Raw genomic sequence first — 57,671 nt, 5'->3', positions numbered from 1 at the left:
TTTTTCATGCCGGCACATCAACAGATGGCGACAATGTGATCACCACAGGCGGTCGTGTTTTAGCAATTACCACTCTACAGGACAATATGTTTAACGCCCTGCAACAAGCCACCGCCGACGCCAGCCGCATTTATTACGACGGCATGTATTTCAGAAGAGATATCGGGTTTGACCTTCTTTAATGGTCATTGGGTCATTTGATGAATCGTCATTGACTCATTGAATAAAATATAAATAAGAAAGGCGTAATAATTATTTATTACGCCTTTCTTATGATCTATCAAGTTAATGACTTAATGACCCAATGCCTTAATGACCTAATTATATCTTCCCAAAAATTTCAGACAGCTTCTTTTCCAGGTCTTCGCCTCTCAGATTTTTGGCGATGATCTTGCCGTTGGGATCCAATAAAAAGTTTTGCGGGATGCCACGTACGGCATATAAAGCGGCGGCCTTGCTGTCCCAGAATTTCAGGTCGGATACATGGTTCCAGGTCAGGCCGTCTTTGTGGATAGCCGCCAGCCATTTGTCTTTAGCATTCGGTCTGTCTAAAGACACGCCCAAAATGGTAAATTTCTGTCCTTTATATTTATTGTAAGCCACCACTACGTTAGGATTTTCCCTGCGGCACGGGCCACACCATGATGCCCAGAAATCAATCAGCACATACTTACCACGGAATGATGAAAGACTGATCTCTTTACCGCTGGTATCTGCCTCAGCAAACTCCGGAGCTGTTGCGCCTAAAGCAACGGCTTTGAGTTTAGGCAAACGCTCGGCGAATTTTTTTCCTGCTTCGGTTTGTTTTACCGCGGGGGTAAAAGCATTGAACAAAGGTTCAATATCTACATAGTCGGCACTGTAGGCATAGCCTTCCAGCGCGTTCAGGCTGATGTATGAATCCGGATTGTCTTTTATAAATTGTTTATCAGCAAGTGTGCTCTTATCGTCAATAGCTTTTTCTTCTGCAGATAGTTGCTTGGCAAACGCAGGATCGGCTTGTTGCTCGGGGGTTGCCGCCTTACGCTTTGCGGCAAGGGCCTCGTAAGCATCATTTATTGGCTTTTGAGCCAGCTTATATTTTTCGTTATCCCTATTGGTTTTGGGGCCATCAACTTTGGCATTGGCCAGCAAGTCTGCTGTTATCACATTAACGGTTCCTGGTTCAATATATATGGAGCGATAATCTTCGGCACTACCAGCACCATTACCTTTATCATTAAACATCAGGTAGGCATTAACCGGATCGGTACCTGTTACACCGCTAAACTGAAACTTACCGCCGGTTAAAGTAACCGAGTCAACAATGGTTTTGCCTTGTTTACGATACTCCAGGTAAACTTTGGCAGGCGCGTTATTGTTTCCTATTTTACCCTGAATAGTATATTTTGCATCCTGTGCAAAAGTTATAGCCGGCATCCCTGCCAATGCCAGTAAAGTTATTTTTTTAAGTACAGATATATTCATACGGCAAAATAGTAATATTTCAATTATATAAATACTTATTAATTAAAATATTACAAATCATACCGGTACCTAATATCCTATGCTATATTTTGCCAAGCAATTCCTGCAATTTAGCATCGAGATCTTCACCACGCAGGTTTTTAGCGATGATTTTTCCGTCCGGACCTATCAGGAAATTTTGCGGGATAGAACTTACCTGGTAAAGCGTAGCGGCTTCATTATTCCAGAATTTAAGGTCGGATACTTGTGTCCATTCCAGTCCGTCGCTTTTAATAGCAGCCAGCCAGGCCGATTTACCTTCCGGTTTATCCAATGACACACCTAATACCGTAAAGTTTTTGGTTTTGTATTTATTATAATTACGTACTACGTTAGGGTTTTCCTGACGACAAGGGCCGCACCAGGAAGCCCAGAAATCAATCAGCACATATTTACCCCTAAATGATGACAACTTAACAGGTGTACCATTCACATCGTTCTGTATAAAATCGGGTGCTATGGCTCCTATAGCGGTTACTTTTAAAGCATCAATCCCGCGTTTCAGGTTTTTACCACTTTCTGAATCTTTTAAGCTTTGAGATAAACCATTAAACAAAGGTTCAATCTCCGTAGGATCTGGCGCAGGACCAGCCACAGAGTTAATAGCCAGCAAGCTCAAATAACTATTTGGGTTGTTGGTGATAAAATTTTTGAGCACCGCCTTTTGTTCGGCCTGGATGTTCTTATAACGAGCCTGCATCCTGCTCTGAAAATCGGGTGCCTTTTGTTGCTCAGGTGTAGCAGCTTTTGCCTCGGCCATTAATGCCTGCGCTTTTTTATTGATTACGGCTAGTTGCCCCGTAAGCCTGCGGTTATCATCATTTAAAACCGAGCCTGAGATCAGCGATTTAGAAAGGGAATCTTTACTATTGATGGCGATAGTCCCTTTTTCCAGAAAAAGGTTCAAATCATCCGCAGTATTTGACGGACCGCCATCGGGATAATTCTGCTGTATATATTTGTTCAGACCAATACCTTTATAATCCAGGGCCAGGGTTGCATTAACCGGATTCAATAGGGTACCTTTAAAGCTAAAACTACCTGCAGTTACGCTTGATGAATCAACCACGTTATTAGAACCCAACTGGTATATGAGGTACACTTTGGCGGGCGCGCCTATAGCGCCTACTTTACCGTTAATAGTAAAAGTGTCAGAAGTTTGGGCAAATGCCATTATGGGCAACATAGCTGCCACAGAAAAAATCAGTTTCTTCATCAGAGTATCAAAACTATAAGCATTCTTAACGCAAGAATGCCGGTTGAATTATAATTATCAGTTTAATTTTTGATAAGTGCGCCACCAAAGATCGGGTAATTCTCCCGAAGCTGCCATTTTATAATCGGCATAGCTGCAGGGCACCAGGTGAAAACGCTCGTTCCGCGACCCGCCTGTGGGGTATGGCACCTGCATCCACCACCTGTCGGATTTTTTGCTTTTCACAAATACCACTTCCTGATCTTCGTGCTTTAAGCTGGTTTTATAGATGAGGTACTGGCTTTTAGGATTAAGCGGAAAATCGCGCTTCCGGTTATAAACTCCCTCAATAAAATACCAGATCATTTGTGCCAGTTGCGTAGCAGTTTGTCCGTTATTATCATATGCCGGATTAAACTCATAAAAACCAATGGAGGTTAACTTATCATTAAAACCTGCATAACGGCAAAGCTGACAGGCCTCCTCGCCGTAAAACCCGTTTGGCGTAGCGTTGGCATTGCCCATGGCATCGGCCGACCGAATAGCCCCTACATCAAAGCTGATCATACTGGCATTACGGATGGCCGGTTCGGTTACGGCCACATTACCGGTAAGCTCACCCAGGCGATGTACATCAAAATAAAGCTTATCCATTACCCGCAGACTCTCCTGGCTTACAAAATAAGTTTGAAAACCCAGGTTGCTGTAATTGAATAGAAAATTGGGCTCATGCAAAAATATTTTGTTAAGATATGAGGTTGAGGTGGTTTCAATACCACTCGAGGTATCGTCCTCATCCAGGTCAAAATGGGAGTCGATCACTACCAGGTCAACCTTTTGTTCCAGGTCTTCATAGCCCAGGTATTGTGCATAAGTTAAATCCTGGCCCCCACCTAATATAATGGGGATGATATCTTTTTTGATGAGCTCGGCCACTACAGTTTTCAACGCGAAATAAGTATCGGTTACCGTAGCACCGGCGCGTATATTGCCCAGATCGGCAATTTTTACGCTGTAGCTGCCCTCATAAAGCTGGTAAAGTTTTTCGCGGATATAATCGGGACCGAGTGCACAGCCTGGATTATCGGTTGCATTACGGTCGTCCATAACACCAATGATAGCCAGGTCGGTTTTTTCTTCCAAATCCGGAAAATCGACAGAATAATGCACAATTTTATCGCCAAGCTGGCTGGTGTAATACCCCTTTTTAGGAGCGATCTTTTTAAGATCAATAGGTGTAAAAAAATCAGCTAAGGACATAATTTTTTAATGTGCAAATATGCAGATGTGCAAATGTGCAGATAGATGTGCAGATGTGCAAATGATGCATGTGCAAATGTGAGGACAATGTATGTACGGATGTGCAAATATGCGGATGTGCAGATGTGAAATTGTATCTGCACATCCAAAATAATCTGCATATTTGCATGTTTAATTTAAAATCCGCACATCCAAAATAATCTGCACATCTGCATATTTGCACATCTGCACATCTATCCGCATATATGATACTGATCACCGGCGCAACAGGTTTTTTAGGAGCTGAACTGGCAAAATTGCTGGTAAATTCGGGCCAGTACATCCGTTGCACCAAAAGGAGTAATTCCAGGATACCTGCTCTGTTAACACTCTATCAAACACAAATAGAATGGGTTGATGCCGATATGCTGGATATATTTGCCCTTTCCGATGCGCTGGAAGGCGTTGCACAGGTTTATCATTGCGCGGCCTGGGTATCCTTAAAACAGGCTGATAAAGATCCCATGATCAATACCAATGTTACGGGTACAGCCAATGTGGTTAACTTATGTATCGAACGCGGTATACGCATGGTTCATGTAAGCTCGATAGCCGCCATTGGTATAGCCAAGCCCGGCGAACTAATCACAGAGAACCACCACCTGGAGCAATCAAGCGAAAACGATGGCTATGCCATATCTAAGCTGGAAAGTGAAATGGAAGTATGGCGGGGCATTGCCGAAGGCCTGGATGCCGTGATTGTTAACCCTTCCCTTATTTTAGGGGCGAGCGCGGGTAGATCCGGTACTGGGGCATTATTCAACACCGTACAAAAGGGTCTTCAATATTATACCGGCGGCAGCGGTGGTTTTGTTGATGTGGAGGATGTGGCCAAATGTATGGTTGCCCTCATGAACAGCGATATTACTGCCGAGCGCTATATCATCAGTGCCGAAAATTATACTTATCAGGCTATGACCACCGAAATTGCCCACAATTTCGGCATAAAAGCACCAGCCAAATTAGCCAAACCCTGGATGATGGGCCTGGCCTGGCGCGGGGCGGCTTTCATCGCTGCTTTAACCGGTGGCTCACCTGCTATTGATAAAACATCTGCCCGTGCAGCTTCAGAGATCCGGAATTTTGATAATTCTAAAATCAAGGAAGCTATCAGTATGGTATTTAAACCGGTAAGTAAAACTATTGCGGAAGTTTGTAAGGCGTTAATCTAAGCCTTCACTTCCCCTGCGCTCGCGATGACGTGATGATTATACCTATCATACTACAACCTTGTAGTAATCAATCATGATAACCCCTATAGATTCTGTATATTATTCCATCTCATCAACAAAAAAATTTCGCACATTTGCACCCAAGATGGAGCAGTACTTTATTATTGATTTCGACAGCACGTTTACACAGGTAGAGGCCCTTGACGAACTGGCCCGCATTTCTCTCAAAAACCACCCTAACCGCGAGGATATTTATAAACAGATAGAAGACCTCACCAATGCTTCGATGGAAGGACGGTTGTCGTTTACCCAAAGTCTGGAAAACCGCGTTAAACTATTAGAAGCCAACCGCGATCATTTAAAGCAACTCATCACCCATCTCAAAAAAAAGGTATCTACCTCTTTTTCGCGCAATATCATATTTTTTAAAAATCACCAGGACGAAGTACTTATTGTATCCGGCGGCTTTAAGGAGTTTATTACACCGGTAGTTACCGAATATCATATCAAAAAAGAAAACATCTACGCCAATACATTCGTGTTTGACGAGGATGGCAAAATCATCGGCTACGACCGTGAAAATCCACTATCGCAGGAAGGCGGTAAGGTAAAACTGCTGAAAGAGCTGCAATTGCCCGGCGATATTTATGGCATTGGCGATGGTTATTCCGATTTCCAGCTGAAGGAATCGGGCATGATCAAAAAATTCTTCGCCTTTACCGAAAACATCGAACGTAAATCAGTAGCCGAAAAAGCCGACCATATCACACCAAGCTTCGACGAGTTTTTATATCTTAACAAGCTGCCACGCGCCATATCGTACCCTAAAAATCGCATTAAATGCCTCATTGTGGGTGATGTGGATGATGACGCACTGGCCCAAATGAAAAAGGAAGGCTATAACCTGCGTCACCGCGAAAGTATTGAAGAAAAATACCTGGAAGAAGCCGGCGTTTTATTTTGCGACGAAGCTAATCAGCCTACGCCCGACCAGGTACAAAATGCGGGCAGATTAAAGGTGATCGGTATTTTTGGTAAATGCAACCGTAAACTGGCCGATGCAGCTACAGAAAGTGGTATCATCATATTTGACGACCCCAAACATAACCCCCACAATAACGATTTTATACCGCGCCGTGTAATGGCTTTTATGAACGAGGGTAAAACACACACCAGCTGCAACTTCCCCGATCTGCAGCCGCCCCGTGTAAGCAATGCCCACCGGTTGATACACATCCACAAAAACATACCGGGCATTCTGGCCAAAATAAACGAAGTATTTGCCCGCCATAACATCAATATAGTAGGTGAATTCCTGGTAACGAATGCCCTGATAGGCTATGTAATTACTGATGTAAATACCGGTTACGATCCGCAGGTACTCAATGAGCTAAAAGCTATTGAACATACCATTAAGTTCAGACTGCTGTATTAATACGTTGTAAGTTATACGTTTGACGTAATACGTTTCTAAAAATTCAAAAATCGTATTACGTCAAACGTACCACGTAAAACCTAAGCAGCCTTACTCCACAAACGGCACCACCAGTACGGGAACCGCGGAATGGCGTACCACATGCTCGGCTACGCTACCGATAAGCAGACGATCAAAGCCCGAACGTTTGTGCGTGCCAATTACAATAATATCAGCATCAAACTCTTTGCAGCAATCAATTATCCCATCGGCTCGGGAGCCATATTGCTTAAATGCTGTTATCTCCAGTCCATCCCCAAATTCTTTGATGGTATTGTTAATGAGTATTTCCGTTTGGTTGGTTTGTACCTCGCTCAACTCTACCTCCTGTATGCCGAAGGCGCTATCCATGGATATCCCGGTTAAATTATCTGCGGGTGTTGAAGGTATGACCATGGGTTCGATGATATGCACCAAACCCACAGCAGCTTTATAATCCCGGGCCATATCAAAGCCATATGCAGCGGCATTGCGCGCATACGCGCTATCGTCAATACCAATAAGTATTTTACTAATCTTCATGAGGTTTATGTTTTTGATCAGAATTTACAGAATTTTTAAATTAACAGAATCATCAAATACAATTCTGGAAATCCTTAAACGGCGTGAGCCTTCTTGAACACCTTTGAAAGCAAACACCCGTGAAAAATCCTGTTAATCCAGATTCAGACAATTGCTATAAAGACATTTATATTGCAAAAATGTTTCTGCTTTTTGCAGATACCTATCTCTTTGCCATATCCGCTTGCCGGTATCTCATTTTTATTACCTTTGATCATGCATTTCCATCCTGAAATTGAAGATCGCCTGGCACGTTTGCAGGAAAAATATGAAGCCATGGGGCAGGACATGACCTCCTACCTTGACGGCCTGCTGCATGCCGATTTTTTAACCTACTGGGATTATATCCACCTGGATACCCTGCTGAGTTTACAGAGCCCTAAAACACCATTCCCCGACGAGGAGATATTTATTATTTATCACCAGATCACCGAATTGTATTTTAAACTGGCCCTGCATGAGTGCCGGCAAATTGCCGAAGCGCAATCCCTTACAGTTGATTTTTTTACCGCGAGGTTAAAACGCATCAACCGGTATTTTGGTGCTCTTACCCAATCATTCGAAATCATGGTTGATGGGATGGAGAAAGAACAATTTCTGAAATTCCGGATGTCATTGCTGCCAGCCAGCGGATTCCAATCAGGCCAGTACCGCATGATCGAAATATACGCTACCGATTTCATCAACCTGGTTGATAAGGATAAACGCCAGGAACTCAGCAAGGCCCCCATCGAAGGCCAGTTTGAATACCTGTATTGGAAATTTGGCGCGACCGAACTATCCACCGGCAAAAAAACACTTACGCTCAAACAGTTCGAGAAAAAATATTCCAAAGCATTTATTGAATTGGGCAAAGCCAGTGTTAACCACAACTTTAATGCCCTGGCACGCCAATTTGAAGCAGCAGGACAATTAACGCCCGAACTTAAACTGGAGCTTAAACAACTGGATGTGAACGTAAATATCAACTGGCCGCTATCGCATTATAAATCGGCAGTAAGGTACCTGAACCGCGAACCTGAAGAAATTAAAGCTACCGGCGGCACCAACTGGCAAAAGTATCTGCCTCCCCGTTTCCAGAAAAGGATATTTTACCCATCACTCTGGACTGCCGACGAAGTTGACAACTGGGGTAAAGCATGGGTGGAGAGCGTATTGGTGTAATATCTTTTAATAACATTGCTTTGTCATTCTAAGGAACGAAGAATCTATTCTTGAACATACAAGTCGCAGAACAGATTCTTCGCTACGCTCAGAATAACAAATATTTTTACATAAAAAAGCCACCTGAAATCAGGTGGCTTTTTTTATAGAACGTATGTAATACGTATCTATATCGTATTTTACATATCCGGACCAACAACGTAAGCGCTTATTCCATTTACGTTTCTTAGTGGTTTAAAGTTAAAGTGATAAAGTGCTTTTACTTGTTGATTAGGAATATAACGGATGTAAGAATGCTCTCTGAAGTATACCCTACCGGTTTGAGTATCGTTAATAATTCCGTTGTCTGGCGATATGGCATCACCCATAGCATATCTGCTTAGGGTAGCAGCACTGTAATGAACCATTAATGATGTGTTAAACTCAAACAGGCCATTAAGCACATCCTGATTGGGTATATAACGCAGTTCGCCGTCCATTACAATGTATACCTGGCCGGTATCATCGTTACGGGTAAACTGACCTTCGGGTAAAGATGGTGGTTGGGCAACAATATTTACCTGGTGATCTTTCAAATACTGATCAACATATGTTTTAACAGCAGCAGATTTAGCTGGATCTGCGATCAGCGCGTAAATAGGTATTAATCCGTCTTTTTTAATGTCAATCAGCTCGGCATTTTGAAAATTAGTACTGGCTTGCCATGCACTGTAATCAATTACCGGTACCACCTGGTTAAAGGCAACTGTACCAACGATTTCTTTGGTAGGATCGCCACCATGGGTAATGTAATGTAAATATTGGTTGTAATTTGAGCTGCTTTGCGCATGATTGGTGTTAATATCTGTTTTCAGTGAAAATAATAAGCTTATTTTTTCATCTAAACCGGCAGAAGCAGCGCTTTTACGATCTGAGGCTTTTGTTTCTGACTGATAGGTAATTTCCAGCTTGGCACCCAGCATAATGTCAGAAAGTACAAACGCACCATACTGAGCTACCAGCTGTTGTGGCGTAAGCGTGGCAGCATCTTGTACAAAGCTTGGCATTAAATAGCTTTGCAATAAAGCAGGAGTAGCGTTAAATTTTAATTCTTTTTGTTGCATTAATAAGCTGTAGCTACCATAAATATATTTGGAGCTAAATGAACTCGAATTGGAATAGGCGGCAGTGATAGAACCTGAGAACACCGAAAAACCTGTTGTAGCGGTTAAATGTGCAGACAGATCTGAAGAATAAGCCTGAGCGTTTTCGCCATACGAGAACACCGCGTTTCTGGTGGTGTTTAATTGAGTTACAACACGTGATGCATCCGCAGCGTTCAATTTGGCAATATCAATTACCTGGAATGTTGTAGCGCTTGAGTTACCATACTCGCCGGTTACATCATAACCAAAACCCAACACATCCCATACATGATCTACGGCGGATTTGGTTTGCAATTTGTTTGGAGTAGATGATGCTTCAGATTGCCCTGGTTTAACTTGACTTTGTTTGGAGCATGACCATAACATTCCCACAATGGGAATTAAAAATAGAATTTTTTTCATAAAAGTGATAAAATTTAATATTTGATTTTGGCGCAAACATACAATAATAATATTACCAATAAAGGCGTAATTACCCTATTAACAATTACATAATCTATAATAATATCAAACATCATCAAAGCACATTCATTTATCGAGGACTTATCATAACCAAAAGCGCCGCCTGAAGTTCAGACGGCGCTTTTGATTGCTGCTATATAGTGCAGAGACAATAATATATGTCTCTATGTTTTATTATTTTATATCCTACCAAACTTTCACACGTTCGTTTTCGGGGCGGTAAAGCTTGTCGCCGGGTTTTACGTCAAATGCTTTGTAAAATGCCGGGGTGTTTGACAACGGGCCGTTAACACGGTACATTTCTGGTGAGTGCGGATCAACGCTGATACGCATGCGCATAGTTTCGTCGCGGGTTTTGATACGCCATACCTGGCCAAACGACAGGAAGAAACGCTGATCTGGCGTAAAGCCGTCAATCTTCGTGTCGCCTTTACCTTGTTCTGTTCTCTTAAAGGCTTCGTAGGCAATAGCCACACCACCAATATCGGCCAGGTTTTCGCCCTGGGTAAGCTTGCCGTTTACGTGCAGATTGTTCAATACCGTAAATTTGTTATACTGTTCGATCATCAGGCCTACACGGCTTTTAAATTGATCGGCATCTGCTTTTGTCCACCAGTCTTTCAGGTTACCGTCTTTATCATACTGGCGACCCTGATCGTCAAAACCGTGGGTCATTTCGTGGCCAATAACCGCGCCTATAGCACCGTAGTTGATAGCATCGTCAGCATCCTTATCAAAGAACGGGAACTGCAATATGCCTGCCGGGAATACGATTTCATTAAAGGTTGGGTTATAGTAGGCATTAACTGTTGGCGGTGTCATACCCCATTCGGTTTTATCAACTGGTTTACCAGCCTTTTTGATCATTTCGTTATAATGGTGACGGGCAATAGATTCCTGGTTTTTGTAATAAGCATCCTTTCTGATCTCCACATCGTCATAAGTTTTCCATTTATCAGGATAGCCTATTTTTTTGGTGAAGGCAGCCAGCTTAGCGAGGGCCTTGGCCTTAGTTTCAGGGCTCATCCAATCCAGCTTTTCAATACGGTCTTTATATACGCTTTGCAGGTTGTTTACCAGCGTAAGCATACGTTGTTTGGCATCTGGAGTAAAATACTTCTCTACATAAAGCTGACCTAGCAATTCGCCCAAGCCACCGTCAACGGTTTCAATAACGGTTTTCCAGCGCTCCTGTTCTTGTTTTTTACCACTCAGGGTTTTGCCGTTAAACTCAAAATTGGCGTCCCTGAAAGCTTTGCTCAATGCTGTTGAAGCATTATCCAGGGCAGTAAAGGTGGCTTTATCTTTCCAAACCTCAATAGGTTCTGATTTTAACAAACCATCCAACGCTTTAAAGTAAGCTGGCTGACCAACTAAAACGGTATCAGTGTTTAGTTCCAGGCGTTTAAAAGCATCCTTCAGGTCGATATCCGGGATCTGTTTTTGCAGATCGGCCACCGCAAATTTATTATAGTTCTTAACCGGATCGCGCAGTTCGGTTGGTGTCAGGTGCGATTTGGCTATCAGGGTTTCCAGTTTCAGGATACCATCAGCCTTTTTAGTAGCTGTAGCTTCATCAACACCGGTTAAAGTAAACAGCTTGGTAATGTATTTCACATAAGCTGCGCGTATCTTAACGGTAGCCGAGTCGCTGTTGAAATAATAGTCGCGGTTAGGCAAACCCAAACCGGCCTGGTCAAAGTGACCAATATTTTTGGTGCTGATACGATCATCGGGCCCAACAGAAAATCCTAATAAAAAGCCACCACCGTCTTTATAGCTATCGGCAGCCAGACTTACCAAGCCTTTATAATCCTTCACTGCGCTAATTTTAGCCAGCACAGGCTTAACAGGTTCATAATCCAATTTTTCGATACCTACAGTATCCATACCACTGGTGTATAGGTCGGCCACTTTTTGTTCTTTGCTGCCTGCCGGGTTATCTTTTTGGGTAATTTCTTCCAATATTTTGTGCAGATTTTTCTGGTTATCGTCATACAGTGTATAAAACGAACCCCATCCACGCTGTGATGCCGGTATCTCGGTTTTCTTTAACCAGGCACCGCTGGCGTACAAATAAAAGTTGTCGCCTGGTTTTACCGTGGTATCCATACCTGTTTTATCAAAAAATACGGTGCGTTTTGGAACATCGTCCGTAGATGACGATTCCTTTTTTTGGCCGCATGACGCTAAAATGGCGACAGGGATAGCCGCCAAAGCCCATTTTGTGATTCTCATAAATTGTTTTTTAAATGTCAGTCGTAAAAAATCTAAGTTATAAAGTTGAATTGATAATAACTAAGACGCAGCCGACATATATCTGTTACACCACAGATTTAACTTCGGCCACAGGAGGCTGTATCTGATTAAGCGACAACGGAATGAGTTTTTTGGTTTTGAGGTAAGTGATACCTACAATAAGCATGGTCATGCTGCCACCAAATATTACAGCAGGCACAGTACCCAGCAAACGGGCAGCAGTTCCGGATTCAAAGGCACCTATCTCGTTAGATGATCCGATGAACATCTGGTTTACGGCGGATACCCGGCCGCGCATATGATCGGGCGTTAACAGTTGCATAATAGTGCCGCGAATAATTACGCTGATGCTATCAAAAGCGCCTTCGGTAAATATAAAGAAGAGCGACAAATAGAAACTCCGCGATAAGCCAAAGCAAATGATACTTAAACCAAAGCCGGTAACCGCAATAAGCAGGTTGCGCCAGGGTTTACCCATGGGCGAAAAACGCGTCATAACCAGCATGGTGAGTACCGCGCCCAATGATGCTGTGGCGCGCATAATACCCAAACCTTCGGCGCCTACTTTGAGTATCTCATTGGCAAATACGGGCAGCAAAGCTACTGCGCCGCCAAAAAATACCGAGAACAGATCGAGACTCATAGCGCCGATCATCATTTTATTATGGAACACAAAATGAATACCTTCTGACAAACTTTTCCAGATACTTTCTTTGGGCACAAACACCGGCGGGTACTTGCGCAGGAAAAAAACCAACACCAATGATATCAGCAGAAAAAATATGATAACCGAGAACGTGGCGGTAATACCACTTAAGCCGGGCATTATTTTACCAGCATAGCCATAAATCAATCCACCGGCTGCAGGACCAACAATAGAAGCGACCTGCCAGCTGGAACTGCTCCAGGTACTGCCATTAGGATAAACCTCTTTTGGGATACTGTGCGCATAAACCGTAAAGGTAGCCGGGCCATAAAATGCGCGGGCTATACCATTACAAAATATCATAGTAAAAATAATGGGCACAATCCAGTCTTTATGTATAATACCGCTCATGCTGTTGAGTGTAACGGTAAACATCACTGACGAGGTGAGGATCACCATGGCAAATATGATGAGCAGCATTTTGCGTTTTTCGGATTTATCGGCAATATAGCCTCCGTAAAGCGCTATGCCAATGGCGGGTATGGCCTCGCACAAACCTACCAGGCCCAGGGCAAAAACACTTTTGGTGACCTGGTAAATATAAAAGCCGATAATAACGGCCTGCATTTGATAAGCAAAGGTAAAACAAAAGCGCATGCCTACGTAAGACCTGAAATCTTTGTATCGCAATGCTGCAAAGGAATCTACTTTTTGGGGTTTACTATCTCCTTCTTCGGCCACAGTGTTGTTTTAGATGTACTGCAAATTTACAATACCATTTTGGGAATATTAAATCCGATTGAAGGTTTTTTATTGGATAAATAAGGGTAATTGTTGGGGTGGAAAGCATAACTTATGATTTGTCATCCTGAGCGACAGCGAAGGATCTTCTTCAATATGAATGCTGTTCAATGGATAAATTGTTATTTCCATGGCGTTCCCCGCCTGCGTCGGGTCAGGCTATCCGCTCATACTCCGCAAGCTTTAGCCACAAGGCCGGTATCCGCTGCTATCCTTAACGCAAACCGCAGTAAAAAGCCGCCTGTGAAGACACAGGCGGCGGGGGAAAAATTTCATTTTTGACCAATCAGGTCATCTGCATATCCGCACATTTGCACATCTACAACCCGTGCTGATCTATCAGGTAAATAAACGCAGCCATACCGGCAGCGCCCAATTCCAGCTCGCGTTTGTTCACATTCTCAAACACATCATTAGGGGTGTGGTGAATATCAAAATAACGTTGTGAATCCGGGCGATAACCGATCAGCACCACGCCAGGGAGTTTTTCTTTCATTGGCTCAATATCGGTACCACTGCCGCCAATGGTCAGCTTGTCAACCTCATAAGGTTCCAATATAGCTTTATATTTATCGTTAATGCTTTTGATGAAATCTTTAGATACACCATCGAAGCTAAATCCACGCGGGGTAAAACCACCCTCGTCAGTTTCAATGGCAGCTATGTGCTGTTCTTTATTTTGTGCGGCCAGTTCGGCATATTTGGAGCCGCCTTTATGGCCGTTCTCCTCATTCATAAAAAACACGGCGCGTACCGAGTTTTTCGGACGGTAGCCTATTGCTTTAAATATGCGCAATACCTCGGCCGATTGCATGACACCCGTGCCGTCATCATGTGCACCTTCGGCCAGATCCCATGAATCCAGGTGACCGCCTACGCTGATAAATTTATTAGGATTTTCGGTGCCAGTTAACTCACCGATCACGTTGTAGGATAATACATCAGGTAGTAGTTGACAGCTTTGTTTAAAATAAAATTTAACTAGCGGTAGTTTGCGTAAACGCAGCATATTGCTTAACTTATCAGCCGCCTTGGTTGATATAGCAGCCGCAGGTATTTGCTGTGTACCCGGACCAGATAGAGTAGCTCCTGTGTGCGGATAATCGTCAGTACTTCCGGTTAGAGAGCGTACAATAACCCCAACAGCGCCATATTTGGCGGCGGCGGCTGGACCCATAAAACGCTGATCTCCAGCCATTCCATACGCATGCCCGGTTTCGATAAAGCGTTGATCAAACGGGCGGTTAAAGAAAACTATCTTGCCTTTAATCACACTTTCGCCCAGGGTTTCCAGTTCTTTCAGGCTCCGTACTTCTACCACATTAGCGGTGATGCCTTCCTTGGGAGTAGCTACAGTCATTCCCAGTGCAGCAATAGGCACCGGGATACGGGTTTTACCATCAATAATAAAAGCAGTTTCCTTTTCGCCACGAACCCAGTGCGGTACCATTACCTCCTGCAAATAGACCTTATCAAAGCCATAACTTTCCATCAGTTTTTTGCTCCACTCCACCGCTTTTTGCGCATTGGCCGAGCCACTTAATCGCCCGCCAATATTTTTACACAAGTAATGCAGGCTTTCATAAGCCTTTCCATTTACCAGGGCCTCATCATAAATTTTTCTGATAGTTAAGGAGTCCTGCGCGTGAAGCAGGGAAGCTGTAAAAAACACAGCCAGCAATAGGGAAAATTTCTTCATGTGATGTTAAGATCAGTTTTAACAAATGTAATATTTTGAAGACAAAAAGGAGTACCAAACCAACGCTCTTTATAATATCAAAAAGGCTGTCATTTCGAACGGAGAGAGAAATCTTTTGCGATTGCATTATGCGTCATGCATCTAGTAAAAGATTTCTCCTCACCCTCTGCATGGGCCAACGCTTGTTCGTTCGAAATGACATTTAGTATTGTACGTATTCGTATCACGATATCTTATCCCAGCTCAACCCCACGTTTTTTGTTTCGAAGGCATGGTGCAGCACCTGGTTTTCGGGCAGGGCCAGCTGCGGATCTTTTTCAAAGATCTGTTCAATGGTTTTACGTACCTTAAATAGTAATTCCTGATCGGTAGCCAGGTTGGCCAATTTAAGATCGAGTACGCCGCTCTGTTGCGTGCCTTCCAGGTTGCCGGGGCCACGCAATTGCAGGTCGATTTCGGATATTTCAAAACCGTTATTGGTTTTCACCATGGTATCCAGCCTGATCTTGCCGTCGTGACTCAGCTTGTGGCTGCTCATCAAAATACAATAGGATTGCTCGGCCCCACGTCCTACCCTGCCGCGCAGCTGGTGCAATTGCGAAAGACCAAAGCGCTCTGCATTTTCAATGATCATCACCGAGGCATTGGGTACGTTAACCCCCACTTCGATCACGGTGGTGGCTACCATGATCTGCGTTTCGCCTTTGATAAAACGCTGCATTTCAAATTCCTTGTCGGCCGCTTTCAACTTGCCATGCACAATACTTACACGGTAATCGGGCAGCGGAAACTCGCGCGACATTACCGCGATGCCATCCTCCAGGTTCTTCAGATCGAGCTTTTCGCTTTCCTGTATCAGCGGGTACACTACATAAATCTGCCGGCCCAGCCCTATCTCCCTTTTCATAAAGCCAAATACCCGCAGGCGCTGATTTTCAAAAAAGTGGAGTGTTTGGATAGGCTTACGACCAACAGGAAGCTCGTCTATTACCGATACATCCAGATCACCGTAAAGCGTCATAGCCAGTGTGCGAGGAATGGGTGTAGCCGTCATCACCAATACATGCGGCGGTATCACGTTTTTTCGCCATAGCTTGGCCCTCTGCTCTACACCAAAACGGTGCTGCTCATCAATCACCACAAAACCCAGGTTTTTGAACTGTACCTTATCTTCAATAAGCGCGTGGGTACCGATGAGGATTTTAAGCTCACCACTCTCCAGCTTTTCATGCAATATTTTCCGGGCCTTTTGTTTAGTGGAACCCGTAAGCAGGGCCACCTCAATAAAATCATCACGAACCAGATCTTTTACCGTTTGATAATGCTGTGTGGCCAAAATTTCGGTAGGCGCCATGATGCAGGTCTGAAAGCCGTTATCAACCGCTATCAGCATACTCATGAGGGCTACTACGGTTTTACCGCTACCCACATCGCCCTGTAGCAGGCGGTTCATTTGTATACCGCGCTGAGTATCCTGCCGTATCTCTTTGAGCACTCGTTTCTGGGCCCCTGTTAACGGGAAAGGGAGCTTATGATGATAAAAATCATTAAAATAATGCCCAACCGTACCAAAAACATTGCCTTTGAATTTTTGGGTATGCAACAATTTATTGCGTAATAATTTAAGTTGCAACAAAAATAATTCTTCAAACTTTAAACGCAGAATAGCTTCATTCAGTAAACGCGTGTCGGCAGGGAAATGGATATTACGGTACGCCTCAGCGCGACTAATAAGCTTAAACTTTTGAAGAATATACAGCGGCAAGTTTTCTTTGATATCACGCGCATGCAATTCCAATAAGGTAGAAGTAATTTTCTGAATGCCCTTGCTATCGAGTTGAAACTGTTTAAGCTTTTCAGTAGAGTTATATACGGGTTGCAAACTGGCATTGCCCTGCCGCTGCATGGTGGCCTGCGAATACACCTCCATTTCGGGATGTGCCATCTGAACCTGTCCGTTAAAAAACCCGGGCTTACCAAAAACAATATATACCTGTCCGGGCACAATAGTCTTTTCGATCCAGTTGATGCCCTTGAACCATACCAGTTCTAACAGACCTGTATCATCTTTAGCGTTAACTACCAGACGCTTGGTATGCTTTTCGCCAATAACCTGCTTATTTACGATACGGGCCAGTACCTGTACATAAGGCAGGTCCGACTGGATATCTTTGATCTTGTAGAAACGGGTACGGTCGATATACCGGAACGGGAAGTGCCGCAAAAGATCCTCGAAATTAGTGAGCGCTAATTCTTTCTTCAACACCTCGGCGCGGGACTGGCCCACTCCTTTTAAATATACAAGCGGTGTTTGAAAAGGATCCATATTAGCCCCCACTAAATCTCCCCCGGAAGGGGAGACTTATAATTATTTTTTTATTGAATATTTTTCTTAAAGCCCTCTCCTCCGGGGAGGGTTGAGTGGGGCCGGCTTTTACTTTACAGCAATAACCGAGATCTCCACATTTACACCTTTAGGTAATGCAGATACCTGTACCGTTTCACGGGCAGGGAAATTGGCGGTAAAATACTTTCCATATACTTCGTTCACCTGACCAAAATTGCCCATATCGGTTAAAAATATACTGGTTTTTACGATGTTCCCAAAACCGATACCGGCCTCCGTTAAAATGGCTTTGATGTTTTCCATCACCATCACGGCTTCGTCGGTAATACCGGTGGTTACTAATTCGCCGGTAACCGGGTTAAGGGGTATCTGGCCCGATACGAATACAAAGTTTCCGGCTGCGGTAGCCTGGCTATATGGCCCGATAGGAGCCGGCGCGTTATTGGTGTTTATTATTGTCATCATTTTTTAAGTATGAACACTTGTATCAGTTTGTAGATGATCCCTGCCAAAAACATAATAATAGCCAACGCATTTATAAAATGCATAATGCGCAGATTGATGTTGTTGGGTCTGTTGGGATCTTTCTTTCTGAAAAAATACATACCACAAAACTAATAAAAATTTCAGCCCCCTCTAAATCTCCCCCGGTAGGGGAGACTTTTAATTGCATACTTTATTTACCGCCGTTTTTTACCCCCCCCCTTCCGGGGAGGGTTTGGGTGGGGCTACTTACCTGATCGGTTTAGGAAACACCGGCAAGCTCTCGTGCCCATCGGCATCAACAGCTTGTACGGCGAAAAAATAATTATCTTTTGAGTATGCCAGCGTAGCCGCGGTATCGGTTACATAAAATTTGCGTTCCCAAAAGGCACTGGTGGTTTCGCGCATGAGCACATAGTAACCGGCCGGTTTTTTGCCGGTAGCTGGTGCCTCCCAGGTGAGTTTTGTTTTATTGGTGAGGTCGCTGGTGATAATGCCTACGTTTTGTGGGCGGCCCGGGGCCGAGGCCAGGTTAGCCAACACCGATAAATTCATGCGGGCCACTTTTTGCACATAGTTAAAATCTACAAAGTCGGGCAGGTCGCCATAATCCACGCCGTTTTCGGTGCGGATGTTCTGGTGCTGGCGGTTAAAATCCTCGTTCATTTCGGTGAAACGTACGGCAGTAAAACCCTGCTCCAGGAAAGGCAGGTGGTCGCCGCCACGCAGGTAACGGTCGCGGCGATAGATGAGCTTTACATCCAGCTGGTCAACATAGCGTTCGCCGGTTTCTTTGGCATAACGGGCCAGTTCGCGCGATGGACTATCATTTTCGCCGCCTAATGATTTCAATGCGGCTACTTGTTTATCCGTAGCATTGGTGGGTATACCATCACTAAAAACACGTACGCTGCGGTTATCTTTCAGGTCGGTTTCCATGCCATGGGTATTGCCAACAATATCATTATTGAGCATGGCATCCACATTCCAGTTTTCGGCTTTGGCACGTTTAGCCAGGTTTGCTGATCCATACAGGCCTTGTTCCTCACCAACCACCGTCGCAAAAATAATAGTAGCGGGGAACGATCGTTTGGCCATTACACGAGCCAGCTCCATAGATAAGGCTGTACCGGAAGCATCGTCATTAGCGCCCGGCTCTACTCCGTTGGCATCCATCACATCATTGATGCGCGAATCATAATGGCCCGAAACGATATACACCCGCGTATCTGTAGGGTCTGTACCTTTTAATATGGCCAGTACGTTTTTAAGCTTTACGGGTTGATCGATGCGCGTGCCCTTGGGTTGTGTAAAAGTATCGAACTGAACGGTCATGCGTCCACCAGATGTTGCCGCGTATTTTTCCATTTCGGCCTTGATCCAGTTACGCGCTGCGCCGCTGCCGGTAGTTTTGCTGCTAGTATCGCTCAGGGTGTGCCGGCTTTTAAAAGTTACCAGTTTGCGAATGGTGGCTTCGATATTTTTGGATGATACCTCATCAACCATTTGTTTAATACCCGCATCTGGTTTGATGATGGTTTGAGCCGTGGCCGGGAGGGTTAATAAGAGAAGGATAAATAGTTTTAGGTGTTTCATGTTGGATTTTTGATACTTTGTATTATTTGTTCTAGTTGGCAGATTCAATTCCCTCCCCACGGGCTACCGTGTGGACACATCTTTTTGAAAAATGTCATTTCGAACGAACAAGCGTGGGCTCGCGCCTGGAGTGAGGAGAAATCTTCTACGCTATACGTGTTTGGCATGCAATGTTCGTATCAGTCGCAGAAGATTTCTCCTCGTTCCTCGTTCGAAATGACATTTTTCAAAAAGATGTGTCCACACGGTAGCCCCCGTTGGGAGGGAATCGCACCAGTCCAATGCTTTTAAATCTAATGATGTCTTTTCATCGGCTGTTACTCGTCATTGCGAAATCGAAAATACCTATTATTCCTCTTCCTCCTCGCTTGCGGTTTGTAACATTTCATCGGCCTGTTTAAAATTGCTTTTTACAAAATGGCACCAGTCGCATTCTTTTTTGCCGCAGCCGGTATTAAAATCATGGGCCAATATTTTGGCATAAGTATCTTTGATCTGGTCGGTCACTACATCCATATCATCAGGGGTGATCACAAACTTTTCGCGGTGGTATTCGCCTTCACTTACCGGTTCTACAAAATCAAAAACAGTGCTTACTACTTCCCAATCATTGGTACGATCGTGATCCACCAGTATTTTATAAAACACGCCCTGGCGCCAGTAATCGCCACCATTGGGGAAATCATTGGTGGGTCTTAGCAATTTATCTTTCGCGTTTTTGAGCTTACCTGTTTTATAATCCACCACCGTTATGTGCTTACCATCAAACTCCATCTTATCCAGGTTACCTTTAATGGGTACACCGCCTATTTCGATGTTTTTGATGGTGCGCTCCGTAATGGCCACTTTATTCCAATGGTCTACATTTTCTTCGTAATAAGGTGGTAAGATCTTTTCGCCGTAGGCTACTCTCAATTTATACTCATCCTTGGTAAACGAATCTTTATTGCGGGCCATGTACCAGCGAAATTCGTTCATAAATCTCTCAGTCGACAAAAACTCGTTATCGTTTTCCTTGAGCAATTTATAGGTTTTATTAAGTGCCCAATGCACTGCTTGTCCAAACGTAGCCGACGGACTTTTGCCCGATGGCACCCGGATTAAACACTGGAAGTAAAACCGCAAAGGGCAATCCAGGTAACTGCTTAGGTGCGTTACAGACAGTGTATAGTTTTGCAGAAGCAGGTTGATGTAATTTTTATCCAGCAGTTCAACCTTTGGCTTTTCGGCTTCGCTAAACTGGGTCACATAAAAACCAAGCATGGCTTCTTCGGTCACCTTTGGATAATGTACCTGCAAATCGGTGCTGGCCAGTATCTCGCCTACAAACTGACTTGCTTCCTGGTCTTTGGCTTTTTTATCCTTGTTGGCGTAGGATATATAAAGGTGCTGTTTGGCACGGGTTATCGCTACATAAAACAGGCGGCGGCCTTCTTCTTTTTGGGCTATATCGTCAGATGCTGCCTGGGTTAGCGTATCAGGGTAACTAAAACCGGTATTACGGCCTTTACTATCCCAGGTACGTTTGTCGCAGCCTATAAAAAACACGTGTTCAAACTCCAGGCCTTTGGAACCATGAGCGGTTAAAAAGTTAACGCCATTATCGGAAAAGATCACTTGGTTCAGATCAAGCCGAATGCTGTTTTTCTTCATCAACTCGATGGTAGCGATCAGTTCACTCAGTTTAATTTCGGGATTCTTGCGGCTTTCGTCCTTCAGGAAATCAAAAAAGCTGGTGAGCATTTGCATATGCCCGCCCTTATCTGTTTGCTGCATAATGTAACGCAGGATACCCATTTTGGCTATCACATCCTGAAAAAGCGCCTGCAGCGTTTTGCTCACTGCAGATTGCAGCAACTCATCAATATCATTAATGAGATACTTCATCGCGGTAACCTTGTCGGGCGTAAAAAGGTCGGTTTGCGAAGGCGCGCGCAATTCGCTCACATAGCGGCGGATAGATGTTTTGGGCTTATTACCCGTTACCGCTCCATAATTTTCTTTAGCTACCGCGATGCTAGCCTTGGCAATTTCAATAGGCGCTATGTTAAAGAAATCGTAATGCATGATCTCAAACAGTAGCTCGTCACCACTGTAAGGCGAATCCAGTTCCATGGCCAGGTAACGCAGGATATTGATGATCTTTTCGCCAAAGGGTTGGGTCAGGATATCGATCTTGCGTTTGGTATTTACGGCTATCTTCTGGATGTCGAGGTATTTGATCATCTCCTCCACCAGGCTGTGGTTACGATAGATCACTGCGATTTCGCCCGGGGGCGTATCGTTATCGATCAATGCTTTTATTCGTGCCGATACATCAACCAGCTCCTGGTCGGGGTTTTCGTATTCGTTAATCACCGGCTCCACAGTCAACTGGGCAAAACGACCATGTGAAGCACGTAAATCCTTATCCAGCTTGAGCTGACTGGTTAAGCGTTCAAAATTATTGTTGATGAGCGCCCTTGAAATATCCAGGATATGCTGGTTGGAGCGATAATTATGCTTGAGTACTACCGTGTGTAGGGTATCCACATAATCGGTAGCAAAGTCCAGGATGTTTTTCATGTTGGCACCCTGGAACTTAAAGATCGACTGGTCATCATCGCCCACTACAAATACGTTGGGTACATCCCAGTAACTCAGCAAAAACCGGAGCAGTTCGTTTTGCGAACCGCTGGTATCCTGAAACTCATCCACCAGGATATATTGGTAACGCTCCTGGTATTTACGTAAGATCTCTTCGTTATCCCGGAAAGCTTTCAACACCCAGATGATCATGTCGTCATAATCATACCGACCACGGGCTTTCATCTTGGCATCATAGTTTTTGTATTCGCCTACGGCTGCCAGCAATTTGTTCATGGTTTCATGAGCAGCATCGATGTCCTTCTGTTTAGGATCGCCAACTTTGATACCCGTTTTGGCATTGGCGCGTTTGTATACAAATTCCTCGCGGTTGGGGATATCATCCAGGTATTCCTGAACGGCCCTCGTGATCAGATCGATGTCCCAGTTCTCGCGTTTCATGGTCGAGAACAGATCTTTAAGGCGTTTGGTATCGTAGTAAATATCGCCGGTAAAGCGTTTGAGCAAATGATTATTGCCAAACTCATCAACCAGTTCGCGGAACAACATCGCCGACTCCAGATCAGACAATGATTCCAGGTTCAGCTTGCCAAAATATTCCAGGTTTTCCTGTATAATCTCGTTACAAAAAGCATGAAAAGTATATATATTGATGCGATAGGCATCGGGACCAATAAATTCAAACAGGCGTTTGCGCATGGCCACCGCACCCGCATCAGTATAGGTAAGGCACAGGATCTCATTGGGTAAGGCATCGGTATCGGTTAATATTTTACCTATACGCGCAGCGAGGATCTGCGTTTTACCAGTACCCGGTCCGGCTACCACCAGCACCGGCCCATCCATTTTATTAACAGCGGCCAATTGCTCGGGATTTAACCCGGCCAAAGCCGCCTGAAATTTATCGTTATATTGATGAAGATTTGATTGCATATTGTTTAGTAAAGATAGGAAAGGCCCGATACATTAATATAATTTGCAAACATCATAATTAATATGATCTTTAAGGAAGACAATTAATTATGGAACTACCTTATCAAGGCAGAGCAATTATTGAGGATAATTTTGACTCCGTAAGAATCATTATACCTTCAAAAAAGAATTATTTTATTATCCTTTTCATGTGTGCCTGGCTTTGCGGTTGGTTTTTGGGCGAAACATTGGCCATCAGGGAAATTCTTAGTTCAACAAACAAGGGCGCTGATCTGTTTATGATATTCTGGCTGGCCGGCTGGACTATTGGTGGCCTCTTTGCTCTTAAAACAATTTACTGGCAATTATTGGGTAAAGAGTGTATTGAAATTGGCAAAGGTGTCCTGATCATGAAAAGACAGGGCGACCCCTTAAGCAAGACCACTTTTTATGATCTTAACTCCTGTGACAGTTTCCGGGTAAAAGACGATCAGACAAACATCGGCTCTGGCAGGTATAATACATTAAAGTCGCTTAACGGGCGTACCGGCACAATTGCATTTGATTACGGCATGAAAACCATCCGGTTTGGTGAAAGTATTGATGAAGCGGAAGGTAAATACCTGTTAACCTTACTGACCAAGAAAAAAATCCTGACTGATAAAAATCTGGCTTAACAACTTGTAGCCCTTACTGTAAGCCAAGCCCTGTTCCTGTAGGGAAAGATGTATTAACGCTTACAGGCAATTTACCGGTTGGTTTTAATGTACCAGCAATTACTTTGGCAGCCGATTTTTGCAGTTCAGCGCTCATTTGATAACACACCAACAAGGCATTGCTTTTTTCGATGCCAGGCAAACCAGCTATGGTGTAGGCATTGGCAAAAACACTCATTACCGTGCCTTTGCGCACGGCCAGGTCGGCTATCATCTGGCGCACATCAGCGCTGTAATCCAGTTTACTTTGCGGGCGCAGACGGGTATCATGTATCCCCACAATTACCTGGTTGTATTGCTTTATCCAGTTCATGATATTTCGTACTTCAATGGCCGGGGCATTTTTGGCTACCATAAATATGCGGCAATTGGGGAAGCTTTTAGCCACTTCCTGCTGAAAAACGGTTGGTGCATCAACCCCAATGCTCACGATAGCCGTTTTCAGAAAGGGGTTCAATTTCAACGTGGCCGAATTACCTTTTAGCAAAGTCACCGCGGCGTCGCTCAGTTGCTGCACCAAGTCCTTTGCGGTTTGCCGGTTCAGATCTTCATTCAAATTCAAAGGTGAAATATTGGAGCGACGGTTAAGTCCGGCCCAATATTTGGCGGCCAGTACTTTCTTCACTTTGGTTTGAAACTCATCAGGACTGATCAAACCTTTACGTATCGCCCTACGGATGAGCTTAATGGCACGGTCGGAGTTTTCTGATAATTCGATAACATCTATGCCGGCCAAAAATGCTTTTACATCAGCCTCCCCGTTAGGGAAATACTTGGTAACCCCTTTCATCTCCATCGCATCGGATACCACCAGTCCCTTAAATTTTAGCGAATCTTTCAAAACACCCGTCACAATAGGACGCGACAAGGTTGAAGGTAAATGCTTGGTACTATCTAGCGCGGGAATATTCATGTGCGCTATCATTATTCCGCTGATGCCGGCATTAATAGCCTCCCGGAAAGGATATTCTTCGAGTGAGTCCAGGCGGGCACGGCTGTATGGCAGCAAAGGCAAATCAAAGTGCGAATCTACATTGGTATCGCCATGTCCTGGGAAATGTTTGGCCGTGGTTAGCAGACCAGCATCCTGCATACCCTTAAAATAGGCTATCCCCTTTTTGGCCACATTATACATATTATCACCAAAAGAGCGATAATTGATCACCGGGTTATTGGGGTTATTATTGATATCCATATCGGGCCCGAAATTTATCTGGACACCTAACCGTTTAAAATCATAAGCTACCTGCTGCCCCATTTTGTATATCAGGTTATTATCCTGTATGGCACCCAAAGTCATCTGGTAAGGATACGATATAGTCGAATCCAGGCGCATGCCCAAGCCCCATTCGCCGTCCATAGAGATGAGCAAGGGTACTTCCGCCAGCTTTTGATATTTGTTAACCAGGATGGCCTGCCTGCCGGGGCCTCCCTGAAAAAACACCAAACCACCTACCTGCTCTTCTTTAATTACCCGGGCAACAGAATCCTCATAGGCTTTGCCCTTATTGGTATGTGCCCTTACAAAAAGCAGCTGGGCTACCCGTTGCCTGCGGCTTAGTTTATTATAAACAGAATCAACCCAACGATTTTTTGTGTTCAGACTTTGTATATAGCTTTCCTTTTGTGCAAAAGCATTTACTGCAATAAAATTAAGCGCTATAATTAAAGCGCAACAAATACCGTTATTGAATTTTGGCATGGTCAAATTTTAGTACAAAATAGTATGAGGTAATAAGCAACAAGTATCGGGATTTTTGAAGATTTCATGAAGAAATATAATTGATACGAATTATTGAATATTTTAAATAAACCTTTGCCTTAATTTTTACTCTATGCCTATATAAATCAAAATAATTAAGGAAGGATTGCAGGCCCGTACCAAAAAAGAAAATGCCTCCGATTCGTTCCGCTACCGTTAAAAACAAATAAAAAAATGAAAAAATTTATCTTTTTTGCAATATGTTTATTTGCAGCTGGTGCAGCAAGTGCACAAACTTATTATGGCCCCAACAGACCGCAACGTCGCTACGTACATCAGCGCAGGCCATATAACGATAATCAGATCAAAGTAGGCTTTACCGCCGGCCTCAACGTTGCCAATTCACTTGATGCTTATGATTCCCGTTTTAGCTCAAGCAGTATAGCAGCCTTCAATGTCGGCCTTACACTGGATGTTCCTGTTACCTATTCTTTCTCTTTCGCACCCGAAGTATTGTTTTCGCAAAAAGGCTTTAGTGCCGATCTTGACAATGCCCATTTTACCGAACGTACTAACTATATTGACGTTCCATTACTGGCAAAATTCAAGATTGTACCCGGGTTTAATTTCTTAATTGGCCCTCAGCTTACCTTTTTAACTTCGCAAAGAGATACTTACCGCGACTTTGGCACCAACGTAGAAACCCGTTATGACGGGCACCAGGGCGACCAGAGTTATGTTGCAGGTGTAGTAGGTGTTAGCTTTGATATTAACCGTAATGTAGAGATCAGGGGACGTTACAACATCGACCTTTCCAGAAACAGCTCCAATGAAGCTGATCTGCCCGATTTCCGTAACCAGGTTTGGCAAATTGGTTTAGGCTTTAAGTTTCAGTAAAAATTTATGGTAAAACAAAAAGGCGCCTATTAAAGAATGGGCGCCTTTTTGTTTTCATAAATCGCACAGATCAATAAGTACAAAAGTGAATATTTCTAATTTATAACCACCCGGAACATTTGGAGTAATTTCATTTTGAATGCGTCTCAATCCCCCCCGCATTTCTGTCGTTTGCCAAGGGCGCTGAACTACCCTTGCCGGCGACCACGAATACTCAGCTATTTGGGCTGATTTTCATCAAATTTCTGAATGATGATTTCCCAATCTGTATGTGGCGAAAGGTAAGCGTTTTCGATATGAGTTGAAAGCCCTGGCAACGCCGTTATCAAAACCCGCTTTTTTAAAGTAGCGTTAAAAAGATATTTAAGAGACAGCTTAAACAAGTGCCTGAAAACCTTAGCCTTATACAATGGAAAAGGCGATTGCCTGGTTAAAATCAAAAACATACCAAAATCTTCCGGGATATTCTGTTGTGTAAACCGCCACATTACCTCTTTATCGGCTTTTAAAACAGAAAGCCTTGTTGCAAAGGTCATGGAGGTGGAGTTAGATATTTTCCAATGACAGGTATGCGATAAAAACACTCTGCTTTTTTCGCTGTTATTGGTTACATACGGATTACCACCCTTTTTACTAAAACTTACGTATTTGTCTGAATGATCATATAAGGTTACATAATCTGCTATCTCTAGGCCCTCCAACAAAGCCTGTTTTGATGCCGGGAGGTGCCAGTAATCATCTTCAACTAAATAAACCTGATCATTGTCATTAAACTTTGCCAGGGCAAAATCAACAATATGCCTAAATGACCCCGCATTACCAAGGTTAATTAAAACAGGCTCTATCCCTAATTCTTTTATTTGTTTAATCGTGCCCTCACTGCAGTTATCGGCAAAAACAAATAGCCCCTCAGTACCAAAAACACTGATAAAGTTTTTGAGGCAATTAATTTTGGTAGCACCTGTTATTTTTTCTTTTTCCCTACCAGCGTCTGATATCCGGTATAAATTATAAAGCATCACATTGTTTTTATAAGCTGTAAAGTATAAATAAGCAATATTCAAACAAACAGCAAATCTATGTTAAGAATTCCACCCCTATATTTCTATAAATTATTCAAGAAATCAGTTAAATATTATAGCCTTCAGCTTTAAATATATCACGCCAAAAGTCAAGATATTTATCCCATGCATGGCAGCCAAATGGTAGCTGATTATTATTTAATCTCATTGCACGCTCCGGGGCCAGTTCAATTGAAAATTTCAATCCAGCTTTCCATCTGGGTATTTTTAATATCCTTCGTTTGCGATTTACCTCAATACTCCAAAAAACATCCTCATTAAAAGTATGATTATTTTGATTTAAGTAGATCTGGATCATCTTTTGTTTGTTAACACATAGGTCATGAAATACTTGTACCCTGCGTAAAGAGAACCCGCCATTACCAACCTGGTTTTCAAGTTGTTTATCTGAAGGGAAATTATTTTCTTGTACATTAAAGCGCCTGTAAAAGTAATATTTTATTTTCCGCTTTAAGGCTTTGAAAGAATTCGGATAGTCATATTCCCGCATCCATGGAGCCCCAATGTAATCAAAACCCTGATCACACCAATAATTTAGCTCGTCTTTAAATACAAAAGCATCAAGTTGGTGTATTAATATATACTTATATTTTAAAAACCTGCTATAAAAGATATCGGAAAGCATTAAGGCATTATAACCTTGTATATCTTTAAAATAACTGTCGTCAAAACTTTCAACCTTCGTAAAATTAAATTGCTTCATTTCGGCGGTTAGAACTAAACTTTGAGGTTTTATAACGATACAGGGATATAGAGATAAAAGTTTTCCTAACTGTACCAATGACACCTTTTCAAGAGCAGATATTTTATCTTGATAAAAAGGAATTATAATAGCTACTTTATAAATCTCGTTCATACGATTTCGCTTAATAATGCCTCCAATTTAATCCGCGTTAAAACTTTGCATATCTATTAACCGCTTATAAACTCCGTTGTGATTCATAAGTTCCAGGTGCGTGCCTTGTTCTGCCACCGTTCCGTTATCTATTACAATAATCAGATCGGCGTTTTGAATGGTACTCAGGCGGTGGGCTATAACGAGCGATGTGCGGTTTTTCATGAGGTTATTCAATGCGTCCTGAACCAGTTTCTCTGATTCGGTATCGAGAGCCGAGGTAGCTTCGTCAAGCAACATGATTGGTGGATTGTTTAATACAGCCCGGGCAATACAAATTCTTTGCCGCTGCCCGCCAGAAAGCTTTGTTCCCCTGTCGCCAGTATTGGTTTGGTAGCCTTTATCCGTTTCCATGATAAAATTATGCGCATTGGCTATACGCGCAGCCGCTTCAACTTGTTCCTGCGTTACATTGGTTTTGCCAAAAGCGATATTGTTAAAAATGGTATCGTTAAATAATATCGATTCCTGGTTAACAATACCCATCAAGGCACGTAATGACTCAGAAGTAACCAATTTTATGTCTCTATCATCAATATATATAGTGCCTAATTGCGGTTCAATAAACCGGGGCAACAAGTCCATCAGGGTTGATTTACCACCGCCTGAAGGGCCAACCAGGGCTACAGTCTTTCCTTTAGGTATTTCGAGGTTAAGATTTTTTAGTACATACTTATCAGATTCGGTCTCAACGCCGTTTTCATTTAACTCAACTTTATTTTTATAAGCGAAGGATACGTTTTCAAACCTTACACTTTTGGTAAAATCTGTTATTGCCACGGCGTCGGGGGCATCTGTTATCAACGGCTTTTCGTCGATAAGGGCGAGCACCCGCTCGCCGGCGGCTATGCCAGAGTGAATATTACTAAATGAATCCGATATAGCCTTAGCAGGCCTCATGATCTGCGAAAACATGGCAATGTACACGATAAAATTATCGGCAGATAAGGTACCAGCATGATTAATAATTAATGAGCCGCCATATAATACAATCCCAGCCACCATTAAAACTCCTAAAAACTCCGATACAGGCGAAGCCATCTGTTGCCTTTTGGCCATTGAACGGGTTATTCTTGAATATTGCCTGTTCTCATGATCAAATCTGTCTTTTATAAATGAAACCGCATTAAATGCTTTAATGATCTTTATCCCCGATAAAGCTTCATCAAGATTACTGATCATGTTACCGTAAGTTTTCTGCGACTCGGTAGCCTGCTCTTTAAGCCGTTTAACTATTCTTGATATAACAAATGCCGAAACGGGAATGATCAGCATGGAAAATAAAGTTAACTTAACCGATATAACAAATAAAAATACCAGGTAGGTTAATAGTTGAAAAGGTTCTTTAAACGCAACCTGCAATGTACCGGTAACCGAGAACTGCACCACTTGCACATCGGCTGATATTTTTGAAAGGATATCTCCCTTACGTTCATTACTAAAATAGCCCAGATGCAGGTTCATTACGTTATTAAAAACTGTTTTCCGGAGGTTAAGCAACGTATAAATCCGCAGGTTTTCCATAATGCGTTGCGAAAAATACCTGAATAAATTGCTTAGCAACACCGATACAACAATAGCAGCACAAACAAATTTTAAGGCGCCCAAAGGACCATAATGTTGATTGGCGGTGTAGGCAAAATAATTAAAATCCTTTAAAGGGTCCCACCAGTTTACCGGCTTGTTTACCACCTCTAAAGTAGCCGGGTTAAAAATTGTTTTTAATAATGGAGCAAGCAACGCAAGATTAAGCGTATTAAATATTACCGAAAATAAGGTTAAAATAAAATATGGAAAAGCAAATTTCCCGATTGGCTTTGCAAAAGACAGAAGTCTGAAATATGTTTTCATTTAAAAAGTTAAGCCGCAAAATTATACAAAATTAGCGATGTTGAAGATAATGCCAGACCATTAACATTGCCTGTGCATATTGTAAAAATGTTTAAGCAATAGCGAATCACTTCTTTTTAATACAATCCTGGTATAACTGCAAGTATTGCTTTGCGGTGTTATCCCAGTTATACTTATTGGCGTGCGCTATTATTTGTTCAGATGGGTTATGCTCCTTAAAATGTTGTAGCCCGGTTTTAAATACCTGTTGCATATCCTCACCGTCAAAACTGTTAAAATAATAGGCGGCATCTCCCGCTATCTCGGGCAGCGATGTACAGTTTGAAACGAATACTGGTTTGCCAAAATGCATCGCTTCGATAACTGGCAAGCCAAATCCTTCGGCAATTGAGGGAAAAACAAAGGCTTCGCAATTTTTATAATACCATGCTTTGTCATCATCAGATATGGGGCCGGTGAGTTTTATTCTGTCAACACATCCGTACTTTTTCGCCTCTCGCATAATATCTTCCTGATAGGGGCTTAATATGCCGGAAATTATCAATTCAAGATCATTATTAGCCAATATGGCCGGCAATACATGAAAGTTTTTTTTCGCTGCCACAACTCCAATAGTAAATAAAAATGTTTTTTGAGGCTGATATAATGGTTTATGATCCTGATTTAATATTAGTTTATCGGCTCCATTATAAATAACACTCAGTTTCTTTTTTACATGAGGAAAATATTCTAATATATCATTGGCAACAAAGTTAGAAATAGCAACTACCCGATCACAAGAATTAATGCGTTCGCCTAATTTATCAAGATATTGTTTTAATGCCAGGGTACCGATATTTTCATATTTTTGGTTAATATCATGTACGGTTAATATTTTTTTTCCTCCCCATACCTTTTTAGGTTTCAGCAGGGAAAACTGATCTGTAAAATGAAAAAGCTTAATTCTCTCTCTATTAAGGAAAAAGAATTTGTTATGCTTTTTTAAATATATTTTGTTAACATCACTCTCATCAAATTCTGTTGGAGATGGATAAAAAAAATAATTCAAATTAAACCGGGAGTCGTTTTCTTTAATTAATGCTCTACCCAAACTTTTACCAAAATGGTATAAGCCGGTATTCGGGTATCTTACAGAGTCAAGGGTTACTAAAACATTAATCTTGTTCATTTTCAGTTATGAATTATACCAACTATCACCCGTGGTGTTATTTGATTTAAATTATCGGTAACGCTTTCTGTAAAACCGGCACCCTACTTAATAGTACCCATCGACTAGGGTAATCGGCTACATCGACGGAAACCGGTTTTTATCTTATTACTATTTATTTGCCAAGCCAGCCATTTATCCGCTCAGCAACCATATCAACGGTAATACTGCTCAGATCGTAAGAGTCGCTTTCTATATGTTCGGCCTTTACGCCCAGTGGAGCCCAGCGGGTGGCATGTATGCCTATCGTAATAGGGAATAAACCTAAGGTATATATCCCAGAAGCTGCAGCCACGTGCAGCGGTCCTGTTCCGGAAGCCAGCAAGCCATCGGCATGGTATATGAACGCTATGAGTTCATCAAGCGTCAGCTTTCCGCTTAAATCAATTACTGATACAGGTAATTGAGGTATCCATGTTTTAAAAAGCTCATGTTCTTTTTGTGAACCGGTTATAAAAACCCGGAACTTATCATCGGGTAAAAGCTTAATCAACGCGGTGAAATTATCCAGATCCCATTCCTTACCATTCCCGTTTGATTTGGCATGAATAATCAAATTGAATTTATCATCTTTCAACTGATCTTTAATTTTTGTAGGCAGCTCAGTTATTGGTTTAAAATTCCCTTTGAACAAATTGGAAAGAGTGCCCAGTGTTGGTACATGTGTAACACCAAGCGGTTTGCACAGGTAAATATCCTGCTGTGCTTCGTGCAGGTCTGACCGTCTGCGGCTTAGTCTTACTAGTTTATTGCAGGTAAAAAAATGATAGTTTCTGCTTGTTACCCCTATCCTGATTTTTATACCTGCCTTCTTTGCGGCTTCGGCAATTTGCTTTTGCGGAAACTCGTGTACAATGGCATCAATAGCTTTTTCTTTAAAAATACCGGCTATTTGATTTATTGATAAATCTTTAAGCTCATCATAATTGATAAAATGATCAACAGCCTTGCAGGCATCTATAACAGGTTTGGTATAACTGCGCCCCAGAAAACTGATGATCACATCTGGATATAGCTGTTTTAAATAAATACAGGCAGGCAGCTGGAGCACAACATCGCCCATGGCATCAATCCTGTTTATTAAAATGTGGGTTATTTTTTTGTTGTCAACTATTGGCATTTAACTTTTATATAGCATATATCAATACGGCAAAAATAGAACAATAGTTTATTAAAGGCTATTAGCACTGCTTATTGCAGCCAGCCCTCAATTTTATCTTTAACTATATCAACAGAAATGTTGCTCAGGTCGTCGGAATTGCTTTCTATATGTTCGGCCTTTATACCTAGCGGAGCCCATCTGGTAGCATTGATTGATTTGGAAACCGGGAATAAACCAAGCGTATAAATACCCGAAGCGGCAGCAACATGCAGCGGGCCGGTTCCAGAGGCAACCAAGCCATCGGCATGGTATATAAACGCTATAAATTGATTAAGATCCATTTTTCCGCTTAAATCAATTACCGAAGCCGGTAATTGAGGTATCCAGGTTTTAAATAGCTCGTGCTCTTTTTCTGAACCGGTTATAAAAACACGAAATTTATCTTCGGGTAAACGTTTAATTAATTCGGTAAAATTGTCCATATCCCATTCGCGCCCGTTACCACCTGATTTTGCATGGATGATCAAATTAAATTTATCATTCGTCAACAGGACTTTAAATTGAGCCGGTAACTCAACCACCGGTTTAAAATTACTTTTATAGTAGTGGGCAATAGTGCCAATAGTGGGTATATGTCTAACTCCAAGCGGTCCGCACATATAAATATCCTGCTGCGCCTCATGCAAATTTGACTCCGCCCGGTTTAATTTGATTAGCTTGTTGCAATTTAAAAAGTGGTGGATCTTACTGGTTGCCCCTATCCTTATTTTGATGCCCGCCATTTTAGCGGCTTCGGCAATCTGGCTTTTTGGGAATTCATGTACAATGACATCAATGTTTTTCTCCTTAAACAGCGTGGCTATCTCTTTTTTTGATAAAGATTTTAGTTCATCATAATCAATAAAATGATCTATGGCCCTGCAAGCGTCAATAATGGGTTTAGTGTAGGTTCGACCCAAAAAACTAATGATTACATCAGGGTATAATTGTTTTAAATAAATACAGGTAGGCAACTGCAACACCACATCGCCAATGGCGTCAATCCTGCTGATTAAAATATGCTTTATCTCTTTATGATCAATTACTGGCATCTACTTTATTAAAATAACGGGTACAGGCAGACAAAAATACAATAATAGAATTTGATATAGATTTAGTGATTACAAGCCCAGGCAATCGGTATACAGATCGAGATATTGTTGAGCTGTTTTTTCCCAGTTAAACTGATTGGCATGCTGCGTTATACTTGTCTCCATATTATTAGATGTATATTCTTCCAAACCTTTGGCAAAAGTTGCCCGCATCGTTTCGGGCTCAAAGCTATCAAAATACCAGGCCGCATCGCCGCCTATTTCTGGCAGGGAGGTGTACCTGGATAAAAAAACAGGCTTGCCAAAGTGCATGGCCTCAATAACGGGCAATCCAAAACCTTCGGCTATGGATGGAAATGCAAAAGCTTCACAATTTTTGTAATACCATGCCTTATCGTCATCACTGATCAGACCAATCAACTTTACCCGGCTGGTACAATTGTGCTTACTCGCCTCCTCCATTATTCGCAGCTGATAGTCGGTTATTTTACCGGCAATGATCAGTTCCAACTCATTATCATTCAGCAAAGCCGGCAAAACATGAAAATTCTTTTTGGGGGCGAGGCTACCAATGGTAAATATAAATTTACGCGCTGGTTTATACGGCGGTTCATGATGTTGCGGTAAAACAAGTTTATCGGCACCATTATAAATAACCGTTAGCTTACTGGCGGCTTGCGGATAATACTTAACAATATCGCCTGCTACAAAATTAGATATGGTTACTATCCTATCGCAGCTATCTATATAACCACCCAAGCGATTTAAGTATTTTTTATAACGTGCAGGTGAGCGTGTTTTTTCATGAACCGGGTTCATATCATGAATAGTAAGCACTTTTTTTGCTTTTACCCGCGCAGGTGTTAATTTACAATACTGATTGGTAAAATGTACCAGATCAAACTGTTTATATGCCGGGAGAAAGACCTTATGCAAAGGGGACATCAAAATAATACCTGCAAGCTGTTGAAACCAATAAATAGATTTTTTGTGCAAATATCCAAATATGGCGAAGCGATTTTGATTCTGCTTCAGGAGCTCCTCTCCTAAACTTCTTTCAAAAAAAAACATGCCCGACGTTGCACGTTTTAAGGAATCAAAGGTAATGAGTATAGAGGGTTTCAAATGGGTAATGATATTTTATATTAAACCGGAGCCATGGTTTATACGCGGCTATCCGTTATTAACAACGCTAAAAAACAAATATACGGTTTTGAGGAATTAAGCTGATAATTGCTCCTGAAGGAAGTACCAGCATAAAACAACAAAGCCGGCCTTAAGATACCAGCTTTGTTGTCTTGTACTAATATTTACCACCCTTTTTAATATGTTAAATACAGGAGGAATTAAATTGATTAATAGGCAAAACTGATACCACCATCTTGAGGATGCGTAGTATACAGTTTAAAGAATGAGGCATTGTTTGGTGTAACCACACCACCAAAGGTACGGGTACCTCCCAAAGTTACTGTTGCAAGTGATCCGTTGCCGTTTATCCCATCGGCGATGATGCAAAGCTCGCCATCCACAGTAAGTACAAGCATGGTGTTTCTGGGGTTTTTGGTGCCGCATTTAAAAATATAGGTCTGTGATTCAAAAACAGGACCGCTGGCAGTATATAAAACCATGTTAAGATCATTTTGCAGCTCTAACCTGGTTGTCTTAGGAAAGGTTTCACTATTCCACAATACTTTTCCGGTAGCGTGTACATATACTACCAAATTACCATCTCCCTGGTTGTTAAAAGCATAAGGCCCGGCTTGCCACGTCCCTTTGGGTACAATGTTAGATGGAGCACCTGCTGCAGGGAAATTGCCAATTACTGTATAATAGGAAGGAGACCAGTGGCTAGTACTATAAGATTGTGAATAAGCACAGGAAACGTCGTTTATGCTTTTGTTTCTTGCCTTTTTTGTTGTATCGTTCTTATTTAAGCTATCGGCACCAGCTTTTGCAGTAATACTCAAATCATTTGATTTTTTCTGATCTTCATTAGTTGGTACATTAGTATTATTATTTTTGGTGCAGCTAAATAGCACAAACAGACAGGTAATTATTAAAAGATTTTTTTTCATTGGGTAATAAGGTTAAATATATGAGCAGGATGTAATTATTAGTGCTCAAAAGTAGCATTTACGACATTTAAAACAAGCTTATTTAATATTATATAATTATAAACAACACTTAAATTAAGTAAGGGTAAGTATATTAATTCTGATAAATAATAGCTTTCATGACCTTGCTGAGCCTAAATCATTGTTGAAAATAACCAGCAAGGAAATGCTGAATTATTAAGAAACCTAAAGTTTGGTAAAACTCATCTGTAATTAGGTATAACTATTCCGCTGGGTGCGTTTAGTTGATAGTATTAACAACCATCATAATTTATACTGAACTATATTTTATCAACAAAACTTAATAAAAGCGAATATACGGTTTTGTTAAATTAAGCCCCTTTTTGCATCGTTTTATTAAAATACCAAAGCCGGAACTAAAGTACCGGCTTTGGTATTTTGAACTAATAATTACCACCTAATTTTAAAGGTTTATAAATATGGTTAATAAACAAAGCTAACGCCACCGCCACCACCTGATGTGGTGTAGTCTTTAAAAAAGCTACCATCATTGGGGCTGTGTACACCACCAAAAGTACGGGTTGTTGCAAGTGTAACGGTTACCGGGCCAAATGTAGCCCTTCCGACTGCTATGATTGATAAATCCCCGTCGACGGTTAATACCAATTTTGTATCCCTTGGGTTTTTATCGCCACATCTGAAATAGTAAGTTTGGGATTCAAAAACCCCTACCCCGGTAGCATTATCATATACAACCAGGTTCAAATCAGGCTGTAACACAACCTTGGTATTTCTACCATAGGTATTGCTGCTTCCCCATAATGGCTCACCGCTAGCAAATTTATAAACTACCAAGTTGCCATCACCCTGATTATTAAAAGCGTAAGCGCCAGCGCGCCAGGTGCCCTTTGGTATAACAACAGATGCTCCGGTAGTATTAGGTGGAAAGTTGGCAATTACCGTATAATAAGATGAAGCATACGGAGATGAGTATATTTTTGAATAAGCACATGAAACATTATTTACAATTTTGTTTCTTCCATTTTTAGTTGTATCGGTTTTACTTAAACTATCAGCACCAGCTTTGGGAGTAATACTCAAATCATTTGATTTTTTCTGATCTGCATTAGTTGGTACATTAGTATTGCTATTTTTGGTGCAGCCAAAAAGCGTAAACAGGCAGGTAATTATTAAAAGATTTTTTTTCATTGGATAATAAGGTTAAATATATGAGCAGGCTTTAATTATTAGTGCTCAAAAGTAGCATTTACGACATTTAAAACAAGCTTATTTAATATTATATAATTATAAACAACACTTAAATTAAGTAAGGGGTAAGTATATTAATTCTGATAAGTAACAGCTTTCATGACCTTGCTGAGCCCAAACCATTGTTGAAAATAACCAACAAGGAAGTGGGAATTATTAAGAAACCTAAAGTTAGGCAAAAACACGCCCATAATTGGTATAACTAGGCCATCGGGTGCGTTTAGTGAATAGTAGCAAAATAACAGTTTTAGCTATTGCCCCAACTCCGCCTTTTAATTTTGGATTGTTACTGGACTACAGGATCAGGATCGCCTTGGAGGTGGAAGCAATTCGGAAAATTGCAGATTTCATTAAATCGCCAAAAAAACGCAGCACAATCACAGGGAACTGTCACTGACCGAAAAAGCATACAAACTGATTCAGCAAAAATTAATACAACATATTAATAAGAAAAAGCTTCAGCACGATGTTGCCGAAGCTTTGAAAGATAAAAAATTCAATCTGTATAGTTTTGTAGATACTTATGTATAGTTTATGATGAATTAACAATTCAATAACAATTGAAAGATGTTGCTAAATTGCGTTCATTGTAAAATAATTGTCAAAATTACTTTTAACTGTTCATAATTTCTTCAATATGCGCGGCTTCTACAGGGATATTGGCCATCAAATCGCGGTTACCATCCTCGGTAATTAAAATGTTGTTCTCAATGCGGATGCCTAAACCTTCTTCGGGTATATATATTCCCGGTTCGCAGGTGAGTATATTACCTACCTCAAATGGTTTATAACGGCTTGCAAAATCATGCACATCCAAACCTAAATGATGCGAGGTACCGTGCATGAAATATTTTTTATAAAGAGGTGCGTTCGGGTCTTGTTTGTCTACATCGTGCTTATCCAACAGGCCTAAACCAATGAGTTCGCTGGTCATTATTTTGCCAACCTCTTCCTGATAATCGTTCAAGTTAGTTCCGGCTACTATCATTTTGATAGCCTCACGCATAACCTTTAAAACGGCATCATAAACCGCACGCTGCCGTGCAGTAAAGCGCCCGTTTACAGGTACAGAACGGCTCATATCGGCATTGTAGTTGGCGTACTCGGCACCAAAGTCAAAAAGTATCACATCACCATCATTACAAACCTGGTTATTATCGATATAATGCAACACTATGGCATTTTTACCCGAGGCTAAAATAGGATGATAGGCATGTCCGGTGGCCCTTTGCCGTAAAAACTCATGTGTAATTTCGGCTTCAATCTCATATTCCGTAACTCCTGGTTTCAGAAATTTCAGCACACGTACAAACGCATCATGGGTAATATCACATGCTTTCCGGGTTAATTCTATTTCAATGGGCGATTTGATAACGCGTAGGTCGCGCATAATTACCGCCGAACGTTCATATTTATGCAGTGGATATTTTGCTTTTAATGCTTCGAACATCCGCAAATCGCGGTAGGCCACCTGATGGCTATACCGGTCGTTTTCGTTTGTGTTAATGTAAATATACTCAGCATAATATATAATATTTTGCAAAATAGTTTCATATTCGCTAAGCCAATAAATGCTTTCAATACCCGAAGCTGCCCTTGCTTCTTCTTTAGTATATTTATGCCCTTCCCAGATAGCGATATGCTCATTGGTTTGTCTTAAAAAAAGTACTTCTTTGTATGCTTTATTAGGACAATCGGGGAATAAAACCAGGATGCTCTGTTCCTGGTCTATACCTGTCAGATAAAAAAAGTCGGGATTTTGCTTAAATAGGAAGGATTGATCGCCGCTTCTTGGAAATTCATCACTCGCATGAAAAATAGCTATGGAGTTACGTTTTGTTCCTGAGACGAAATTTTTTCTATTATTAATAAATAAACATTTATCAATTGCGGGATATTTCATATTTATCTGCTGATTATCTTTTTTTTTTCTTTATTTGTATAACTATTACAATTTTTGGAACAATGTTTGGTCAGGGTTTCAAACATAATTACTAAATTTGAAAAAAATCACAATTAAAATCGTTTAATCTTAAAAACTATGAATTATTCTACATTAAAGAAAACAGTCGCATTGTCATTTGCTTCTTTGATGGTTGTTGGAATCGTAAATGCACAAACGGATTCTACCAAAACAGCCACAGCAACTACAACGTCGTCTGAAACTACTACCCCCAAGGTATTTGGTGGTTTAGGTCAGTACAAAAAATTTAGCATCGGTGTAAATGTTGGCGCTACCGCTCCTTCAGTTGCAACTGGTGGTTCAAACGACTTTACGCACAATAAAGTTCAGTTAGGTTACGGCCTTTCATTCAGAGAGCAACTTGCACACTCTTTTGGTTTACAATTGGATTTCCATGGTGGTAAAGTAGAAGGTGATAACTCTAAAGCACCTGGTCAAGGTGGAGGTTATACTGCTCAATCTTTCCAAACCAAATTCTGGTCTGGTACTTTAAGCGGTGTAGTAAACGTTGCTACTATCGACTTCTTAAGACGCAAAAATTCAGTTAACTTCTTCGTTACAGCCGGTGGTGGTTTAGCTATGTATGCTCCTAAAGTTACCTACAAAAACGGTACTGTAGTTGATTGGGAAGGCCACTCAGGTAATTCTGATGGTTCTGGAACAAGCAAATACGTTAAAGAACTGATCATCCCTGTTGGTGCAGGTGTTAAATTCAGATTAAGTGACGTTGTTGCCTTAAACTTAGGTTACACCGAAACATTTACTGATGGTGATAACTTTGATGGTGTTAAAAGAGCTTATTTACACAAAGATAAATACAGCTACGGATATGCTGGCTTAGAGTTCACTTTAGGTTCAAAATCAAAACCAAGCTTAGAGTGGGTTAACCCGGTAGCTTTAATGTATGACGAATTGTACGATGCTGCATTACGTCAGGAAGTTGAAGCTTTGAAAGGCCGTGTTACCAACGTAGAAAATGCTGTTAACGATTTGAAAAAAGATTCAGACGGTGACGGTGTTGCTGATCAATTTGACAAATGTCCAGGTACTGCTGCTGGTAGCGTAGTTGATGGTTCAGGTTGCGTTATCGTATTCCCTAAAGCGGATACTGTTGCAGCTACTACTAGCGCTACTGCTTACTCAAACATCCAGTTTGAATTTGACAGCTCAGTATTAAGAACTTCATCTTACCCAGTGTTAGATGCAACTTCAGCTGACTTACGTTCATCTGGTAAATCTGTTGAAGTAGATGGTTACGCTTCATCTGAAGGTACTGCTGCTCACAACTTAGCTTTATCAAAAGACCGTGCTAACTCAGTAAAAACTTACTTAGTTAACTCTGGAGTTGATGCTAAAAAAGTTAAAGTAAAAGGTTACGGTGAAACCAACCCAATTGCTGATAACTCAACTGAAGAAGGCCGCGTATTAAACCGTCGCGTTCAATTCAAAAGAAAATAATATCAATTGAATATTATTGCGAAGGCTCCGGATAACCCGGAGCCTTCTTTGTTTTTACAAGATTTTGTATTTTGACCAAACGAAAGCATAATAGCCCCTTAACCTGCTAATCAGGAAACGCAATTATGCACCACTACAAAGAAGAATTGCATATTCTTCTATTCCCTATCCACACAGTACTCTTCTTCCAACTATACTGTTTCACATACACTGAGTAAGCCAGTCCTAGCTGGATAAGGAAAATGTTAACAGGCTGAATAAAGAAATAAGAAGCATTGATGAGCGTTATGAATGAGAATCAGCATAACGCAAGGGATCTAAAAGTAGGTACTATCTACACAGTTACATTGCGCTCTTTTTAAGTTGGCTCTTTAAGGCAAGATCAATGTGCATATCTAAAACCTGCACATTTGCACATCCCCTCTTACTTTATGCTCTTTTTAAGCACAATAAAATATCCGCTTATAAAAACAAGTACAGAGATAGTAATACCAACAAGGATATCTTTAGTAAAAAGATCAATGACTATTTGAGGAGTCTCGCCTTTATTAGTGTTATGAGGCAGTAATTTTAAAGCCAGAATAGGGTGTGAGTAAGGATATAGATAACAATATTCCCAGCCTTTTGACGCGGTTATAACGCCAATAATGGTGGCTACAAAACCAATCCCCATCGGCTTTAAAAAATCGGACCAAAATAAGCTGAGCAAAAACTGGATAGATAATATACCCAATGAAGACAAGAAAAGCTTAAAGTAAAGCTTAGCCAGCGTATCCTCCATGTGATAGTTATCAAAACGTAGCTCTGGCTTTACCAAACTCAGTAAGTTACCAAACCCTATAGTAAACAATACAAAAAGGGTGAGGCACAAAAATACCAAGAACAGGGCATAAAAATATTTGGCGGCGTATACGCTCAGGCGTGAAATTGGCAGGCTAAATAAGCTTTTCCAGGTATCAGCCTTATGCTCTATACTATTTACCGAGTAGGCAATAAAGATAACAAACATGGGTAACAACAACGAGCCCATTACAGATAAAATAGCGCCGGCAAACCGCAGCCATAACATCATAGGGGGCATACTTGCCATGCCTTCGCTTTTAGTGTAAAAACCTATAAACAGCAGCAGGCAAATAAGTAAGGGCAATAATATGGCTGCCCAAAAACCCAGCGTTTTACGACTTTTAAAAAATTCTGACCGAAATGATAAAATAAATCCTTTCATAACCATCAGGCGTTTTGGGTAATAGATAAAAATAGTTTCTCGAGGTCTTTTTGCTGTTTGCCGATGCTAAATACAACATATCCGTTTTGGATAAGCAACGCGTTGATGTCGCCAATTTGTATTTTTGAAGTATAAGGTACATACACATATTCATCGGTCACATCAGCAACCGGATAATTTTTGCGCTTAAGCAGATTGGCGGCATCAACAGTGTTATCAACCTCAATACGTATTAGAGGCTGACTTAACGCCTCGAGCTCTGTAATGCTGCCCTGGAACAATAACTGTCCGCCATCAATAATACCTACATGCGTGGCCATGCGTTCAACCTCGGCCAGCAAATGGCTTGATATGAACACCGTTTTACCATGTTCGCTAACCAGTTTCAGCAAAAGTTCACGTACTTCAATAATACCATTGGGGTCGAGGCCATTGGTAGGCTCGTCCAGTATCAATAATTTAGGATCGGTAAGCAGTGCCAACGCTATACCCAGGCGTTGTTTCATCCCCAAGGAGTATTGGCCTGCTTTTTTATTAGCGGCATTGCTCAGGTGCACCAGGTTAAGCATCTCGTCAACCCGTTTAGCAGGCACCTGTAGTAGTAAAGCCCTGTTCAGTAAATTTTCTCTTCCACTCAGATGCTGATAAATAGCCGGCTGTTCGATAAGCGCCCCGACCTGGGATAGTATACTGATGCGATTTTTTTGGAGTTCCTGTTCAAAAATGTGGATGCTGCCGTGTTGAGTTTGGAGCAGGTTTAACAGGAGTTTGATAGTAGTGGTTTTCCCGGCTCCATTGGGGCCAAGAAAACCATATATACTTCCTTCGGGTACTTGCAGATTTAATGATTTAACAACCTGCTGATTGCCGAAGTTGAAGGATAACCCTTCAGTACGAATTACCATACATGATTATCCTTGGCTACTGAGCAAACAGTTTTAACAAGGGTAATACCTTTGTAAAACAATGATGTGGCATGAACTGATGCCCCAACAATTGCCGATTCCTTTTTTTGTTCAAACTGATAGCTTACACCTAATATGAGGGCAAACATTACTGGTATCAGTAACATGATAAAAGGATTCGAATTTTTGATAAGCGTTTTCATCGTGAGTGTTTTGATACAACAAAGGAATATTAATTATTTTACCTGCTAAAAAGTATTAGACCAACGGTCTGTGTTTATAGATGAACGGTTAATTAAACACATTAACCCGTTCATCGATTTTAAATGCCAGTTCATCGATAAAATGAAATACTATATATAATTGTATCAGCTTATCCCCATCAAAATATTAAATTAGACGGTATGTTGAGAGGCAAGAAATAAGAATCAGAAACCAAGACGATTATATCGGGTTGATTTTCACTCTTGATTCTTGACTCTGGGCTCTTGATTCTAAATAAAAAAACTTTGGTTGCATCAGATAAACAAACACGTATTATAAAAAGAGGCTGGCAAATATTCTGGCATTTACTTTTTTGGCTGGGTATCATCTCCCTCTTTTTATCCCTCGCACACAGCAATACCAAGCTAAGCAACACAGAGCTGATGATCCTGTTTTTGCTATACCCGGCCATCAACATCAGCTTGTTTTATATTAACTTCCTGATCTATATCCCCAGGTTTTTAGACAAAAAGCGTTATTGGGCCTACGCCTTGTTTATTATTGTTACCATCATTCTTTACGGTCTGGGAAAATATGGTGTAGGCCTGCTGTTTAGACAATATGTGCTGGTACGCCAGCATGGAGAGGTAATTACCTTCCCCTCTTATTTTTTGAGTACCATTTTCACCAGCCTAATATTTATATTCTTAAGCACCGTGCTCAAATTTACAACCGATTGGTTTCTGAATGAACGTATCCAGCATGATCTGGAAAATCAGCGCCTGAGCGCCGAACTGGCCTTTTTAAAGTCGCAGATTAATCCTCATTTTTTATTTAACTCGCTTAACAGCATTTATTCGCTGGCTTACCAGCGCTCGGAAACTACGCCCGAAGCTATCCTCAAATTATCCGAAATTATGCGGTACATGCTGTATGAGTGTAATGATAATAAGGTAGATCTGAGTAAGGAGCTTCAATACCTGCATAACTATATCGACCTGCAAAAAATACGGTTTGGCAATAAAGCTTTTATTGATTTTAAGGTAATGGGTGAGGTAACCAATCAGCAAATTGTGCCATTGCTGCTGATTGCCTTTATCGAAAACGCGTTTAAGCATGGCGTGGCCAGTGACGTTACATCGCCAATTAAACTATTGATCAATGTAGAGGAGAGCAAGCTTCATTTTTACATACAAAACAAAAAACATACACACAATCGCGATACGATAGGTGGCATTGGTTTAAATAATGTACAAAGGCGGCTTAATCTGCTTTATCCCTATAAACATACGCTGAACATCAGGGATGAAGTTGATACCTATACCTGTGAATTATCCATCGTACTATAACAAGGCATTAATCCGTTATTGAACGGGAAACAAAAAAATTAACGATAAATCATTAGAACACTTATTTTTACAACATGATCCGATGCCTGGTAGTTGATGATGAGCCTTTAGCGCTGCATATATTGGAAGATTATATTTCCAAAATGCCTTTCTTGCAATTGGTAAAAGCTACCACCAATCCTATCGAAGCGCTGACCATAGTTCAGGGCGGCAATGTTGACCTGGTGTTTTTAGATGTGCAAATGCCTGAGCTTACCGGTATCCAGTTTTTAAAAATATCCAATGGCAAAGCCAAAGTGATTTTAACTACCGCCTATCCGCAATACGCGCTGGAAGGTTATGAACTGGATGTAGTTGATTACCTGCTTAAACCTATCGCACTCGACAGGTTCTTTAAATCAGTTCAAAAAGCGCAAAGTATTATACAACCGGTCATTAAAACAGTTCAACAGACTGAGCCGATACAGATGGATGATTTTTCGACCGATTTTATTTTTGTTAAAACCGAACACAAGATCCAAAAGGTTTATCTGCACGATATTTTATTTATTGAAGGGCTGAAAGATTATATATCCATATTTACTACGGCCGAGCGTATCATTACCCTGCAGGGAATGAAAAAAATGGAAGATGCCCTGCCCGAAAAACATTTTATCCGTGTACACAAATCATACATCGTAGCCCTCAACAAGATCGACAGCATCGAACGCAGCCGCATCCAGATAGGCGACAAGATCATCCCCGTTGGCGATACTTACCGCGATGATTTCTTCAAAATGATTGAGGATAAGAATATCTAAGACCCGCTGGCCTCCTGAAGGGGAATAAAGCCTAACACAACAGTTTTGTCATGCTTAACGTTTGAATCATCTGATATTCATCATACTAGTTCACGAATGGATCCTTCGCTGCGTATAGGATGACAAACCGTTAATATACAATATGGCATTGCTGAGCAATACAGTGCAATCTCTTCGCGTTCTAATGGATAAGAATAGCTACGAGATTGCTTCGTAACTCGCAATGACATGTTTTTTTATTTTTCCTCTCCCCCGTCAGCAGATAAACTCCATTTAAGCCCCCATTTATGCAAGTCATCAATAACTTTTAATAACTCAAGGCCCTTATCCGAGATATAGTAATTAATGCGCTGCGGTGGCTTTTGCTTAATGATCACTTTAAGAATCAATTCATCGTTAACTAATTCTCCAAGCCTTTTACCCAAAATCTGATCAGAAAGAGAAGGAAAAGCATGCTTCAATGTGCTAAATTGGCCAACTCCAGCCGCTATCTTATGCAAAATCTGCATTTTCCATCTCGGGCTAATATCTCTTAACACATCGTTTACCTCACACGCAAGGCTTAATGCGGTAATATTACAGGCGTTGGATGTTCCTGGTTTTAGTTCAGTTGACATAAGCTCATTTTCAGGTGTTCCTCACTTTCGGGTGAGTTATTGGATTGCAAATCATCCCGGGCGACCTTTGCACAAAAATAACAGATTATGAAATTATATATCATTAGTAAAAAGTCATTTTACCTCCTACTGATCCTTCTTATATCAGTCTTCAACGCTAATGCACAACCCGCTGGTAAGCAACCTGTTTTTGTTCTGGTACATGGTGCATTTCATGGGGGCTGGTGCTGGCAAAGGGTGAGTAAGGAGTTACGCGCCAAGGGTGCCCTTGTTTATACACCGACTTTAGCCGGACTTGCGGAACATAAAAATACATTAAACGATAAGATCGATTTAAATACCCATATAGATGACATCGTGAATTTCATTATTGAGGAGGACCTTCACAACGTAATTCTTGTAGGTCATAGTTATGCAGGAGCGGTAATAGCAGGCGTAGCAGACAGAATACCGGAAAGACTGTCAAAATTGGTTTTCCTTGATGCTATGCTTATGGAAAACGGCCAAAGTGCGCTTGATGTAAGTCCAGACGATATCAGAGCCTATTTTGTTAAGGCGACAAATGATTACGATAAAGGGTTAAGCATCCCATTTTTTACCAGCGATTTTTTCGGTGTAACAAACACCGCCGATATCAAATGGGTAAATGACCGCCTTACCAATCAGCCATTCAAAACGTTCTCTCAACCTTTGATACTAAAACACGCTTACGGTAATCACTTGCCCTTAGTCTATATTGCTTGTACCCAACCTGAACTGCGGGCAATCAAACCTTTTGCTGACAAAACAAAAAGCAGCAATGACTGGAAATATCTTGAACTTAAAACAGGGCATGATGCGATGATCACAATGCCGGTTGAGCTATCCAATATGCTACAATCATTGAATTAATGATCTTGCGAGCAATAGCGTGGCAATCTCCTGAGGTCCCCTCAGGGTCTCTCGCAGAGGACCCTGAGACTCTTGAATCTTCAAATCCAATAATCCCGATAATCAACAATGGAAACAAAAGAGTTTGGTTTCTCATCGATGTAATAAGAAGCACTGCTATGTGGATATTCAGTATATTCTTCGCATAAGTTCCATTTCCCACTTACCGGATTATGGTGGATATAATCCAATTTCTGAAATAGAAATTCACGGGTATAAATAGGTTTCGCGTCAAATGAAGACTCGAAGGTTTTATGAAGTTGCCCTTTGCTTATTTCAAGCGAAGTACACGCAGATGAAAGTTGACCAAGCACATTATTCTGATTAGCTACTTTCAATAGATTAATAAGTTCGTAGGCTATAAACCGCTTTCCATTGCTGATTATCTTATTCAGATTTAACAAATCATTCTCAATTCTTATTAAGATATGTACGTGATTAGGCATTATTACAAACGCGTGTGTTTGTATTTGATATTTATCTGCGATTAACTTCAACCAATTGTACACTAAATGATGCGCCTTAGCTATCTCAAATAATGGAATCCAATTATAACAGGTAAATGTAATAAACCAGGTGGCTTCGGTAAGTTGATGATTAGTTTTGATGGCCATGTCTAAATATAAATAATTTGGGCCTCAAGTATAGTGTGAAAAGTGCCAACCAAGGATACCTCAGGGTCCTCTGCGAGAGACCCTGAGGGGACGGGAAAAAGTTATATCAAAAAATAGGTGATTTATAAAGGTCTGATTGTATCACGTTTGCCTCGATTTCACACCGCTCCGCAACCTTTAGAATTAACCTATAAAGCCAACTTGGAGCGTTAGGTGAAACGTAAACTTCTTGTATTAATATGTGTAGATCAACCGATAAGCTAAACCCATATTGATATTTAGGTTCATCTGGCTTAGTTTTTCCGGCAGAATAGTCATTTGGATTCTCACCATAAAAAACCCTTACCTCTCTTTCATGTTCAAAACTCTTTCTTTTTAGAAACATCGGGGAATAAAGATTGCCTCTCGGTGTAGCTGTAGTATTATAATCAATATATTCTACGCTCCCAATCCAAACCTTTTGACCATCCGCGATACTATCAGATAGCATTTGAAAAGTCGTTTTAATAGCAATACCTTCATTTGATTTAAGATACAAATCCCACATTGCAGCAGATTCAAATTCATTTGCATGCCAGCAGTTCACATAAGATCGCTCACGCTGCAAATCGCTTAAATGATCCATATGTGGTAAAATATCAGCCATCCCCTTTTCATAAATAGCATACCTATTAGCCTTATCGAAGGAGGTTATTGTACCCTCAAACGGATCTCTGAACTTATCAGCTCTTGTCATAAATAAAGCTGAATCTTCTAACAATGAGAGAAATTTTGTAAAATCCATATACCTCCAAAGTGTTGTACCAGGGTCCTTGGGATAATCGAAATGTGGATGTACTTTTAATTCACTCATAAATTTATCTGTTATCAAAGGTTAAAAAGTCTCCCCTTCCAGGGGAGATTTAGAGGGGGCCTATTTGACGTCCCCTCAGGGTCTCTCGCGGAGGACCCTGAGGCTCTTCGTCATGCATGATTCACGACCAGATCCTCACTATGCTTATGATGACAAATTTTCCCATCCCCTCAGGGTCTCTCGCAGAGGGCCCTGAGACTCTTCGCCATACATATTCACGACCAGATCCTTCACTGCGCTCAGGATGACAAATTAAAAATATATCCTTTTACTTCACCTCTACTTCTTCAACCGTATCCTTCTCCCCTATTTGCTGACGCCACATGGCATAGTATAGCCCTTTCTGACTTAACAGGTCATGGTGTTTGCCCGATTCAATGATGCGGCCCTTTTCAAGTACATAGATGCTATCGGCATGCATAATGGTTGATAGGCGGTGAGCGATCAGGATAGTAATATGGTTTTCCTGTTCGGATACATTGCGGATGGTTTCGGTGATCTCTTCCTCGGTGATGGAATCTAATGAAGAGGTAGCCTCATCAAACACCAGGATATCGGGCCTGCGCAGCAACGCGCGGGCTATCGAGAGGCGTTGTTTTTCGCCACCGGATACCTTTACACCACCTTCCCCAATCACGGTGCTCAGGCCTTTATCGGCACGGGCAAGCAGGGTTTGACAGGCGGCACGCTGCAGTACATTCATACATTCCTCGTCGGTAGCTTCGGGGCGTACAAACAACAGGTTTTCGCGTATGGTACCCGAGAACAGTTGAGTATCCTGGGTTACAAAACCAATTTTCTCACGCAGCTGATCAAGATCAATATCCCGGCTTAAAACATTGTTGTATAAAACATCCCCATCCAAAGGCTGATATAAACCAACCAATAATTTTACAAGGGTTGTTTTACCTGACCCTGACGGACCAACAAAAGCGATGGTTTCGCCGGTATTGGTTTCAAAGCTGATATGATTAAGGGCGTTGCGATTGGCGGTTAAATGCTTAAAGGTAACATCCTTAAAGGTTAAGGTGTTTACCTTTTCCAACAACACCGGTTTCTCAGGCTTTTTATCAATAGGTATACTTAGTATACTTTTAAAATTACCCAGCGAAACTTCGGCCTCGCGCCATGACAGGATCACGTTACCCAGCTCCTGTAGCGGGTTGAACAGGAAGAAGGAATAGAACAAAAAGCTAAAGTATTGCCCCGGAGAAATGGTTTGTTTAAAAATAAGCAGCAATAACACCACTACCATTACACTCCGTACCAGGTTTACCGTAGTACCCTGCACAAAGCTCATACTGCGTACATATTTTACCTTTTTAAGCTCCAGGTCCAATATTTTGTAAGTGGTATTGTTTAAGCGGGCAATTTCCTGCTTGGCCAAACCCAAACTTTTTACCAGTTCAATGTTTCTTAATGATTCGGTAGTTGAACCAGCCAAAGCGGTGGTTTCTGATACGATCTTTTTTTGAATGGTTTTTATTTTGCGGCTCATGGCCATACTCACAAAAGTGATAATAGGTATAGCGGCAAAATATACCAGCGTTACCTGGTAGCTCACACTTACCGAGTACACGATAACAAATACCATCCCGATGAGCGATACAAAAAGGATAGAGATAAACGAGGTGATGAATTTTTCGCAGTCGAGCCTAACTTTTTGTAAAATGCCCAAGGTTTCACCGCTGCGCTGATCTTCAAACACCTGGTAAGGTAATTCAAGCGAATGACGCAAACCATCGGCATACATTTCGGCACCCACCTTTTGGGTAATGATATTGGTAAAATAGTCCTGGAAGTTTTTTGCTATACGCGATACCATGGCCACGCCAATGGCTGCGCCGATGAGTATTAATACCTGGTGAAGGTATTCCTGATACTGGAGTGTGCTGCGTTTTTCGATAACCCGGTCAACAATGCGCCCGGTTATCCAGGGGTCAAGCAGCGAAAAGCCTATGTTCATGGCCGCCAGGAACAGGGCCAGCACAACTATCCAGCGATGCTTTTTTAAGTAAGAAATGAGTATATTCATGTTTGTAGGGCAAAAATAAAAAAAGGGAATGGCTAAGTAGCTCATTCCCTTTTAATTTGACATAAGGTTAATATTTAAACCGTCATGATATCTTTTTCTTTGGCTTCTGAAAGCTGGTCTATCTTGATAATATAAGCATCTGTTAGTTTTTGAACTTCAGCTTCACCTACTTTGATCTCATCTTCAGAAACACCTTCTGTTTTTAATTTCTTGATCTTTTCGTTAGCATCTTTGCGGATGTTACGGATGGCTATTTTACCGGTTTCAGCCTCGCCTTTTGCCTTTTTAACCAGGTCGCGGCGGCGTTCTTCGGTCAATGGTGGTACATTGATGCGGATAATAACACCATCATTTTGAGGATTAAAACCAAGATTTGATTCTTTAATGGCTTTTTCGATAGCACTCAATAATGATTTTTCCCATGGTTGTACAATAATAGTACGTGCATCGGGCGTGTTAACGTTACCTACCTGGCTTAGCGCGGTTGGCGTACCGTAGTAATCAACCATAATATCATCCAGTAAAGATGGGTTTGCTTTACCAGCACGTATCTTATTTAATTCACTATCGGCATGGTCAATGGCTTTGTCCATTAAAGCCTTTGCATCAGTCACTTGTTTTTTAATGAGTTCGCTCATTGGTTTTAAATTTTCACAAAAGTAATAAAATCTATCATTTTCCTTAGCCTTGGTGCAAATCAAATTGTGAGGGGTGGGGCGGCTCACCCCGTCTGCGCTTCGCTGGACGCCCCTCTCTTCACCTGTGGTGGAAAAGAGGGTGATGAAAATATCTAATTGTCATGCTGAGGAACGAAGCATCTATTGTTGAACTTTTCAAAAGCAGAATAGATCCTTCGCTCTGCTCAGGATGACAATTGATTTAGACACTTTGATCCTCGTACAAATTTTCGTATATTTATATCACATCAGCAGCCCGAGTGTCTTTTAACAGACATCCGGGCTGTTTAGTTAAGGACAAAACAAGGCCCAAAACCTACCATTTTACATGTATTTATTTGAAAATCAGCAAATTAATACTTTTTAAAGTTTCAAAAACCAATCAAAACTGTGTTAAAATTTGTTAAAAAGTGTTAAAATGAGGGTTTTTCGAACAGTTTCTACCTGTTTTTACCCCCTTTTTGAACAGAAATTTGTTAAAATTCAAGGTTTAAAAAGTCCTGCCGACCAAACATCAAATGTTAAATAACATTTTTTAACATTTAGGCTTTCTCATATTACTTATATTTATGTAAATCCTGTATCTCATGAAATCAATTTGGCTATTTATACTCATGATGGGTGGTGTTGCCCAATTAAATGCACAACAATTGATTGCACCACTGCCTGGTAAAAAACCCGACAATTCTATTTACCAGTATTTTAAAGTAAAACCCGATGATGGTATACTAAAATTAACACCGGTTATACCTAATACGCTTGAACCGATACCCACTGTACCTACCGCAAAAAATTTAGGTATAATTAATTTTACCGATAATATGCCCATAGCCAAATTACGGTCGACTGATAAAATGCCCATTTTTAAAACTGATGAGCCCAATATGCACTATACCATGCTGATCAAACGGCTTAATGAAGCAAAGCCGGATTCTTTAATAAAAAATATTCGTCCTTAATTATCAACTAGTTAAAAATCTTTATTCAGTACTTTTTCCAGTTCGGCAAAGCTGATATTCATTTTAACACGGCCCTGTTTAGCATAGGATAGCTCGCCGGTTTCTTCGGAGATAATAATAGCAGTGGCCTCGTTGGCCTCGGTTACACCTATACCGGCACGATGGCGCAAACCAAATTGGGCAGGCAGGTCTGTTTTTTCGGTAAGCGGTAAAATGCAACTGGCCGATTTAATTTTATTTTCAGATATCACCACAGCCCCGTCATGCAGCGGACTAGTTTTCTGGAAGATACTCTCCAGCAGACGTTTGGAGATCTTGGCGTCCATCACTTCGCAGCTATTTTGGTAAAACTGCTCGTCGTAATATTTGGCAAAAACAATTAAAGCCCCGGTGCGCGTTTGTTTCATGCTTTTGCAGGCATCTATGATAGGTTTTATACGGGCGTAGTTATTTTTCTCGGCCTCGGCCTTACCAAAAAAGTATTGCCACCAGGCCTTATTCCGTTGTAGTGATGCGTTTTTACCTACCAGCAGTAAAAAGCGCCTTACTTCCTGCTGAAACACTACGATAACTGCAATGATACCCACATCAACAAACTTGCCCAAAATGGCGGTAAGTAGTTTCATATGCAACGCATTCACCACAAAGTTGAGCGCAAATATTACCGCAAAGCCAATAAAGATATTGGCTGCAATAGTGCCCCGGATGAGGTTATAGAGCTGGTATATGATAAAAGCCACCAAAACCACATCAAGGATATCAAAAAACGTGATCTTAGGGAAGCTGAGGAATATAGATTGCATTTACGAAGTTAATAAGTTTAAGGAGAAGTTATAGCCATCCTATCTCCATACAACAAGCAACGTTCTTTTTTTAAATAGGGATGACCATCCTTCTGAAAATTCAGGGCATATAAGGCCCACCGACTACGCCCCAGCCCCATTCCGGCATTGGACTATCGGCAGATTCTGTGACTTCATCCGTTTTGGAGTTGATAACCGCAATGCGGGTTGCCCATTCCAGGTAAGCCATAAATGCCGAGCGAAACTCAGGGTCATCCGGTAATGAATGTTCGTCGGCGGTTTGCAGCAGCAGTTCTATCCAGCGTTTGCGGTGCGCCTCGGTCAAATATTTTTGAAGATGCTTACTGATCATAATGAAATGGCTGCCCTCCTGCTCGCTATAAGTTTTGGGGCCTCCTAACACCTCTGCTACAAAATGCGCCACGTGCAGACGGTGTTCAGGGCTCATATGCTTAAATACGGGCTCCAACAGGTCATCAGCTAATACCTTATCATAAAACTTGTCGAAAAGTTTTTCAAAGGCTTTTGTACCACCGGCCCACTCAAAAAGTGTAGGCACACCTGGCTTATTGATTGCATCCATAATAAAACGTGTTTTAATTGATGACTAAAGATAGTACAGCCAAACCAAAGTTAAAAATATAACCTGGTAACCATGAATATGATAATATGCTTATTTATTACGCTCGGTAGTAAATCTTACCAATTGCTCCAATCCGCGGTGCGAGTCACTGTCGGGGAAGGTGTTAAGGATTTCAAAAGCTTCGTCCTGGTATTTTTTCATTTGCGTTTCGGCATATTCCAAACCGCCGGTATCGTTTACAAACTTTACTATCTGGGCAATTTTTGCGGGATCGTCGTTATGATTTTTAACCAGGTTGATGATCCTTTTCTTTTCAGCATCAGTAGCGTTTGCCAGGGAGTAAATCAATGGCAGAGTAACCTTTTTTTCTTTGATGTCGATACCCAAAGGTTTACCTACATCATCGGTACCAAAATCAAACATATCATCCTTGATTTGGAAAGCGATACCGATTTTTTCGCCAAACAGGCGCATTTTTTCAACCACTTCGTCAGAGGCTCCGGCTGATGCTGCACCACAGGCGCAGCACGAAGCTATAAGCGATGCCGTTTTTTGCCTGATCACCTCGTAATAAACCGGCTCGCCAATATCCATGCGGCGTACTTTTTCAATCTGCATCAGCTCGCCTTCGCTCATTTGCTTTACTGCATCAGATACGATACGAAGTAAATTAAAATCATTATTATCTATAGACAACAACAGGCCTTTTGAAAGCAGATAATCGCCTACTAAAACGGCAATTTTATTTTTCCATAAAGCATTAATGGAGAAAAAGCCACGACGCTGGTAAGAATTATCAACCACATCGTCATGTACCAGGGAAGCCGTATGCAGCAACTCAACCAAGGCAGCTCCGCGATGGGTTGATTCGTTAATGCCACCACAAATACTGGCGGCAAAAAACACAAACATTGGTCTGATCTGCTTTCCTTTGCGCTTAACAATATAATGGGTTATCCTGTCGAGCAAGGGCACCGAGCTTTGCATAGAAGATTTAAACTTCTCCTCAAATACATCAATATCGGCCGCAATAGGTTTTTTAATGTTGTTGATGCTCAGCATTTAAACTAAACAAGCTTTTTATGTGTAAAATTACCATACGGCAATATGGAGCAAACATAAGCTAAAATTATTTATCTGCATTACAGCTATATATTTTTTACCCAAATTAAACCAAACATGTTATTTATACTCTATACCACAAATGCCATATTTTATAAGTTGAGTTAAAGTTTTCGTGAAGGCGGGGTCCTCTGTAAAGAGGACTTCGCTTTTTTATTCCCTTTGAAAGCAATATTATTTTACCTTTGCAATCCCATTTAATCCGGAGAGGTGTCTGAGTGGTCGAAAGAGCACGCCTGGAAAGTGTGTATACGCCAAAAGTGTATCGAGGGTTCGAATCCCTCCCTCTCCGCTAAAGGAGATGTTCAGTTTTGAATATCTCCTTTTTGTTTTAGGTAAACGCCTGTTTATGTCTGCTTTAGTGCTGAATTTCTTAGATAAAAAAACGGTTCGAAAAATCTCGTGATTTTGTTAGATGAATGCTTTTTTGCTTAGCAAAATGCTTAAATACTATTGGTGTTCGAACCCCCTTTAAGCCTCAGCATAATTTATTGGCTTAATCTCTGATTTATTTAAAGCCTTTGCAATTAGATAATTATTATCATTAAGCCAATACTTACTAATTTTGCATCCTAAAATAATAAAGCGCATGACAACACAGGAATTCATTGCCGCAGCATTGCTGGAAGATGTGGGCAGCGGCGATTACTCTACACTGGCATCCATCCCGGCCGGTGCAAAAGGTAAAGCAGTACTCAAAATAAAGGAAGGGGGCATACTGGCAGGTATGCAGGTGGCACAGGAAATTTTCCATCACCTGGAAGAAGGCGCAAAATTTACCCTCTATAAAAAGGACGGCGATGCGGTGAACAACGGCGAAACCGCATTTACCGTTGAAGCCAGTGTGCACACCATACTAAAGGTCGAACGCCTGGTGCTGAATTGCATGCAGCGCATGAGCGGAATTGCCACCCTTACCAATAGGTACGTTGATAAAATAAAAGGCTACAAAACCAAAATACTCGATACCCGGAAGACCACTCCGCTGTTCCGTGAATTTGAGAAGCAGGCCGTACGCATAGGCGGCGGGTACAATCTCCGCATGGGGCTGTACGATATGATCATGCTCAAGGATAACCACATAGATTTTTGCGGGAGTATTGAGCAGGCTATAAAGAAGACCAATGAATACCTGGCGACCAACAATCTCGACCTGAAAATAGAGATAGAGACCCGCAACCTGGATGATGTTCGCCGTGTGCTGGAAACAGGCAACGTGTACCGCATCATGCTCGATAACTATTCGCCGGAACTACTGGAAGAGGCTATTGAAATGATAGGCGGCAGGTACGAGACCGAAGCATCGGGCGGCATCAACCTCGATAACATCATATCTTATGCACGTACGGGTGTCGATTATGTATCGTGCGGGGCTATCACAAATCAAGCGGTGAGCATGGACCTGAGTTTAAAAGCACAACTGGCATGATCCACAAGCACCTTGTATTCATCATCAACCCGAAATCGGGTGTGGACAGGCAGAAGGAAATAAAGAACGCTATTGATACGCGCCAGGATCAGGAGGTTTACTCTTACAAGATCCTTTTACCGAGTACGCGAAACATGGTATAGTACTGGCTGAAAAAGTCGCAAAAGGAGGTATAGCTGGAAGCAGTCTGTATCGCACTTGGGCAGTTGCAGGGTAAAATGTATCCCGGTGACAGGAGAGAACGGTATAGGTTCTTGAACTTATGCTGGTAAGGCTACAATGGCTTGACTGCCCTACAACTCAAAGTCTATCTAAAAAGGATTACAATGGTATAAGGTGTTCGATTGGAGTCCCTCTCTGCCCGCAGGCTGAAGCAAAACCCGATAATACACGGGTTTTGTTATTTATTACAAGTATGGCACTCATTTGCGATGTTCTACATTCTGCTACTATCTGCAATACTTTTCTAGTGCCTCTGAAAAATTTAACATAAGATCAATGCCTGTTTATTAATTTTGTAACACTTCTGCCTAAGCGTTGCAGGATGGTAGCGTCCTGTGTGATAATTTCTGCATCAGCTGTCATTCCCTGCTTCAGATGAATCGGCTTTTTCATGTCCGATGCGCTTCTTATTTTAAAATCAACCCTGGAAACGAAAATACTGTCTTTGTAAGGCACATCGGCAATATAGCCGATCCTTCCCCTGATCATACCATATTCTTCAAATGGGTAGCTTTTCAATTTTACCAATACCTCCTGCCCTTCTTTAATCTTCCCCATGTTATCCTGGGGAATGGACATTTGACCAAAAAATGCCTCGTTACCCGGATTTATATTAAAAACTTCCTGACCAACGCTAAGTACCTGATTTTCCTGTACAATACCGGAGTAAGAGAGTTTGCCCGATTGAGCTGCTGTTAAAACATACTTACTTTTCCAATCTTCGGCCTGGCTGATCAGGCTGTTGAGCGCTTGCTGAAATTTGGACTTTTCTTCTCTAATCTGGTTATCTAGTTCCAATATGTCTTTTTGTTTGGCAGCATAATTATTATTAGCCGTGATGAGCGCCGATTCGGTTTGTACCAGAGGCTCTTTCTGGGCAAGGTATTTACTTTCCTGTTGCCTGAGTTCGGCCGGGGTTTCTACCTTCTCTTTTTCCAGTTTTTTATGCATTTGATAATCATCGTCAGCTATCACAAAATTGCGCTGCTGGATTTGTTTTTGCTGATTAAGCTGTTGTGCTTGTTTGGTCAGATCCATCAAGTCATTTTGCAAAAATGCTTTCTTCTTTAAATAAAATCCATCATTAATTGCCGATTTATAATTCAAATATTCCTGGTAAAAAGTCTGATAGGCCGATTGCAGTTCGCCTAACTGAATATTATCAGATTCCGAAAAAAGCAGCGGGCTAACCGGTTTATTTTGCAACACCTGTGTTTGCAATTCCTTTAAACTCGTCGCCAGGTTCATGACTTTATCATGATCGCCCGTACTTTCCATGTAGGCTAACGCCTGTCCGGCAACAACGTTAGCATTTTCTTTTACCAATAGCCTGATCAGTTTTCCTGCAACTTTAGAGACCACCGGTTTTGGAGAATTGGGTGATTCTATTTTAAGCTGTGCATTAACAATGTCAGGATATCTTATAAATGCGGAGAGGGAAACCATCAGGACCAGGATACCAAAAAACAGGGTGATCCCCCAGCGCAATATCCAAGACGGTACAGTTGTAATAATATCCTGCATATCATCAGTGTGTCTGACCTGGTCGTTGTTATTTACGTAGGTGGTTGGCATATTTTAATTTCTATTATATCATTAGTTTAATTTATCACACAGTTCCCTGGGTCATTAACCCCGAGTTACTAAGTTCCCAATTCTAATTGGTTTTTAACTAACCTATAGTAATCACCTCTCAAAGCTGTTAATTCATGATGAGTCCCCTGTTCAA

The 57,671-nt window shown here is 41.5% G+C and carries 49 protein-coding genes and 1 tRNA gene (1 of these 50 running past the window's edge); 14 read left to right on the top strand and 36 right to left on the bottom strand.

Annotated elements, in window-relative coordinates; all coding sequences use genetic code 11:
- On the top strand, positions 1 to 182 hold the 3' portion of the coding sequence (purD, locus tag BW976_RS19255) for a phosphoribosylamine--glycine ligase (RefSeq protein WP_076375476.1). It extends 1,093 nt beyond the left edge of the window; only the last 182 of its 1,275 coding nucleotides appear in the window; the start codon falls outside the window, past its left edge; it ends in the stop codon at positions 180 to 182.
- Between the two features lie 139 nt (positions 183 to 321).
- Here purD and BW976_RS19250 read toward each other — a convergent pair whose 3' ends face one another.
- The 3 genes from BW976_RS19250 to BW976_RS19240 form a co-directional block, all read right to left on the bottom strand.
- Positions 322 to 1,467 carry a TlpA disulfide reductase family protein gene (locus BW976_RS19250; protein ID WP_076375474.1) on the bottom strand — a complete coding sequence of 382 codons (1,146 nt, stop codon included), beginning with the start codon at positions 1,465 to 1,467 and terminating at the stop codon, positions 322 to 324.
- 82 nt (positions 1,468 to 1,549) lie between these two features.
- Positions 1,550 to 2,722, bottom strand: coding sequence for a TlpA disulfide reductase family protein (locus BW976_RS19245; protein ID WP_076375472.1), 1,173 nt, complete (start codon positions 2,720 to 2,722; stop codon positions 1,550 to 1,552).
- A gap of 57 nt (positions 2,723 to 2,779) precedes the next feature.
- Positions 2,780 to 3,961 (bottom strand): formimidoylglutamase, encoded by a 1,182-nt coding sequence (locus tag BW976_RS19240; protein WP_076375470.1) that lies wholly within the window; start codon positions 3,959 to 3,961, stop codon positions 2,780 to 2,782.
- Positions 3,962 to 4,206: 245 nt separating this feature from the next.
- On the opposite strand from BW976_RS19240, the gene BW976_RS19235 reads away from it, so the two are divergent.
- Positions 4,207 to 5,172 (top strand): NAD-dependent epimerase/dehydratase family protein, encoded by a 966-nt coding sequence (locus tag BW976_RS19235; protein WP_076375468.1) that lies wholly within the window; start codon positions 4,207 to 4,209, stop codon positions 5,170 to 5,172.
- Positions 5,173 to 5,317: 145 nt separating this feature from the next.
- On the top strand, positions 5,318 to 6,607 hold the full coding sequence (locus tag BW976_RS19230; RefSeq protein ID WP_076375466.1) for an HAD-IB family phosphatase: 1,290 nt from the start codon (positions 5,318 to 5,320) through the stop codon (positions 6,605 to 6,607).
- A gap of 90 nt (positions 6,608 to 6,697) precedes the next feature.
- Here BW976_RS19230 and BW976_RS19225 read toward each other — a convergent pair whose 3' ends face one another.
- A complete protein-coding gene (locus BW976_RS19225) occupies positions 6,698 to 7,168 on the bottom strand; it encodes a universal stress protein (protein ID WP_076375464.1) in 471 nt (156 codons plus the stop codon).
- A 255-nt stretch (positions 7,169 to 7,423) separates the two neighbouring features.
- On the opposite strand from BW976_RS19225, the gene BW976_RS19220 reads away from it, so the two are divergent.
- Complete coding sequence (locus tag BW976_RS19220) at positions 7,424 to 8,371, top strand: tryptophan 2,3-dioxygenase family protein (protein WP_076375727.1); 948 nt, start codon at positions 7,424 to 7,426, stop codon at positions 8,369 to 8,371.
- A 179-nt stretch (positions 8,372 to 8,550) separates the two neighbouring features.
- Here BW976_RS19220 and BW976_RS19215 read toward each other — a convergent pair whose 3' ends face one another.
- From BW976_RS19215 to BW976_RS19175, 9 genes are all read right to left on the bottom strand, one after another.
- The gene (locus tag BW976_RS19215) at positions 8,551 to 9,918 is read right to left on the bottom strand and encodes an MAC/perforin domain-containing protein (protein ID WP_076375462.1); all 1,368 of its coding nucleotides are present in this window, start codon (positions 9,916 to 9,918) and stop codon (positions 8,551 to 8,553) included.
- Positions 9,919 to 10,164: 246 nt separating this feature from the next.
- Complete coding sequence (locus BW976_RS19210) at positions 10,165 to 12,216, bottom strand: M13 family metallopeptidase (protein ID WP_076375460.1); 2,052 nt, start codon at positions 12,214 to 12,216, stop codon at positions 10,165 to 10,167.
- An 85-nt stretch (positions 12,217 to 12,301) separates the two neighbouring features.
- On the bottom strand, positions 12,302 to 13,624 hold the full coding sequence (locus BW976_RS19205) for an MFS transporter (protein WP_076375458.1): 1,323 nt from the start codon (positions 13,622 to 13,624) through the stop codon (positions 12,302 to 12,304).
- 379 nt (positions 13,625 to 14,003) lie between these two features.
- A complete protein-coding gene (locus BW976_RS19195) occupies positions 14,004 to 15,383 on the bottom strand; it encodes a M20/M25/M40 family metallo-hydrolase (RefSeq protein ID WP_076375454.1) in 1,380 nt (459 codons plus the stop codon).
- A gap of 223 nt (positions 15,384 to 15,606) precedes the next feature.
- Entirely contained in the window at positions 15,607 to 17,709 is a 2,103-nt protein-coding gene (gene recG / locus BW976_RS19190) for an ATP-dependent DNA helicase RecG (RefSeq protein WP_076375452.1), read from the bottom strand.
- A 108-nt stretch (positions 17,710 to 17,817) separates the two neighbouring features.
- Positions 17,818 to 18,195: a RidA family protein gene (locus BW976_RS19185; RefSeq protein WP_076375450.1), complete on the bottom strand. Its 378-nt coding sequence runs from the start codon at positions 18,193 to 18,195 to the stop codon at positions 17,818 to 17,820.
- The gene (locus tag BW976_RS29950) at positions 18,192 to 18,335 is read right to left on the bottom strand and encodes a DUF6728 family protein (RefSeq protein ID WP_317042954.1); all 144 of its coding nucleotides are present in this window, start codon (positions 18,333 to 18,335) and stop codon (positions 18,192 to 18,194) included. The genes BW976_RS19185 and BW976_RS29950 overlap by 4 nt, the downstream gene beginning before the upstream one ends.
- A 127-nt stretch (positions 18,336 to 18,462) precedes the next feature.
- Positions 18,463 to 19,809 carry a M28 family peptidase gene (locus BW976_RS19180; RefSeq protein WP_076375448.1) on the bottom strand — a complete coding sequence of 449 codons (1,347 nt, stop codon included), beginning with the start codon at positions 19,807 to 19,809 and terminating at the stop codon, positions 18,463 to 18,465.
- A gap of 348 nt (positions 19,810 to 20,157) precedes the next feature.
- Positions 20,158 to 23,328, bottom strand: a complete 3,171-nt coding sequence (locus tag BW976_RS19175; protein WP_076375446.1) for an ATP-dependent helicase — start codon at positions 23,326 to 23,328, stop codon at positions 20,158 to 20,160.
- An 89-nt stretch (positions 23,329 to 23,417) separates the two neighbouring features.
- Here BW976_RS19175 and BW976_RS19170 point away from each other — a divergent pair, with 89 nt between their 5' ends.
- The gene (locus BW976_RS19170) at positions 23,418 to 23,984 is read left to right on the top strand and encodes a hypothetical protein (protein ID WP_076375444.1); all 567 of its coding nucleotides are present in this window, start codon (positions 23,418 to 23,420) and stop codon (positions 23,982 to 23,984) included.
- Positions 23,985 to 23,997: 13 nt separating this feature from the next.
- Here BW976_RS19170 and BW976_RS19165 read toward each other — a convergent pair whose 3' ends face one another.
- A complete protein-coding gene (locus BW976_RS19165; RefSeq protein ID WP_076375442.1) occupies positions 23,998 to 25,725 on the bottom strand; it encodes a glycoside hydrolase family 3 protein in 1,728 nt (575 codons plus the stop codon).
- A gap of 234 nt (positions 25,726 to 25,959) precedes the next feature.
- On the opposite strand from BW976_RS19165, the gene BW976_RS19160 reads away from it, so the two are divergent.
- Positions 25,960 to 26,622, top strand: a complete 663-nt coding sequence (locus tag BW976_RS19160) for a porin family protein (RefSeq protein ID WP_076375440.1) — start codon at positions 25,960 to 25,962, stop codon at positions 26,620 to 26,622.
- A gap of 218 nt (positions 26,623 to 26,840) precedes the next feature.
- Here the strand turns inward: BW976_RS19160 and BW976_RS19155 are convergent, their stop codons facing one another.
- From BW976_RS19155 to BW976_RS19110, 10 genes are all read right to left on the bottom strand, one after another.
- A complete protein-coding gene (locus BW976_RS19155; protein ID WP_139332353.1) occupies positions 26,841 to 27,641 on the bottom strand; it encodes a hypothetical protein in 801 nt (266 codons plus the stop codon).
- Between the two features lie 109 nt (positions 27,642 to 27,750).
- Positions 27,751 to 28,407: a DUF5672 family protein gene (locus BW976_RS19150; RefSeq protein ID WP_139332352.1), complete on the bottom strand. Its 657-nt coding sequence runs from the start codon at positions 28,405 to 28,407 to the stop codon at positions 27,751 to 27,753.
- Between the two features lie 180 nt (positions 28,408 to 28,587).
- On the bottom strand, positions 28,588 to 30,450 hold the full coding sequence (locus tag BW976_RS19145) for an ABC transporter ATP-binding protein (protein ID WP_076375434.1): 1,863 nt from the start codon (positions 30,448 to 30,450) through the stop codon (positions 28,588 to 28,590).
- Between the two features lie 106 nt (positions 30,451 to 30,556).
- On the bottom strand, positions 30,557 to 31,618 hold the full coding sequence (locus BW976_RS19140; protein WP_076375432.1) for a glycosyltransferase family 4 protein: 1,062 nt from the start codon (positions 31,616 to 31,618) through the stop codon (positions 30,557 to 30,559).
- 154 nt (positions 31,619 to 31,772) lie between these two features.
- Entirely contained in the window at positions 31,773 to 32,777 is a 1,005-nt protein-coding gene (locus BW976_RS19135; protein ID WP_076375430.1) for a glycosyltransferase family 9 protein, read from the bottom strand.
- Between the two features lie 71 nt (positions 32,778 to 32,848).
- Positions 32,849 to 33,850 (bottom strand): glycosyltransferase family 9 protein, encoded by a 1,002-nt coding sequence (locus tag BW976_RS19130; RefSeq protein WP_076375428.1) that lies wholly within the window; start codon positions 33,848 to 33,850, stop codon positions 32,849 to 32,851.
- Positions 33,851 to 33,919: 69 nt separating this feature from the next.
- The gene (locus BW976_RS19125; RefSeq protein ID WP_139332351.1) at positions 33,920 to 34,975 is read right to left on the bottom strand and encodes a glycosyltransferase family 4 protein; all 1,056 of its coding nucleotides are present in this window, start codon (positions 34,973 to 34,975) and stop codon (positions 33,920 to 33,922) included.
- A 230-nt stretch (positions 34,976 to 35,205) separates the two neighbouring features.
- Positions 35,206 to 35,925 carry a hypothetical protein gene (locus BW976_RS19120; RefSeq protein ID WP_076375424.1) on the bottom strand — a complete coding sequence of 240 codons (720 nt, stop codon included), beginning with the start codon at positions 35,923 to 35,925 and terminating at the stop codon, positions 35,206 to 35,208.
- 483 nt (positions 35,926 to 36,408) lie between these two features.
- Entirely contained in the window at positions 36,409 to 37,134 is a 726-nt protein-coding gene (locus BW976_RS19115) for a hypothetical protein (protein ID WP_076375422.1), read from the bottom strand.
- A 673-nt stretch (positions 37,135 to 37,807) separates the two neighbouring features.
- The gene (locus BW976_RS19110; RefSeq protein WP_076375420.1) at positions 37,808 to 39,097 is read right to left on the bottom strand and encodes an aminopeptidase P family protein; all 1,290 of its coding nucleotides are present in this window, start codon (positions 39,095 to 39,097) and stop codon (positions 37,808 to 37,810) included.
- Between the two features lie 138 nt (positions 39,098 to 39,235).
- Between BW976_RS19110 and BW976_RS19105 the strand changes: the two genes are divergently transcribed.
- On the top strand, positions 39,236 to 40,615 hold the full coding sequence (locus BW976_RS19105; protein ID WP_076375418.1) for an OmpA family protein: 1,380 nt from the start codon (positions 39,236 to 39,238) through the stop codon (positions 40,613 to 40,615).
- A gap of 424 nt (positions 40,616 to 41,039) precedes the next feature.
- Here BW976_RS19105 and BW976_RS19100 read toward each other — a convergent pair whose 3' ends face one another.
- From BW976_RS19100 to BW976_RS29480, 3 genes are read right to left on the bottom strand one after another with little or no spacing between them, the layout of a single operon-like run.
- Positions 41,040 to 41,840 carry an ABC transporter permease gene (locus tag BW976_RS19100; protein WP_076375725.1) on the bottom strand — a complete coding sequence of 267 codons (801 nt, stop codon included), beginning with the start codon at positions 41,838 to 41,840 and terminating at the stop codon, positions 41,040 to 41,042.
- A gap of 5 nt (positions 41,841 to 41,845) precedes the next feature.
- Positions 41,846 to 42,745: an ABC transporter ATP-binding protein gene (locus BW976_RS19095; protein ID WP_076375416.1), complete on the bottom strand. Its 900-nt coding sequence runs from the start codon at positions 42,743 to 42,745 to the stop codon at positions 41,846 to 41,848.
- Positions 42,739 to 42,948 (bottom strand): hypothetical protein, encoded by a 210-nt coding sequence (locus tag BW976_RS29480; protein WP_076375414.1) that lies wholly within the window; start codon positions 42,946 to 42,948, stop codon positions 42,739 to 42,741. The genes BW976_RS19095 and BW976_RS29480 overlap by 7 nt, the downstream gene beginning before the upstream one ends.
- A 306-nt stretch (positions 42,949 to 43,254) precedes the next feature.
- Between BW976_RS29480 and BW976_RS19085 the strand changes: the two genes are divergently transcribed.
- Complete coding sequence (locus BW976_RS19085; protein ID WP_139332350.1) at positions 43,255 to 44,298, top strand: sensor histidine kinase; 1,044 nt, start codon at positions 43,255 to 43,257, stop codon at positions 44,296 to 44,298.
- Positions 44,299 to 44,372: 74 nt separating this feature from the next.
- The gene (locus BW976_RS19080) at positions 44,373 to 45,098 is read left to right on the top strand and encodes a LytR/AlgR family response regulator transcription factor (RefSeq protein WP_076375412.1); all 726 of its coding nucleotides are present in this window, start codon (positions 44,373 to 44,375) and stop codon (positions 45,096 to 45,098) included.
- A 236-nt stretch (positions 45,099 to 45,334) separates the two neighbouring features.
- On the opposite strand, the gene BW976_RS19075 is transcribed toward BW976_RS19080, so the two are convergent.
- The gene (locus tag BW976_RS19075) at positions 45,335 to 45,715 is read right to left on the bottom strand and encodes a winged helix-turn-helix transcriptional regulator (protein ID WP_084192273.1); all 381 of its coding nucleotides are present in this window, start codon (positions 45,713 to 45,715) and stop codon (positions 45,335 to 45,337) included.
- Positions 45,716 to 45,802: 87 nt separating this feature from the next.
- On the opposite strand from BW976_RS19075, the gene BW976_RS19070 reads away from it, so the two are divergent.
- Positions 45,803 to 46,606, top strand: a complete 804-nt coding sequence (locus tag BW976_RS19070; protein ID WP_084192272.1) for an alpha/beta hydrolase — start codon at positions 45,803 to 45,805, stop codon at positions 46,604 to 46,606.
- An 80-nt stretch (positions 46,607 to 46,686) separates the two neighbouring features.
- On the opposite strand, the gene BW976_RS19065 is transcribed toward BW976_RS19070, so the two are convergent.
- The 4 genes from BW976_RS19065 to frr form a co-directional block, all read right to left on the bottom strand.
- A complete protein-coding gene (locus BW976_RS19065) occupies positions 46,687 to 47,259 on the bottom strand; it encodes a transposase (protein WP_076375408.1) in 573 nt (190 codons plus the stop codon).
- A gap of 106 nt (positions 47,260 to 47,365) precedes the next feature.
- Complete coding sequence (locus tag BW976_RS19060; protein ID WP_076375406.1) at positions 47,366 to 48,112, bottom strand: hypothetical protein; 747 nt, start codon at positions 48,110 to 48,112, stop codon at positions 47,366 to 47,368.
- Positions 48,113 to 48,380: 268 nt separating this feature from the next.
- Entirely contained in the window at positions 48,381 to 50,147 is a 1,767-nt protein-coding gene (locus BW976_RS19055) for an ABC transporter ATP-binding protein (RefSeq protein WP_076375719.1), read from the bottom strand.
- 74 nt (positions 50,148 to 50,221) lie between these two features.
- On the bottom strand, positions 50,222 to 50,785 hold the full coding sequence (frr, locus tag BW976_RS19050; RefSeq protein WP_076375404.1) for a ribosome recycling factor: 564 nt from the start codon (positions 50,783 to 50,785) through the stop codon (positions 50,222 to 50,224).
- A gap of 626 nt (positions 50,786 to 51,411) precedes the next feature.
- Between frr and BW976_RS19045 the strand changes: the two genes are divergently transcribed.
- Positions 51,412 to 51,783, top strand: a complete 372-nt coding sequence (locus BW976_RS19045) for a hypothetical protein (protein WP_139332349.1) — start codon at positions 51,412 to 51,414, stop codon at positions 51,781 to 51,783.
- An 11-nt stretch (positions 51,784 to 51,794) separates the two neighbouring features.
- Here BW976_RS19045 and cdaA read toward each other — a convergent pair whose 3' ends face one another.
- From cdaA to BW976_RS19030, 3 genes are all read right to left on the bottom strand, one after another.
- On the bottom strand, positions 51,795 to 52,586 hold the full coding sequence (cdaA, locus tag BW976_RS19040) for a diadenylate cyclase CdaA (RefSeq protein WP_076375400.1): 792 nt from the start codon (positions 52,584 to 52,586) through the stop codon (positions 51,795 to 51,797).
- A gap of 100 nt (positions 52,587 to 52,686) precedes the next feature.
- Positions 52,687 to 53,169 carry a group II truncated hemoglobin gene (locus BW976_RS19035; protein WP_076375398.1) on the bottom strand — a complete coding sequence of 161 codons (483 nt, stop codon included), beginning with the start codon at positions 53,167 to 53,169 and terminating at the stop codon, positions 52,687 to 52,689.
- 90 nt (positions 53,170 to 53,259) lie between these two features.
- Positions 53,260 to 54,231 (bottom strand): polyprenyl synthetase family protein, encoded by a 972-nt coding sequence (locus BW976_RS19030; protein WP_076375396.1) that lies wholly within the window; start codon positions 54,229 to 54,231, stop codon positions 53,260 to 53,262.
- Positions 54,232 to 54,495: 264 nt separating this feature from the next.
- Here BW976_RS19030 and BW976_RS19025 point away from each other — a divergent pair.
- From BW976_RS19025 to BW976_RS29475, 3 genes are all read left to right on the top strand, one after another.
- Positions 54,496 to 54,583: transfer RNA gene (locus BW976_RS19025), tRNA-Ser, on the top strand.
- Positions 54,584 to 54,880: 297 nt separating this feature from the next.
- Positions 54,881 to 55,720, top strand: a complete 840-nt coding sequence (nadC, locus tag BW976_RS19020; protein WP_076375394.1) for a carboxylating nicotinate-nucleotide diphosphorylase — start codon at positions 54,881 to 54,883, stop codon at positions 55,718 to 55,720.
- Entirely contained in the window at positions 55,717 to 55,863 is a 147-nt protein-coding gene (locus BW976_RS29475; protein ID WP_175614139.1) for a hypothetical protein, read from the top strand. Before nadC ends, BW976_RS29475 begins: the two co-directional genes overlap by 4 nt.
- 352 nt (positions 55,864 to 56,215) lie before the next feature.
- On the opposite strand, the gene BW976_RS19015 is transcribed toward BW976_RS29475, so the two are convergent.
- Positions 56,216 to 57,517: an HlyD family secretion protein gene (locus BW976_RS19015; RefSeq protein ID WP_076375392.1), complete on the bottom strand. Its 1,302-nt coding sequence runs from the start codon at positions 57,515 to 57,517 to the stop codon at positions 56,216 to 56,218.
- Positions 57,518 to 57,671 lie beyond the last annotated feature (154 nt).

The sequence above is a fragment of the Mucilaginibacter lappiensis genome, assembly GCF_900155965.1.
Taxonomy (GTDB): domain Bacteria; phylum Bacteroidota; class Bacteroidia; order Sphingobacteriales; family Sphingobacteriaceae; genus Mucilaginibacter; species Mucilaginibacter lappiensis.
The sequence above is the reverse complement of the archived record's forward strand: the minus strand, read 5'-3'. Positions and strand labels throughout refer to the sequence as shown.

Coding starts and splice junctions, on each gene's coding strand:
- BW976_RS19155 (WP_139332353.1), bottom strand. CDS start 27,641: ATGCTTTATAATTTATACCGGATATCAGACGCTGGTAGGGAAAAAGAA.
- BW976_RS29480 (WP_076375414.1), bottom strand. CDS start 42,948: ATGAAAACGCTTATCAAAAATTCGAATCCTTTTATCATGTTACTGATA.
- BW976_RS19030 (WP_076375396.1), bottom strand. CDS start 54,231: ATGCTGAGCATCAACAACATTAAAAAACCTATTGCGGCCGATATTGAT.
- BW976_RS19055 (WP_076375719.1), bottom strand. CDS start 50,147: ATGAATATACTCATTTCTTACTTAAAAAAGCATCGCTGGATAGTTGTG.
- BW976_RS19185 (WP_076375450.1), bottom strand. CDS start 18,195: ATGATGACAATAATAAACACCAATAACGCGCCGGCTCCTATCGGGCCA.
- BW976_RS19180 (WP_076375448.1), bottom strand. CDS start 19,809: ATGAAACACCTAAAACTATTTATCCTTCTCTTATTAACCCTCCCGGCC.
- BW976_RS19060 (WP_076375406.1), bottom strand. CDS start 48,112: ATGAGTGAATTAAAAGTACATCCACATTTCGATTATCCCAAGGACCCT.
- BW976_RS19150 (WP_139332352.1), bottom strand. CDS start 28,407: ATGAAGCAATTTAATTTTACGAAGGTTGAAAGTTTTGACGACAGTTAT.
- BW976_RS19170 (WP_076375444.1), top strand. CDS start 23,418: ATGGAACTACCTTATCAAGGCAGAGCAATTATTGAGGATAATTTTGAC.
- BW976_RS19065 (WP_076375408.1), bottom strand. CDS start 47,259: ATGGCCATCAAAACTAATCATCAACTTACCGAAGCCACCTGGTTTATT.
- BW976_RS19235 (WP_076375468.1), top strand. CDS start 4,207: ATGATACTGATCACCGGCGCAACAGGTTTTTTAGGAGCTGAACTGGCA.
- BW976_RS29950 (WP_317042954.1), bottom strand. CDS start 18,335: ATGTATTTTTTCAGAAAGAAAGATCCCAACAGACCCAACAACATCAAT.
- BW976_RS19045 (WP_139332349.1), top strand. CDS start 51,412: ATGAAATCAATTTGGCTATTTATACTCATGATGGGTGGTGTTGCCCAA.
- BW976_RS19095 (WP_076375416.1), bottom strand. CDS start 42,745: ATGGTAATTCGTACTGAAGGGTTATCCTTCAACTTCGGCAATCAGCAG.
- BW976_RS19115 (WP_076375422.1), bottom strand. CDS start 37,134: ATGAAAAAAAATCTTTTAATAATTACCTGCCTGTTTACGCTTTTTGGC.
- frr (WP_076375404.1), bottom strand. CDS start 50,785: ATGAGCGAACTCATTAAAAAACAAGTGACTGATGCAAAGGCTTTAATG.
- BW976_RS19175 (WP_076375446.1), bottom strand. CDS start 23,328: ATGCAATCAAATCTTCATCAATATAACGATAAATTTCAGGCGGCTTTG.
- BW976_RS19140 (WP_076375432.1), bottom strand. CDS start 31,618: ATGAACAAGATTAATGTTTTAGTAACCCTTGACTCTGTAAGATACCCG.
- BW976_RS19105 (WP_076375418.1), top strand. CDS start 39,236: ATGAATTATTCTACATTAAAGAAAACAGTCGCATTGTCATTTGCTTCT.
- BW976_RS19070 (WP_084192272.1), top strand. CDS start 45,803: ATGAAATTATATATCATTAGTAAAAAGTCATTTTACCTCCTACTGATC.
- BW976_RS19075 (WP_084192273.1), bottom strand. CDS start 45,715: ATGTCAACTGAACTAAAACCAGGAACATCCAACGCCTGTAATATTACC.
- BW976_RS19135 (WP_076375430.1), bottom strand. CDS start 32,777: ATGCCAATAGTTGACAACAAAAAAATAACCCACATTTTAATAAACAGG.
- BW976_RS19145 (WP_076375434.1), bottom strand. CDS start 30,450: ATGAAAACATATTTCAGACTTCTGTCTTTTGCAAAGCCAATCGGGAAA.
- BW976_RS19210 (WP_076375460.1), bottom strand. CDS start 12,216: ATGAGAATCACAAAATGGGCTTTGGCGGCTATCCCTGTCGCCATTTTA.
- recG (WP_076375452.1), bottom strand. CDS start 17,709: ATGGATCCTTTTCAAACACCGCTTGTATATTTAAAAGGAGTGGGCCAG.
- BW976_RS19035 (WP_076375398.1), bottom strand. CDS start 53,169: ATGGATGCAATCAATAAGCCAGGTGTGCCTACACTTTTTGAGTGGGCC.
- cdaA (WP_076375400.1), bottom strand. CDS start 52,586: ATGCAATCTATATTCCTCAGCTTCCCTAAGATCACGTTTTTTGATATC.
- BW976_RS19110 (WP_076375420.1), bottom strand. CDS start 39,097: ATGAAATATCCCGCAATTGATAAATGTTTATTTATTAATAATAGAAAA.
- BW976_RS19015 (WP_076375392.1), bottom strand. CDS start 57,517: ATGCCAACCACCTACGTAAATAACAACGACCAGGTCAGACACACTGAT.
- BW976_RS19160 (WP_076375440.1), top strand. CDS start 25,960: ATGAAAAAATTTATCTTTTTTGCAATATGTTTATTTGCAGCTGGTGCA.
- nadC (WP_076375394.1), top strand. CDS start 54,881: ATGACAACACAGGAATTCATTGCCGCAGCATTGCTGGAAGATGTGGGC.
- BW976_RS19120 (WP_076375424.1), bottom strand. CDS start 35,925: ATGAAAAAAAATCTTTTAATAATTACCTGTCTGTTTGTGCTATTTAGC.
- BW976_RS19195 (WP_076375454.1), bottom strand. CDS start 15,383: ATGAAGAAATTTTCCCTATTGCTGGCTGTGTTTTTTACAGCTTCCCTG.
- BW976_RS19230 (WP_076375466.1), top strand. CDS start 5,318: ATGGAGCAGTACTTTATTATTGATTTCGACAGCACGTTTACACAGGTA.
- BW976_RS19220 (WP_076375727.1), top strand. CDS start 7,424: ATGCATTTCCATCCTGAAATTGAAGATCGCCTGGCACGTTTGCAGGAA.
- BW976_RS19225 (WP_076375464.1), bottom strand. CDS start 7,168: ATGAAGATTAGTAAAATACTTATTGGTATTGACGATAGCGCGTATGCG.
- BW976_RS29475 (WP_175614139.1), top strand. CDS start 55,717: ATGATCCACAAGCACCTTGTATTCATCATCAACCCGAAATCGGGTGTG.
- BW976_RS19240 (WP_076375470.1), bottom strand. CDS start 3,961: ATGTCCTTAGCTGATTTTTTTACACCTATTGATCTTAAAAAGATCGCT.
- BW976_RS19250 (WP_076375474.1), bottom strand. CDS start 1,467: ATGAATATATCTGTACTTAAAAAAATAACTTTACTGGCATTGGCAGGG.
- BW976_RS19100 (WP_076375725.1), bottom strand. CDS start 41,840: ATGAAAGGATTTATTTTATCATTTCGGTCAGAATTTTTTAAAAGTCGT.
- BW976_RS19130 (WP_076375428.1), bottom strand. CDS start 33,850: ATGCCAGTAATTGATCATAAAGAGATAAAGCATATTTTAATCAGCAGG.
- BW976_RS19245 (WP_076375472.1), bottom strand. CDS start 2,722: ATGAAGAAACTGATTTTTTCTGTGGCAGCTATGTTGCCCATAATGGCA.
- BW976_RS19080 (WP_076375412.1), top strand. CDS start 44,373: ATGATCCGATGCCTGGTAGTTGATGATGAGCCTTTAGCGCTGCATATA.
- BW976_RS19165 (WP_076375442.1), bottom strand. CDS start 25,725: ATGCCAAAATTCAATAACGGTATTTGTTGCGCTTTAATTATAGCGCTT.
- BW976_RS19215 (WP_076375462.1), bottom strand. CDS start 9,918: ATGAAAAAAATTCTATTTTTAATTCCCATTGTGGGAATGTTATGGTCA.